Consider the following 57,337-nt stretch of genomic DNA (forward strand, 5'->3'; position numbering starts at 1 on the left):
TATTTTTCAAATAAACAATCGTGTACTGCCTTGTTCGGAGACGCCTATGGCCACGCTGGAACCCGTTGCTGCCCCCGTCGACTTTCGTACTGATCCGTCGCGCTACAAGCACTGGAAACTGCGCTTCGACGGTTCGGTGGCGACGTTGGCACTCGATGTGGACGAGGGGGGAGGCATTCGCAGCGGCTATAAGCTCAAGCTCAATTCCTATGATCTGGGCGTGGACATCGAACTGCACGATGCATTGCAGCGTATCCGCTTTGAGCATCCCGAGGTACGCGCCGTTGTGGTCACGAGCAGCAAAGAGCGGGTGTTTAGCGCCGGCGCGAACATTTTCATGCTTGGCATGTCATCGCATGCGTGGAAGGTCAACTTCTGCAAGTTCACGAATGAAACCCGCAACAGCATCGAAGATGCATCGCGCCATTCGGGGCTGAAGTTTTTGGCTGCCGTGAATGGCGCGTGCGCCGGTGGGGGCTACGAGCTTGCGATGGCTTGCGACGAGATCTGGCTTATCGATGACCGGACATCGTCTGTCGCGTTGCCGGAGGTGCCGTTGCTTGGCGTGCTGCCCGGCACCGGCGGCCTCACGCGGCTCACCGATAAACGCAAGGTCAGACACGACCGGGCCGATTTGTTCTGCACCGTGGTGGAGGGTATTCGAGGCGAGCGCGCGAAACAATGGCGGCTGGTCGACGAGGTGGTCAAGCCCAGCCAGTTTGCGCAGGCGGTCCAGGCGCGCGCGCTCGAACTAGCGGCACAAAGCGATCGTCCCGGCGACGCGCGGGGCGTCGCATTGACCCCGATCGAGCGCAGCACCCACGACGACGGCATCGTGTACCAGACGCTCGAGGTCAGGCTAGATCGGTCCGTGCGCACCGCGACGTTGACCGCGAAGGCGCCATGTGGGCCGCAGCCCGCGGACCTCGATGCGATCGTTGCGACCGGGGCCAACTGGTGGCCGCTGCGGTTCGGCCGCGAATTGGATGATGCGATCCTGTCGCTGCGCACGAACGAAGGCGAGATCGGCACGTGGGTTCTTAGGACATCGGGCGATGCGCAGGCCGTGCTTGACGTCGATGCTGCGCTTATGAGCCATCGTGATCATTGGTTCGTGCGCGAGACGATTGGCTTGCTGCGTCGTGCGCTGGCGCGCATCGACGTGTCGTCGCGATCATTGTTCGCGCTGATTGAATCTGGGTCATGCTTTGCCGGCACACTCGCTGAACTCGCGTTCGCGGCGGACCGTTCATACATGCAGGCGCTGCCGGGCAGTCTGTCGCAGCAGCCAGCAATCGTGCTGTCCGAGGCCAATTTCGGCCTATACCCGATGGTCACGCAGCAGTCGCGGCTGGCGCGGCGCTTCTACGGTGACGACGCGCTGCTCGAGGCGCTGCGCGACAAGATCGGCATACCGGTCGATCCGCTGCAGGCGGAACGACTGGGTTTAGTCACCGCCGCACCCGACGACCTAGACTGGTCCGATGAGATCCGCATCGCGCTCGAGGAGCGCGCCGCGATGTCGCCGGATGCGTTGACTGGTCTGGAAGCCAACCTGCGCTTCAACGGTCCGGAAACAATGGAGTCGCGGATCTTCGGACGCCTCAGTGCATGGCAGAACTGGATTTTCAATCGCCCGAATGCGGCCGGCGACAAAGGCGCGTTGAAGGTTTATGGCGAGGGCGTCAAGCCTCAATTCGATGTCGCTCGCGTTTAAGGCGAGTTGCTGGCGCACGCATGCAACGTTTTTCGATCAAGGAATCGATCATGTCTTCGATCAATTACAGCGACAAGATTCCCAATAACGTCCACCTGGCCGATGACCGCATGCTGCAGCGCGCGCTCGAGCAGTGGCAACCGAATTTCTTGTCGTGGTGGAATGATATGGGACCATCTGGCAGCCAGCTCGACGACGTCTACCTGCGCACCGCGGTGAGCGTCGAGCCCGGCGGCTGGGCACATTTCGACTATGTCAGGATGCCAGATTACCGGTGGGGCATTTTTCTGGCGCCCGGCGAGCCCGATCGTAAGATTCAATTCGGCGAGTACCGCGGCGAGGCAGTGTGGCAGGACGTGCCTGGCGAGCATCGCGCGAAACTGCGGCGCATCATCGTTACGCAGGGCGATACCGAGCCCGCGTCAGTCGAGCAGCAGCGGCACCTCGGGCTGACCGCGCCGTCGCTGTACGATTTGCGCAACCTGTTTCAGGTCAACGTCGAGGAAGGCCGTCACCTGTGGGCGATGGTGTACCTGCTGCACCGCTATTTCGGCCGCGACGGCCGCGAGGAAGCGCAGGCGCTGCTGGAGCGCCGCTCCGGCGACGAAAACCATCCCCGCATTCTGGGCGCGTTCAACGAACGCACACCGGACTGGCTAGCGTTTTTCATGTTTACGTACTTCACCGATCGCGACGGTAAGTTTCAACTGTCGGCGCTGGCCGAATCGGGCTTCGATCCGCTGGCTCGCACTACCCGCTTTATGCTGACGGAGGAGGCGCACCATATGTTCGTCGGTGAGTCTGGCGTGTCGCGAGTAATTCAGCGCACCGCTCAGGTCATGAACGCGTTGTGCACAGACGATGTGAGTGCGCTGCGGGCGGCGGGCGTGATCGACTTGCCGACGATCCAGCGCTACCTGAATTTCCATTACTCAGTGACCATCGACTTGTTCGGCGCAGACCAGTCATCCAATGCCGCGACGTTCTACTCATTGGGCCTGAAGGGGCGTTTTGGGGAGAGCAAGCGGGACGACGATCATCGGCTCGATACACAGCGCTACTGGCTGCTCGACGTGCGCGACGGTCAACTGGTCGAGCGCGAAGTGCCGATGCTTAACGCGATGAACGAAGTGCTACGTGACGACTATATCAAGGACTCGATAGCCGGCGTTAACCGTTGGAATAAGGCGTTGGAGAAGGCGGGCATTGAATCTAGACTAAGCGTGCCGCACAAGGCATTCAACCGCAGGATCGGCTCGTTTGCCGGCGTGCGCGTGTCGCCGCACGGTCGGGTGATCGACGAAGCCGAATGGGCGGCCAACCAGGCAAGTTGGCTGCCGACGCCGGAAGATCGCGCGTTCGTGGCCTCGCTAATGGGCCGCGTAGTCGAGCCGGGTCGGTTCGCAAACTGGATCGCGCCGCCGGCGATGGGCATTAACCGGCAGCCCATCGACTTCCAATATGTCAGGTTCAATTGACCGCTGACATGCGCCGGCGCCAATGGCTATGCTGAATCAACACTTGATCGATCCGCAGGTCTGCATCCGTTGCAACACGTGCGAGGAGACGTGCCCGAATGATGCGATCACGCACGATGCGAACAACTACGTCGTGAACGCGCAGGTTTGCAATGGCTGCATGGCGTGCGTGCCGCCGTGTCCGACCGGCGCGATCGACAATTGGCACCAAGTGCTCGAGGCCGATGCGTACAGTATCGACGCCCAGCTTGCCTGGGAAGAACTCCCGCCCCGACAGTCGCCCGCCCAGCAGGGTGCCGGCGTGGGCGTCGCGAGCGCCCTGCACCGGCCGGAGCACTTGGCGGTCAGCAGCAGCGACGTACTGCGGGGCGCCAGCGTGGCGCCGGGGTCGGCGGCTAGACCGCATGTGAATTTGTATACGTGCGATGCGCCCGCTACGGCAATCGTGGCGGACAATTATCGCTTGACGGACGAGTCTGCCGACAGTGCCATCCATCACATCGTGCTGGACTTTGGCGCGACGCTCTTCCCCGTACTCGAAGGCCAATCGATCGGTGTCGTGCCGCCGGGCGCCGCGCCCAACGGCAGGCCGCACCACGCGCGCCAATATTCGCTGGCCAACCCGCGTGACGGAGAGCGGCGCGGTTACAACAATGTATCGCTCACGGTCAAGCGTGTGACTTGCGACCACGAGGGCAACCCTGCCCTCGGCGTGTGTTCGAATTACTTGTGCGACCTGCGCAAAGGTGACCGGGTTGCGGTGATCGGTCCGTTCGGCAGTACGTTCCTGATGCCAAACCATCCCGGTTCACACCTGTTGATGATCTGCACCGGCACGGGTGCCGCGCCGATGCGCGCGATGACCGAATATCGCCGCCGACATCGGGGCGATGGCGCGAGCGGCCGGTTGATGCTGTTCTTTGGCGCGCGCACGCCGCAGGAGTTGCCGTATTTTGGGCCACTGACGACCCTACCGAAAGACTTTATCGATGCCGAGCTCGCGTTCTCACGCATGCCCGGGCGGCCAAAGCGGTACGTGCAGGATGCGCTGCGCGAACGAGCGGCCGACGTGGGGCCATGGCTGGCGGACCGCAATACCCATGTCTATGTGTGCGGGCTGAAGGGAATGGAAGAAGGGGTACTGCTCGCACTCAGGGATATTGCGCAGTGTTATGGATTGGATTGGCAACGGGTGTGGGCTGACCTCAGACGTGAAGGGCGCCTCCATTTGGAGACCTACTGATCGGCGGCGGATCGCGCTACGTTAGCGCCAAGTTCATCCCCGGCAAGGCGTTCAAGGACGCGGTGAGCGCCGCGTGACGCCGTGCCGCGCGCAGGCATGTTGCCCTGCGCTCGATGTCAAAACAGCTGCCTGCCCAGGCTGGACAGGCTGATCCATTTGACCGTGCTTATCAGCGTCCGCCCCGTTTCATCGATCGATTCGATCATCGCGCGCTGTCCGCGGGCTTCGGCGACGACGCGCACGATCCGTTGTCGATAGCGCATCAGCGCGCCGATGGGGGGACATTCGATGTTCTTTCGTCTTTTGACGGGCTTGGGCATACGGGCGAGGACGCGAGTAGGCAAACGCGGCCGGGATTATCGCACGAAGGCGGGCGGACGTTGTCGCCCGCAGCGGCGGCAGCCTCGATCCGCACCGCGGGCTGGTGCGCACATGCCAGAACATCCGACTGTTCAAGTCGTTGGCCGTGATCGAGAACCTGCTAGCCGCGCAGCACCGGTTGACTCAAAGCGGGCTATTGCGCGGGTTGCTGGCCACGCCGGTATATCGGCGCGTGGAACGCGATGCACTAAAGCGTGCGGCGCGCTGGCTCGAGCGCATGGTATTAGATCTTCGATATCATTCGCGCGATTCGCGACGAGGGCGTGACGGTGTTTCTGGTCGAGCAGAACGCGAACAACGCACTGCAGGTGGCCGATCGCGGCTCCGTAGTGGAAACCGGCCGCGTGGTGCTGGCCGATACCGACGCGAATTTGCTGGTTAACGAACGCGTTAAAAGCGCGTACCTGGGCGGCTGACCGGGGGCACGCCCGCGGCCACACCCGACGGCACGGCTGCGCCGTCGGGCCGGCGCGGCCACGGTGTCAAAGCCGATAGTCGCCAGCCGCCTCGGGCTGGAATACGATCTGCTCGACCTTGAGCGTTTGCGGTGCCCCGCTGGGGGGCGTCACGCGCAACTCGTCGCCCGGCGTTGCGCCGAGCAGCGCGAGGCCGACCGGCGAGAACACGTTCAACCGTCCCTGTGAGAAGTCGGCGTTCGGTGGGTAGACGACGGTCCACGTCATGCGTTCGCCGGACGATGGATTCGACAGCGTCACAGTCGAATTCATCGTAACGACGCTCGGGTCGATGTCGGTGGCTTCAACCACGGCCGCGCGCTCGAGCAGGGCATCAAGCATCGTCTGGTAGCCGGATTGCGGGCTCGCTTGTGCCGCATGGCGCTCGAGTCGGCTGACGTCGGTTTCTGTCAGATAGCAGGTCTTCATCTTGTTTCTCCAACGCAACGAAAAGTCAAATGGTTGGGTGCGCCCGGTACCCGCCCAGGCAGCGGCTGAAACAAGGGGCCGCTTAGTGCGAGTGCCGGGCCAATGAAAGCGGTGCCGCGGCGATGTATCGGAGCAGGTTGATACCAGGTCGGTCCGTTCGGATCGCGCGCGCCGCTGCCGCCGCACGCATGGCGTGGCGACGTCGCAACGGCACTGGGAACAGGAACACGCGCATGGCGGGTCTCAACCGGAGAACGGGGAATGAAGAAAACAACACGATGCTATCACAGCGTGCCGTATCAGGTAGCCCGGATGCGCTATTGTTACGCGTGCGCGTCGCCATGTGGGCGACATTGCGCGCATGATAGTTGGCGCCCCGCGTCCGGCTCCGTATTGCGCTTGCGTACGGACTAGCGAGGACGACTCGCATGGGCATGGGGTTGAAGTGTCGGACATTGAACGCAGCGGCAGTTTGTCGATGTGGCAACTCTTCTTCACGCATCCGCTTCAGCACCGAAAGCTTGAATTCGACGCTGTAGAACGCTCGCTTCTTTTTGGCAACACCTGCCTCAGCGTGTGCGGGATAACCAGCAATCCATTGGCGCAGCGATGAAACATCGACCTCGTGCCGCTGAACCACAGTCTTCAGCGGTGATCCTCGCGCAGACCGAGCACGTCAAGGTATGTGCCGAGAGCACGCTGAACCGACGCAGCGACCAACTGTGTAATGCCGCTGTAATCGCCTGTCACGCACGCCTCATCCAATGAGTCGTAGTAAGCGAGGCGATCTTCTTTACGGATAACGGCAGGTGGATAACCAAACTTCATCAACTCAAAGTTGAGCAGCAGTCGGCCCGTTCTGCCGTTACTGTCCACAAACGGGTGGATTTTTACAAACCGTGTATGCAGCTCGGCTGCACGCGTGACAGGATGCACCGTCTGAGCTTGCGCGTGCCAATCAATGAGCGCAGCCATTTCGGCCGGCAGATGCAGGAAGTCCGGCGGCGTTGTACTAGCGCCCGCGATCACCACGTTCTCATGGTGATATTGGCCGGCTTCTTTGTCATCAATCCCTTTCAGCACTAGGCTGTGAAGGTTGCGAATCTGCCATTCGGACAGCGTCTCGTTCTTCGCGACGATCTCTTCGACGTAGAGAATAGCGTCGCGATGGTTCGTGGCCTCGAAGTGCTCGCGCAGCGACTTGCCTCCCACCGTAATGCCTTCCAGTACCACCTTCGTCTCACGCAATGTTAGCGTGTTGCCTTCGATTGCGTTCGAGTGGTACGTCCATTCCAGCATCAGCTTTTCGCGCAGTGATGCGACCGTATGCGGCGGCAGTGGACGCGCTGCATCAAGCTTCGCCTTGTCGGCGTCAACCGCTTCCAGCATAGGCTGTAAAGACGAATCCATCCCTTTCTCTCATCACGATTTTAACCTACCACGCCTACACGCAAAATCTTGCCAGACGGCGCGTCGGAAAAATCTGCATATATGAACCGTTCATCTCGATAAGTGGTATTGACTTGCTGGGCGAGATACAAAGTATCTTACATGATAGGAGGTCGTAATGGCTGCAACGACAATGGTTCATATCCGTATTGACGAGGCCCTCAAAGCGCAGGCTGCGCAAACGTTGGCCTCGATGGGTCTCACTGTTTCCGATGCCATTCGAGTTTTCCTGACGCGCGTCGTGGCAGACAAGGTGCTGCCCTTTGCCACCGAAGCGCCTAATGCGGCCAGCTGTGCCGCCCTGGTCCGGCGCGGGCACCTCGCTTGCGATGACCGCGAAGCCGCGCCGCTGTTCCTCGGCGCGCCGTTTCCACGGCCGCGTTCAACGCAAGAATGTTGGTCTGAAACGCGATGCCTTTGAGGATGCCGGTGATTTTGGCAACGTGGGCCGAGCGGGCGCTGGTATCGGTCATCGTCTCCACCACTTAGCTGACCACGGCGCTGGCTTCGTGCGCCACTTCCGATGCGTTAGCAGCCTGCGGGCTGGCCTGTTGCACGTTCTGCGCGTTCCGTTTCACGGGCGTGGTCAGCGCTTCCATGCTGGGGACGGTCTCTTGCAGCGAAGCAGCCTGCTGCTCAGCGCGCGGCAGTCGCTGGTGACAACTGTGGGCTGCCCACAAGCGGATCCGCGCTATTGCAGTGATGATTGCCCCGTACAACGACGACGCTTATCGGGTCCCCGACGGATTTATCGTTGCAACAACGGTGCTGCCGTGCAACAGATCAAAATGCGGCCATGCCCGGCGATGCAGATCGTTGGGCATGGCTTTTTTCTTGCGCGTCTAGATGGTAGAATGCGCTCCGCCCTTTCCCGGGGTGATGAAATTGGTAAACATAGCGGACTTAACAATTTGAGTGCACGGCCGGAAACGGCCGATGTAGAACCCTTCAAATTCGGCGAACCCCCTGGCGCATGAGCCGAGGCAACGCCGAGCCAAGCCGGTCGGGCCTGCTGGGCCTGGCAGGAAGGTGTAGAGACTAGACGGAGGGCGCCTAATGCGCGATACCGCAGTAACACGAGCGGCACCGCGCGATGGCGAAGGCATAGTCCAGCGCACGAACGCCGGTCATCGCGATGATCGGCGGCGCCGAAAGGCGTGGTGTGAAGAAAATCCGCCGCTTCACGGCTTGCCGGTTCGAGTCCGGTCCCCGGGACCACAGATTATTCCGCGCCTATGCGCCTCATTGATGCTGCCGCGCGGATGACGATCGTGTCCCGCCGGGGCTGTATCGTCGCGCGCGGTACGCGCCAGCGCGCGCAATTGTGCGAGCGCAGTATGCATCTCTTCCAGCGCAGGATCGGCTTCGGACGTCGCCGCCGCAGCCCCGGTCGTGGACACGAAATTTGAGCGCAGTGGCGCATCGTCGATGCTCAGGTCGGCAATTAGCGCGACGGCGGCGATCGCGGTACCGATACCGGCCATCCAGTGCGAACGTGACACGTCTCGTGCGGCCCTACGCGCGTGTGGCACCCTGCGTGCGTTGCGTAGAAACAGGCGCATCCACTTGCTCCACCGCCACCGCGATGTTCGTCGATGACGGCCGTGGGACTGCGGCGCAATACGGCGCACGCTGGCATGCAGTGCAAGATCGTATTGGGCGCGGCGTAACGGGTTGGTCAACGCGGCGTATGCGTCGTTAATCCGCTGGAATTGCGCTTGCGCATAGTGCTCCCGCCCGCGATTGCGGTCCGGATGCCACTTCATCGCTGCACGCCGCCACGCCGCCTTCAACTCGGTTGGCGTTGCGTGAGGCGTGACCCCCAGGATGTCATATAACGTTTTCATCGCGGCGTTCTTTATCGGCACGCCACGCCCGTCGCGTACCGAGGGTTTTACGGATGCGGGGCACGAGTGTTTGTACGCAAACGCACGCTGACAGGCTGGCTGCTTCGCGCGAGTTGCCTTCGCTTCGCACGGTTTCTCCTTACCCGCCGTGAACGGCTGCCTAATTTGGACGGCCTAAACGATCTATCGGACACGTCAGGGGAAAGAAATGTTTCGAGTGGTAACCCGGGATGGATGGACAAGCATAGCAAAAACGAAGCAGACCATTGCAGGTGTCGCGAAATGGAGTCTTTGCGGCACGAATGCGCCAATGCCATACCGGATTTTCGTGGGACTGCGGAGATACAAAGATTTACAAACCGTCGGCGTCTGTAACGCTTCGACGCCATAATGACGCCGTGCTCGCTTACTATGGGTTTTGTCTCGGCGGTGCTTGAAAGACCGGCACCTTTTTACAGAACTTCGCAGAGGCCAGGATCGGTGACTGACAGGTCTCAGCGATCGGACGCGCGAGCGCCGTGTACCGCTCGGGCCAGCCAATAGGCAATGTGAGGCGGTGATGTCCGAGCGTGGGGCGTTGCGTGCCGCAGGCCGTGCGTCAACCTGGCTTGTCCCCCGTCCAAAAGGGCATTGACATGACGCAACGCTTTTCGCCACGGGCTGGATTTTCGTACGCAGTCCATGATGATGGCATGGCCGTCACTCAGGTATGGCCGTGTGCGGGATCAGGGCGATTGTATGCATCAACGATGCACAGGTTCGCCGGGACAGGGCGCCACGCGCTATCCTATCGATAAGGGGCAGAGTGAATGAACAGCGGACACAGGCGGCAACTCGTCTACGTGACGCGGTCAGCGGACCGTGCGCTACAACGGTTGCTGACCCGGCATGGATGGAGCGTCGCGACGTGCGATACGGCGCGTCAGGCAGAGCGCCTGGTGAACACTACTGGCGCACGCGTGGGCATCTTTGATGTTAGCAGCGGCTTTGATGAGGCAATCGCGCAGTTCGAACCAGTGCTGCTTCGCCCGGACATGATGTGGGTGGCCACGCCCACGGCCGCGCAATTGGCGGCGGCGCATGTGCGTCGATGTGTGCGCAGCCATTGTTTTGACTTCGTGGCGATGCCGGGCCCCGCGCAATTAGTGGTAGATGTGGTCGCACGCGCGTACCAGATGGCAGAGCTTGACGCGGGGGGCGACGCACCGCGTGCACAAGGCGAGATGATCGGCGCCTGCGAGGCGATGCAGCAATTATTCCGCGTAATTGGCAAGGTTGCCAATACTGACGCGCCAGTGCTAATTTTCGGCGAGTCTGGCACGGGCAAGGAGCTCACGGCCAAGTCGATCCACGACCAGTCGATTCGCGCAACGGGGCCGTTCGTTGCCATCAACTGTGGTGCGATTCCGCCTCATCTGCTGCAATCCGAACTGTTCGGCTACGAGCGGGGAGCGTTTACCGGCGCGAATCAGCGCAAGATCGGCTACGTCGAAGCGGCCAATGGCGGTACGCTTTTTCTGGACGAGATTGGCGATCTTCCGCTTGAGAGCCAAGCGGGCCTGCTGCGCTTTCTGCAGGAGCGCACCATACAACGCCTGGGCGGACACGATGCGATTTCGGTGGATGTACGAATCATCTCTGCCACGCACGTCGACTTGGAGGCGGCGGTGAGCGCGGGGCGCTTCCGTTCAGACCTCTATCATCGATTGTGCGTACTCAGGCTCGAGGAGCCGCCGCTGCGCGGCCGCGGTCGTGACATCGAGTTGCTTGCGCAGCGCATGTTCGAGCGCTATCGTGGCGACAGCCCGCGGCACATCCGCGGCTTCTCTGCGGCGGCGCTCAACGCGATGTATCGTTATTCGTGGCCGGGCAACGTGCGCGAGTTGATCAATCGAGTGCGCCGCGCGATCGTGATGGCCGAGGGGCGAGTGATCACCCCCGAGGACCTGGAGCTAGAGGATGTCCTTGAGCAACAGGCACCGACGCTGGCGCTCGCTCGCGAGAACGCCGAGCGCCGCGCGATCGAAGGGGCGCTCGCGCGACATCGGAACCGGCTTGCCGGTGCCGCGCAGGAACTCGGCGTGTCCCGCGCCACGCTGTACCGGCTGATGCTCTCGCACGGTATGCGCACGCGCCAGGGCCAGGATGATACCCGGCCGAAGCCGTCGCGCGCCGTGTCGTTGACGCGCGCAACCGGCCGTGGGCTGGCCGCTGACGCTCGGGCCAGACTGGCTCGCGCCGCGCCGGACGACGCGCCGCACTCGGCACATCCGCCGGCGCGAACATCGGGCGATACTGCCTGCGCAGACGACGCGGTGGTGTGCGATTTTGATCCCCACCGGTCGTGTTCATCGACGACAGCGCGGGCTGACGCCACATCGCTGCATGCGCATCGGCGCAATCCATGGCTTCCCGGCAGCCCACATGCCGGCGCCGATACGCTGCCCGACCCAGACGAACGTAGCTGGCACTGCGTTTTCGACCTTGCCGGCAGCGGTCGCCGCACGATGCTTGACGAGACATTGAACGACATCGTCAAGGATCTTCGGCTCTTGCAGCGCAATTGACGCGCTGTGGCTGCTGATACGCGTCGGGCGTGCGCCCCCCCGGTCCCCAGGCCGGCGGCGCTGCGACTTTGTTCGCAAGCGTACTGAATGCAATGCCTCTCAACGGATTAAATCGGTTCGATTATTAACGAATCTTTAAGAGGCAGGCTCTGCCGCCGCCGAGTAGTGGCGCTGGGCCGTACCTGGGGACACCATGAATAGCAAGCTGCGAGAAATCCTTGCCCAATGGGCCGACCTGGACGTGCCCATCGCGTCGCTGCCCGACGATGCCAGCCTGTACGATGCCGGTATGTCATCATTGGCCACCGTCAAGATCCTGATGGCGATTGAGAACGCCTTTAATGTCGAAATTCCGGACGAGTGGCTCACGCGCGAGTTGTTTACGAGCGTTGCTTCGTTGAGCCAGGCCATCAAGCAGCTCCAGTCCGACGAGGCAGCCGCATGATGGTGGCGCCCGGGCGGCAGAAAGCGGTAGCGATCGCGCGGGGCCCAACGCGGGCGATGCCGGCCAAGGTCGGCGGCGTGGCCCGCACGAGCTCACGGCGATGGTCCGGGCCGGCCGAACACGCCCACCTGCAGCCGCTGCTGTACATCGTGTCTGAACATGCCACCGATGTGGATCGCGACGCGCGCTTTCCCACCGAGGCGCTGGGCGCGTTGCGTGAAGCAGGCTTGATGTCATCGCTGGTGCCGGCGTCACTGGGCGGAGCCGCAACATCGCTCAAGACCGTTGCGGGTATTTGCGAGGCGCTGGCGCGCGCTTGTGCATCCAGCGCGATGATGTTCGCGATGCACCAGGCGAGCGTCGCATGGCTCGTGCTGCATCACGAAGCGCATGAGGCCAGTCGCGCATTGCTGCAGCGATTGTGCGCCGAGCAAATGCTGTTCGGCATTGCCGGTATGGCCGACGCGACCCCGGTCGCGGGCACCGCCAGTGGGCCCAGGCCCGCATTGCTGCAGCACCATGCGGAGCAATTCACACTGGTGATCGACGGCACGACGATCCCGTATGGCGCTTACGCGGACGCTCTATTGCTGCCGGCGGGCGAAAATGGATTTATCGCCGTGTCCAAGGAACAGTACAAGCTGGAGCGGCGCGAAAGCTGGGATGCGCTTGGCATGCGAGGATTGTGCAGCGACGAATTCCGTGTGGTCGTCACGGGCGAGTCGAGCCAAATCCTGCATACGGCGCGCCATGGCGCAGGCAACCTTCATGCGATTGTCCAATTGCTGCACAGCGCCGTATGGGTTGGCATCGCCACCAGCGCATTGGAACGAGCGCAGGCTTACTCGAGGGGGCGGGGCGAGTCGGCGCACGTGCTGATGCCCGGTGCCGCGCGCCTTGCCGAAGCGAATGCGCTGTTGCAGATGATGCGCGCGCATCTGGGCAGCGCACTGAAGCAGGCCAGCAGCGGTCCTGGCGGCTTGCCGCCGCGCGATGGCGCCTTCGTCGATGAAATGCAGGTGTTGAGGACCGGGGTATCGAGAAGCGCGCTGGCGCTGGTCAATCACGCGATGATGGTCTGCGGCATAGACGGTTATCGCAACGATACGGATGTCAGTGTCGCGCGGCATCTGCGCGATTTGTACGCTGCGCCGCTTGGGTTGGGATCCCCCTGCCATGCAGCAATGCCTCCTACCCCCGCCTCCGACGTTACGCCGTCGAGCGATATCCTCCCCGAATAATCTCTTTTGTGTTGTGCGCGCACCGCCGCGCGCACGGTTCACGCGTTTCAAACTGTAAATTCGATGTCGATGGTGTTACATCGACGCAATGGATGCCGATCGAAAGGGTGGCGTCTAGGCCATTATCGGTAACTATTACGCAAATCCGCGGGTTGCAGTTTCTGTATTTTGTTAAATTAATAAAAATTAATATTAATCAATAATTTAAGGGCGAAGTGTGGGGTGCCGAACATAGACTGGCACCGGCTTGGCAATTCAAATTTGAAACAGTTTTGCGCGTTTAATCACACCGCTTTTCGGGCGTCGATCCGGTGCCTCGGCGGGGTGTTTGGTTATGCCGAACGAGTCTTAACCCGCGCGCAGAAAAGCGATAAGCGGTAAAGCGCACGTTCTGAACCGGGCCACACTCATGGCGCAATGCAACATCGGGTGTGTCTCGCGGCAGCTAGTCTGTTCATAAATGCGACGCTTTTGGGCGGCGCGGCGGTGTCGCGGCTGTGCGCGTTACGCGCAGACCTTTATTAATCAAGGACTTCTGATCTAGTGGCACACAACTCGCTGAATCAAGGCTATGTCCCCTCCAGAGGGCGACACGGCAACGTGACAGAAAACGTTCAACAGGCCGCGGATCCGAAGTCAAGGTAAAGATTGCAGCGGTTGCAATTGTTCTTGGATTGTGATCAGCGAAATTCGACGGACACCACGCTGCGTTTGCGCAGCATAGCCAAACCGGAACACCAATATGCTCTACCCCAGAGATGATCTGCATGCGAACCACTTGCTCGGCGCCTTGAGCGAGGAGGACTGGCGATCACTCGAGCCACACCTCGAGCTGGTTCGCGTCAAGAGCCCGCAACTGCTTTGCGATGCCGACGAGCCGATCCGTCACATGTATTTCCCAACGACTGCGGTGATGTCGATGTTGTATCTGATGGAGGACGGCGCGACGGTCGAGGTCGCGGCGATCGGCAACGAGGGTGTGGTCGGGGTGCCCGTGCTCACCGGCGGCGGTACGATGCCCAGCCGTGTCGAGGTGCGCAGCAGCGGTTTTGCATACCGCGTGCCCGCCAGCGTATTCCGAAAGGAGTTCGAAAAGTCGATGGGTATTCATCGACTGATGCTGTTGTACATTCAGGCGCTGATGACGCAAATCGCTCAAAGTGCGCTATGCAACAGACACCATTCGGTGAATGAGCAACTCTGTCGCTGGCTCCTGCTTGCGCATGACCGTTTGGCTACGGACGAGTTGGCGGTCACCCAGCAGATGATTGCGAACATGCTGGGGGTACGTCGCGAGGGGGTGACCGAGGCGGCCGGCAAACTGCAGGAAGCAGGTTTGATCAGGCAACGCCGAGGGCATATCACCGTGCTTGACCGGCATGGCCTCGAGGCGCGTGCCTGTGAGTGTTACAGCATGATCCGTCGAGAATTTGATCGGCTGTTGCCGCGTGCCGCCGATGTCGTGGCGCTGGAGCGCTCGCGCACGATCGCGCCGGCCGAGGGACGTGCACTGCGCACGCTCGGCTACGTCCGTGTGCTGCAACCCGCCTAAGCGTTCGCGCGGAGAAATTCACAATGCTAGGAATCGTTGCAAGGCTATCGGACGTCTTGCTCGTTGCAGCGGGCGCATGGCTGGCGCATGCGTTGCGCTACAACGGCTCATTCGACCTGACTGACGCGGAGCGCTCGCTGGTGGCGCTGTCGTGTGCATTGACGCTGCTGGTCTTCCCGCCACTGGGTATCTACCGCTCGTGGCGAGGGCAGACACTGCACCGATTGTTGTCACGCGTCACACTTGCTTGGTTCGCGGTGGTCGTGCTCGGCTTGTGCTTCATCTTCACGCTGCATCGCAGCAACGACATCTCGCGCCTGTGGCTGGGCACGGCGGTGTTGACCTGCGGCGCGTTGCTGCTCGCGGGCAAGTTGTTTATCCATGCGGTATTGCGCAAGGTCCGGCAAAGCGGAAAGAACCACACACTCGGTGATCATCGTCGGTACCGAAAGCTATAGCCGCGCCGTTCTCGACCAGATGCATGCGGCGTCGGAAGCAGGTTTTCGGCCAGTGTATGTGTTCGACGATAGCGGCACGGTGCCTTCGGCTTGCATTGGCGGCGTGCCGGTACTGACGGACTTCGCGCAACTTGCTCGCATCGTGCGTGCCGGCGGGATCGATGAAATGTGGCTTGCGTTGCCGTTGTCGCATGAACGTGTGATCCAGCGCATCGTGCGTGAGTTTCGCCACGATTTCGTCAACCTGAGGTTCTTGCCGGACGTGCGAAGCATGACGCTGTTCAGTCAGTCGGTCACTGAGGTGTTGGGCATGCCGGCGATCAACCTGGCGGCCAGTCCGGTTTCCGACCCGCAACTGTGGCCCAAGCGGGTGTTTGACCGGTTGTTCGCCTTAGCCGTGCTGGTGCCTTTGTCGCCGCTGTTCATTGTGCTGGGCATCGCGGTGAAGCTCTCGTCTCCCGGCCCGGTGCTGTTCAAACAAAAGCGCAAGGGCGTTGATGGACAGGAGTTCGAGATCTTCAAATTCCGCACTATGCGCGTGCACCAGGAGCAGCATGGTGTGGTGCGCCAGGCTTCGCGTCATGACACGCGCATCACCAAAGTCGGCGCGTTCCTGCGCCGCACGTCGCTGGACGAGCTGCCGCAATTTTTGAACGTGCTGCTGGGGCAAATGTCGGTGGTTGGCCCGCGGCCGCACGCGATCGAGCACGACGACCTGTACAAGGACTTGATCGACGGCTACATGTATCGCTACCGCATCCGTCCGGGGATCACCGGGTGGGCTCAAGTCAATGGTTACCGCGGTGAGACGCGCAAAGTGGAAAAGATGGAGGCGAGAGTCAAATTTGATTTGTTCTACATACAAAACTGGACTTTCTGGTTCGACATCAAGATTATCTTGATTACGCTGGTGAAGGGTTTTGTCGGCCGTAACGCATTTTGAGCCGTACCGATCGATGTGCCGCACGTCGGCCCGGTGGCCCGACGCATTGCTGCTGGATAAAGTGGAAAGAAAATCTGCGCCCAAGGCCATACGCCGCGCATGTCGCGCGTTTGCTCCAGCCAGCCGCGCAAAAAGGAGAAACGAAGATGTTGAAGTGCCCCATGTGGATGACTGTCGCCATGACGGTGGCATTGTCCGGCTGTGCGTTGGCTCCGGGACCGACATTGGACTCGAGCCGCATGCATGACGATCTAAGCAAACCGACTGATACGACGACCTACGACGTGAACCTGATCACTCCGGAACTCGTCTTCAAGCTGAAAGAATCGGATGCGGCCGATGCGCGCGCGCGCGAGGCGAGCCTGCACGCGATGCCGGCCAATGAGGTGAGCGACTACCGGGTCGGGGTGAACGACGTGCTGGGCATCACCGTATGGGGGCATCTGGAGCTGACGCAAGGCGGCAATGCGGCGACGGCTCCGCTGCCGGACACGGGCACGCTGCAGGGCATGGGCAGCCTGGGGGCCGGCCAGCAGCAGCCGCAAAGCGCATTCAGCACCAATGGTCCGGGTGAGCTTGACGCGCAGGGCCAGCGGGTCGCCGCCGATGGCACGATCTTCTTTCCGTCGCTGGGCCGCGTGCGGGTCCTGGGACAGAGCACGGTGCAGATCTCGCGACTGTTGTATAACCGGTTGAAGGGCCGTCTGAAGGATCCGCAGATTGACGTGCGCGTGATCCAGTATCGCAGCCAGCAAGTACAGGTGACTGGCGGTGTGAAAAATCCGGGGCAGTTGTCGTTGACCGGCTCGCCGATGCGGGTGATCGATGCAATCAACCGTGCCGGCGGTGGCAATCCGGACGCGGATTTGCAGCGGGTGCTGGTGTCGCGTGGCGGCAAAGTGATCACGATCGATGCAACGCGAATCCTAAACCGGGGCGACATGCGGCAGAACATCGTGTTGCAGAACGGCGACATCGTGAACGTGCCGGACCGGACGCAGAACCGCGTGTTTGTGATGGGCGAGGTACCCAAGCCGCAGACGGTGTTCATGAACCAAGGCCAGTTGACACTGGCTGACGCGCTGACCGCAGCCGGCAGTATTGATCCGGCCGGGGCGAACCCACGGCAGATCATCGTGATCCGCCATCCCAATCCACCGCTCACGCAAATTTCCAATGGGCAGGATGGCTTGGAGGAGGGCTTCAAGAAGGCTAGCTACGCGCCGGCCGACAACAAGCCGGAGATCTTCCGACTGGACATGACGCAGGTTGACGCCATGATGCTGGCCACCGAATTCGACATGAAGCCACTGGACGTCGTCTACGTCGGCACCGCACCGGCTGCTCGCTTCAACCGCCTGCTTGCACAAATCCTGCCTTCGGCCGAATCGTTCTACCTGGTCTGGTCGGTGGCGCATAACCGCTAACCATTGATCGACGCAGACATCTGGGCATGATTCGAATCTATGGCAACGAGCGATAACTGAGGATTTCAAATGGAAGCGCGACACATCGACATGGGCTATTTGCCGTCGTCGGGCGCAAGCGAGGGGCTCGTACCGCGAGACCTGGTTCGCGTGATCACTGACAACCTGTGGGCCGTGGTCGGCATCGCGGCGGTGATCACGGCGCTGGCGAGCGCGTACGCGTTCCTCGCCACGCCGCTGTATTCGGCAGACACCCTGGTGCAGGTCGAGGTGCCCAAGCAAAATGAGTTGGCAGACCTGGTCACCAAGCAGCCAAGCCAGAACAACAGTTCGCCGAATGAACCGCCGACACAAACCGAAATGGCAATTGTCACCAGCCGCGCGGTCCTCGCACCGGTGATCGCTCAATACAAGCTGGACGTGCTCGTGACGCCGCATCGGTTTCCGGTGCTGGGCAAGATCGCCGACGCGTTGGCCACGCGTGGCGAGCCGTCGCGGGCGTGGTTTGGCCTGTCTAAGTACGCATGGGGCGGCGAACTGGTGGACATCGCGCAGCTGAACGTACCGCGCGAGTTGCAGGACAAGAAGCTTGAGCTTAAGGTGCTCGGCGCGCGGCGTTATCAGTTGCTGGACGAGCAGGGCAATTTGCTGGTGGAGGGTGTCGAGGGGCAACTGGCGCAAGCCGGCCCGGTATCGATGCTGGTCGAGCGGCTGGCGGCGCGCGACGGCGAGACGTTTATAGTCGAGCGTTTGAACGAGGTGACGGCGGTACGGCGCTTCATCAATCAGCTCAAGGTCGTGCAGGTCGGCAAGGAAACCGGCATCGTGCAGATCAGCTACGAGAACGATGATCCTGCATTGGCTACGGCGGTGGCCAATGCAGTGACGCAGAACTACATCGGCTCGCGTGTCACGCAGACGCAGGAAGAGGCGAGCAAGATGCTGGCGTTCATCAACAATGAACTGCCGCGGCTGCGCGACGACCTGAAGCAGGCTGAGGCGCAACTGCAGTCGCATCGGGTTGCATCTGGCTCGATGCAGGCGACTACCGAGAGTCAGAGCTATCTGCAAGGCAGCATTGAATTCGACCGCCAGATCGCCGCACTGAACCTGCAGCGTACTCAACTGCTGGATCGGTTTACGCCGCAAAGTCCTGAAGTCAAGACAGTCGATGCGCAGCTGGCGCAGTTGCGTGCGGCCAAGGGCAAGTTCGAGTCGCGTTTCGACTCGCTGCCAAGCGCTGACCGGCAATCTGCCGATCTGGCGCGTGATGCAAAGGTGGCTGAGGAAATTTACGTAGCGATGGTCAATAAGGCACACGAGCTGTCCGTGTCGCGCGCCGGCACGGTAGGCAACGTGCATGTGATCGACACCGCGGTGCAACCTTCCACGCCGGTCAAGCCGCGACGCGCGTTGATCATTTCGGCCGCGATCGTGCTCGGCCTGATGCTCGGCGTGCTATATGTGATATCACGTCGCTATCTGTCGCAATCGGTCAGCGAGCCCGAGCAGCTCGAGAGCAAGCTGCGCTTGCCGGTGTTCGGCGCGGTATTGTTCAGCGACGAGCAGGTGCGGCTGGCGCGCACGCCGCCGCTGCCCGTGTTGCCCGGGGCACGCGAGCCGTCGCTGCATGGCGACGCGCGCGGCGCGATGGCGCTGGTCGCGTCGCCCGATGCGGTAGCGGACGGGTATCAGCCGCGTCCGCACGCCGGCAGGCTGCTGGCGGCCACGCGCCCACACGATGTCGCGACCGAAGCGCTGCGCGGCATTCGCACGATGCTCAACTCGAAACTGCTCAGTGCTACGAATCGGATCGTGATGGTGACCGGCGCGACGCCTGGCACCGGCAAGAGCTTTATTTCCGCCAATCTCGCTTTGCTGTACGCGCAAGCGGGCAAGCGCGTATTGCTGGTCGATGCGGATCTGCGCCGTGGCCGGCTGGGCATGCATTTCGGACTAGTGGCAGATACGGTGGGGTTGGCCGAGCTACTCGGCGACGGATTGGCGCCGGAACAGGCGATCCATCCAACCAGYGTGGCCAATCTGTCGCTGCTGCCGGCTGGCGCACSTCCCGGCAACCCGTCAGAGCTGTTGGCGATGGAGCGCATGGCGGAGCAACTCACGCAGTTCAATGAACGGTATGACTTGGTGTTGGTCGATACGCCGCCGGTGCTGGCAGTCGCCGATGCGTCGATCGTCGCCGGCTACGCGGGCGCAACGGTGCTTGTGATGCGGGAGAACGCGCAGACCGAACTGGAAGTGCAGGAAACGCTCAAGCGCCTGGGCCGGGCCGGCGCCCAGATAGCCGGCGCGATCTTCAATGGGATGTCGGCGCGCCGCAGCGACCGCCGCAGTTACGAGTACATCTACGCTTATACGCGGGAAGGCGATGCGTCGGCAGCCTGAGCGTGAGTGTTCGCATGGCGGCGCCGCGCTGGATGGTGAGCGCAGCCACGCGGTGCTGTTGCCGGCGCCCCTCACAATCAACGGCAAGTTCACGTCGCAGCGGCTCACCGGCGTACAGCGCGTGGCGCGCGAATTGACCGCGGCGTTATCGCAGCAGTGCGGCACACTCGCTGCGTCGCCGCTGCTGCTGGTGCCTCGCGACCACATAGACAGTGAACTGCCGGCCGCCACGCCGCGGCACGTGGTGCCGTATCTGCGCGGTATGCTCTGGGAGCAGCTCGCGCTGCCGTTTGCCGCTGGCTCGCGCACGCTGCTCAGTCTGTGCAACATCGGCCCGCTGTTTAAGCGCCGTCAGGTCTTGATGATCCACGACGCTGCCGTATTTGACTTGCCGCAAGGTTACTCGACCCAGTTCCGCCTGTGGTATCGCTTCGCGTTTGCGCTGCTCAAGCGTAACGTGCAGCATATTCTCACGGTCTCGTCGTTCTCGAAGGGGCGCATCGCTGCGCGGCTCGGCGTGCCGCCCGAGCGCATTTCCGTGATTCCGCCCGGTGTTGACCACTTTGATCGACTCGAGAGCGACTATGCCGTGCTGCAGCGGTTGAGCCTGTCGTTTGACCGTTTCGTGCTAATCGTCGGTTCGCTGGCGCCGGGCAAGAATCTCGCACGCACGCTGGAAGCAATCGCCTTGCTCGAGCGCGAGCATCCGGGGCTCACGTTTGTGATCGCCGGCGGGCAAAACGTGAAGGTATTCGGTTCATCGTTGCCGCGCGCCGCCAGCGCCGCCAAGCACATCGTCTGGGCCGGCTACGTCAGCGATGGTGAGCTTAAGGCGTTGTACGAGAATGCGGCATGCTTCGTGTTTCCGTCGTTGTACGAAGGGTTCGGCTTGCCGCCGCTCGAGGCGATGTACTGCGGCTGCCCGGTAATCGCCTCGCGTGAGGCGTCGTTGCCCGAAGTGTGTGGTGACGCGGCACTTTACTGCGACGCGCATGATGCAGCTGACATTGCAGCGAAGATCGTCGAGTTGATGGGCGACGTTGAGCAGCGCCGCGCAATGCGCGAGAAGGGCCGCGCTCATGCGCAGCAGTATCGCTGGGATACGTCTGCGAGCCGCTTGCTACAGGTGCTACGCCAGTTCGGATGATGGCAGCGCCGCGGCGCACGACCGCCTGGTGGCGGACCACTGCCCGGGCGTGCCCGTGCGGTGCTCGCTCGGCATCGCCGCCGTTGCCGCAGATCAACGCGTAGATGAAAGATGAGGACGGCGCGTTGCCGAAGTCAGGTTGCCGCGGTGCTTCACGTCGGCACCATAGGCGCGTGTTGTGTCAGCCGGCTTCGCCGAAGCGGGGGCGAGCGATGCCCAGCTTGGCCAGTCGCCGATACAGTGTGGCACGCGACATGCCCAATGCACGCGCGGCGCGCGTGGCATGCCAGCGATGCTCAGCCAGTGCGTCCAGGATCCTGGACCGCTCGATGGCCAGCATATCGTAGGCATGCGTGTTGCCGAACCGCTCGCCCGTTGCATCGCCATTCGTGGCGTGCCATGCTACGCTTGCGTGCGGTGGATGTGGATGTGGATGTGGATGTGGATGTGGTGATTGCGCCAGAGTATCGAGCTGCGTGCGGACATCAGCCGGCAGGTGCGCTGCCGTGATCAGCTGCGTATCGCAAAGCAGGCACGCGTAGCGCAGCACGTTGCGCAGTTGCCGGACGTTGCCCGGCCACGGGTGGCGCGCCAGCCGTGCGAGCAGCGTGCTGTCGAGCGTGAGCGCGCGGGGCACACGCCGCGCCTCGTCCTGAAATACGGCGACGATTACATCTTCGATATCGGCTCGATCGCGTAACGCCGGCATCGTCAGCACGACGCCGCTGAGCCGATAATACAAATCCTCGCGGAACTGCCCGGAAGCGACCATCGCGTCCAAGTCGCGGTGGGTCGCGCAAATCACGCTCAGGTCGACTTGCACTGGCGTATCGGCACCCAACGGCAACACCTCGCCTTCGGCGAGCACGCGTAGCAACCGCGTTTGCAGATCGATCGGCATGTCGCCGATTTCATCGAGGAACAGCGTGCCGCCGTCGGCTTGCGCGATGCGCCCGCGCGCGCCTTTCGAGCGCGCGCCGGTGAACGCGCCAGGCGCGTAGCCGAACAACTCGCTCTCAATCAGCGATTCCGGAATGGCGCCGCAGTTCACCGCAATGAAGGGCTGTTTGCTTCGTTCGCCGGAAGCATGAATGGCTTTAGCGAACATTTCCTTGCCGGCGCCTGTTTCGCCCAGGATCAGGATGGGTAGATGTTCGCCCGACAGACGCAATGCGATGCGCGCATTGCGCGCGATCACCGGGTCACGACTGTCGAGAAATACGCGCATCGACGGCGGCGCCGAGCGCACCGATGTATCGTCGGCCGCGCGAGGGGAGGCCGGCAAGGTTAGCGGCGACGGTTGCCACGGCGACATGCCTGCCTGTGGCGCGCGTATCCGCGCGTACAGCATATCGCTCGTGGCATGCGAGCGCAGCGCGGTCATTCGTTGCAGCCCGTCGATGGAAAACAGGTCCGCGTCACGCACGTCGAACAGCATCGACAGGTGCGCGGGCGCGCCCGACGCGAGTATCGGAAACCGCTGCTTGGCCTCGCGGTTTGCCGCGACAATGGCGCCACGCTCATCGAATGCAATCAGCACTTCCGGATTCACCTCGACGAAGTGCGGGTTGCCGTGACCGAACAATAGCCAGTACTGCGTCGTCTGCTTCACGAAGTACCCATCCTCGATCAACTGCGCGGTATGCCGTACCAGTTGATGAACGATGCTCTGGCTGTCCGCGCTATCGGGCGACTGCAGCGCGGACGCATCCACAACGCCGATCAGCTTGCCGTCCGGCGCGAGAATCGGCGCGGCGGTGCACGTGAGGGTCGTGAACAGCGAACGGAAATGATCGACCTTATGCACGGTCATTGGCGTGCATTCGGCGAGCGCGCTGCCGATGCCGCAGGTGCCTTGCTCGCGCTCGGACCAGCAGGACCCAATGTACAGCCCCACCTCTTTGTACTGACGGCGTAAATGTGGATCGACTCGGTAGTCCACCGTCACGCCTTGCGCGTTGGCCAGCAGCACGCAGTAGCCCGCGCTGCGCAGCGTGTCATGTAGGCGTGATAGGTATTGACCGGAGGCGAGCAGGAAATCCTCTTCCTGTTGCTGAATCTGCTTGAGTTCGTACGCCGTCAGGATCCGCGGCGATACCGGCGATGTCGGGTCGATGCCATACAGTTGCAGTGACCTGTGCCACGACGACAGCAGCCGCGGGCTGGTATCCGGAGAATCACTCGTGCCATTGCGGACCGCATCGATCACACGGTCTACGTGGGCGGTTTTCGGATCCCTTGCCATGAAGTCACCACTCTTCGGCCGTCATGCGCCTGATTGTTCCTTCGTATCCCGCAGGCATTCGAGGCCTATATCCTGCCACCCGTCTTTCATTTGCGAATGTATCAGTGTATCGATGCGTGAGACACTGTGTGCCAGGCCCATGAATCGCCTTGCCGGCCCCGTCAATCGCGGCTGGCGGTCCGAAGCGTGTGCATCCGGCACTCGGCCGGCGGTGCTGCATGGGTCAAAACTGTCTCAAGCCATCGTTTGCATGTGAGCATGCCGAAACTCGTAAACGTTTGCAAGAGTTCGTTTTTTACGACAGCTCGACGCCAATGGCATGGTCGTTGCTTTTAGCAGTCTGAATCGGACAGCGATCGTTGCTTCGCCGTCAGATAAATGAAATAAGTTGAAAGAATAATGAAATGTTAGCGTAAGTCGTTGCCCGCAGCAATGGGTCGATGTGGTTCAGTGCGACGTGGGTAGACGTCAATATCTTATGGACTGCTATGTTTTGTGTCACCGATCGAAATAGTGACCTGCTCCAGTCACCGCGCGCGGGGCAACGGGGCGTCCTGGCCAACGCCACGTGCCTGTTGGATGAGGGCGCCGCGGGCTTGACCGTCGCAGTGCTGGTCCAGGACGTGGGGCTTCATGCGCGTGTGAGGGCTGTGCTGCAGGAATATGGGATCGCCTGCCGACAATTTGGCGACGACATCTCGCTGGTCCGTGCGGTATCTCGTCATGCATTTAGTGCGGTGCTGCTCGATGCGACGGCAGGCGTCGATCCATTGCAACCCATCTTGGCGCGCCGGCTTTGCTATCGCGCGCTGCTGATGCCGGTGATCCTGATTGGCGTGGCAGGCGACGTGGCGAACAGCACGGCGTTGTTCGAGTCGGGTGCCGACGACGTCGTGTTGGCGCCGGTCAACGCGCGCGATTTAATGATCCGGCTGCAACTCGCGATACTGCGTCATCGCCGCGACGCGCGCGCGCGCGACGCTCGGGAGCCTGTATTGCAGCGTGGCGAGTACCGGTTGGATCGGGGTGCATGCACCGTATTGCTGCGGGACAGACAGGTGCGGCTTACGCCGCGCGAATTCGAAGTCGCGTGGATACTGTTCTCGAACGAAGGCGAATATGTTAGCCGTGCACATATCGCGCGCACGGTATGGGCCGGTTCCGACAAACGCGTCGATGGCGCGCTGGACCAGCACATTTACAAGCTGCGCAAGAAGCTCGCGCTCAACGGCGAGAACGGATGGGCGATTCAGCCGCTCTACGGGCATGGGTACCGCGTTATCGCACTGAATGCGACGGGGCCGCGGCAGGCGGCGTGAGCGGCACCACGTCGGTTCGGCAGCGGTGGATCAGTCCTCGATCCGCAGCCCGACTTTTAGGCTGACCTGCCAGTGAATGACCTTGCCGCTCTCGATATGGCCGCGCGTGTCGGTGACCTCAAACCAATGCAGGTTGCGCAAGGTCCGTGACGCCTTCTCAATTGCGTTTTCGATGGCGTGCTGGATGGATTGCGTCGACGATCCAGTCAATTCGATCTGTTTATACACGTGGTCGCTCATGGCTTTCTCCCGGCAAGGTGGACAACGCTGGCGGCGCGTTGTCGCGTTCAGTCTTGTATGTTCGTAGCACGGCGTATGCCAGCCGCCACCTGCACCGCGTGGGTGATATGGCGGTGCGCCGATAAGGCATGGCAGGGTACGACAAAGTACGGCCAGGCACGGCAGGATACGATAAGGCATGGCAGGGTACGATGCGGCACGACAAGGCACGGCATGGTAGCGAGGGCAATCCGCATGTCGCTCGAACAGCCTGACGTCTGCGCACGGTGAGGTCGCTAGCGTTGCGCCGATGTGTCGACGGCGGGCGAGCCCATGGCCTGGAACAACGATGCGGTATTTGCCAGCCTCGCGGCGCGCGCACGTACCGCATGGATTCGCGTCGACTGCGTCTGCTGTTCGCTGGCACGTACCGCTGATATCGGTAATGCACCCGACTCATAGCGTTGTCTTGCCACTTGCGTGGCTTGTTCGGCCGCCTGCTGCGCGGCAAGCGCGGCTGCCTGCGTGCGGGCATCCTGCTCCAGGGCGACAAGCGTATCAGCCACGTCGCGGAATGCGTTCAGCACGGTTTGCCGGTACTGGTCGAGCGCCGCATCATAGGCGTGGAGTGCGGCCCTGCGCTGCGCGCGCAGGGCACTGCCATGGAATAGCGGCTGAGTTAGACCCGCGCCGAGGTTCCACAGACGGCCGGCGGCACGGGTCGCCAACGGCCAGCTCAAGCCGCCCTGGCCCCATGATGCCGACAAGGTCAGGCTCGGAAACATCTGTGCGGTTGCGACACCGACCTCGGCCGCTGCCGCCTGCACCGCCGCGTCGGCGGCGAGCACGTCCGGGCGCTCGTGCAGCAGCGTCGATGGCAGTGATACGGGCACGGTGTCCGGCAATGTGAGGCGGTCCAGCGGGAGGTCCTCAGGCGCTGCATCCGGCGTGCGGCCCATCAACACAGCCAGGGCATGCCGTGCCGCTAGCCATTGCGCGCGCAGTGGCGGCACCGCGGCTGCGGCCGCCTGCGCGCTTTGACGCGCATTGAGCGCATCGACCTGCGAGGCGGCGCCCAGTGCGACGCGCTTGTCCGTGTCGTCAGCTTCGGCCGCCGCCAATGCGGCGATGCGCGCTTGGGCATCCCATTGTTCGTGCAGCGACGCCGCGGCTAGCGCGGCGCTGACGATGTTGGCAGCGAGCGTGCGACGCGCGGCGTCGAACTGGTACGACTGGACATCGACCCGCCGAGACACTGCCTGGTTGGCCAGCCGCGCTGCGCCGAACAGGTCGATCGTGTAGTTCGCGCGAATTTGTCCGACAAAGGTGTTGTAGCGCAATGTCGGCGGCCCCTGGATGGGCATGCCCAGCGCCCGTTGGCGCTGCACCTGCCCCCCAGCATCGATTGACGGCAGCATGGATTCGCCGATCTGCGCATGCAGCTGTTCACGCGCGGCGGCGAGGGTTTTTTCTGCCGCCGCCAGCGTGGCGTTGTTGCGCAGCCCTTCATCGACCCACGCGTTGAGGGCGTCGGACTGGTACAGCATCCACCAGCGCGGCACTGCACGCGCGCCGAGCGCGAAGCGCTGCGCTACGCCTGCCGCTGTTACGCTCTGCGCCGCACCGGGCTGTGCGGCATAGTGGGGCGGCGCAGGCGGCGCGGGCCGTTCGCTCGGCGCGAAAGCGCACCCGCCGAGCAGCGTGGCGCATGCCGCGGCGACGCATGCTGTCGTGGCGAGCGCCGCTCGCCTGTTGACGACGCGGCACGGATGGATCCTGCAGGTGGGTGATGCGCGTAAGCCAGGCCACCGCCTCGACATGAAGAACAAGCTCGGCACGGGCTCCGGCGTTGACATGGGTGACAACAACACTCTTGGAAAACGGCGCATCATCGTGCCTCCTGCGGCGGCGGCTGGGTTTCGTCGTTACGCACACGGAACCACGTAGCGTACAGCGCGGGCAGGTAGAACAGCGTCAATATGGTGGCGCTGGTGATACCGCCCATCAGCGCAGTCGCCATCGGGCCGAAGAAATTGCTGCGCAGTAGCGGGATCAGTGCCAGCACCGCAGCGGCGGCAGTCAGTGTGATGGGCCTGAAACGGCGTACCGTCGCGCCGACGATGGCGGCAAGGCGGCCATGTCCGGCCGCGATATCCTGCTCGATTTGATCGACCAGGATCACGGAGTTACGCATGATGATGCCGAACATCGCGATCACGCCGAGCAATGCGACGAAGCCAAACGGCTGGCCGAACGCGAGCAGTGCGGCAACTACGCCGATTAGCCCGAGCGGTGCGGTCAACACCACCATCATCACGCGAGAGAAGCTTTGCAACTGGATCATCAGCAAGGTCAGCACGGCGATGATCATCAGCGGCAGTTGCGCATTGATCGATGCTTGCGCCTTCGCGTTTTCCTCTACCGAACCGCCGACCTCGATGCGATAGCCTATCGGCAGTTTCGCACGCAGCCCCGCCAATGCCTTGTCGATCGACTTTGTGACGTCGATGCCCTGGGCGCCGCCGCGCACATCGGACTGCACCGTGATCGTTGGTTGCCGATCGCGCTCCCAGATCACCGCGTATTCGAGCCCATACGACAGTTGCCCGAGCGTGCCGAGCGGCACAGGCCCGGACGGCGTGGGCATCGCCAGCGACGCGAGCGCCGACGGGTCAACACGCTCGTTGTGGGGCGCGCGCAAGTCTACCCCGATCAGCTTGTCACGCTCGCGGTATTGCGTGACCGTGTAGCCGGACAGCGACATCTGCAGGAAGCTGGCAATATCCTGCGACGATACGCCCAACTCGCGAGCCTTGGCCTGATCGACCACCCAATGCACCGAGCGCTGTCCCGGCTCGTCCCAGTCGAATTGGACGTTGCGCGTGCGAGCGTCGTCCTGCATCACTGAGGCGACTTGTGTGGCGATTGAGCGTACCGTCGCGATGTCGTCGCCGCTGACGCGGAATTGCACCGGATAGCCGATCGGTGGGCCATTCTCCAGTCGGGACAGCCGTGTGCGAACGCCACTGAAGTCGGTCGTGAGTTTGTCGTCAAGAAAGCGCGCGAGCGTGTCACGGTCCTTCACGGACTTTGCGGTGACGACGAACTGCGCGAAGTTGGGCAGTTGCAGTTGCTGGTCTAGCGGCAGGTAGAAGCGCGGCGCGCCGCTGCCCACGAAGCTGACCGCATGATCGATCTCCGGCCGCCCTTTGAGCAGCGCCTCAATGCGCTGCGTTTCCCGCAACGTCGCGTCGAACGATGCGCTTTCGGTCAGCCGCACGTCGATCAACAGCTCTGGCCGCTCCGAACTCGGGAAGAACTGCTGCGCGACTAGCCCGAAGCCGCCGAGCGCGACCACGAAAAGCACGAACGTCACAACCAGCACGGCAAAGCGGCGCTTGACGCACCAGGTGATCCATACGCGCAGGCGTGCATAAAAGGGCGTGTCGTAGATATCATGCTCGTGTTCTTGTTCTTGTTCTTGTTCGTGCCCATTCCGTTGCTTGTGTCCGTATACTGGCTTCTGTTCGCGTTCGTCTGCGTGCCTCCGCGCTTCGGGAACAGCAGGCCGCTTGCGCTCGGGCAGCAGGTGATAGCCGAGCAGCGGGATCACGATCACCGCGGCGAGCCACGATAACAGCAGCGCGATCGCTGAAACCTCAAAGATCGACCGGGTGTATTCGCCGGTGGCCGACTTGGCCAACGCGATCGGCAGAAAACCGGATACGGTTACCAGCGTGCCGGTGAGCATGGGAAACGCGGTGCTGGTGTACGCGAATGCAGCCGCTTTCGCGCGGCTCCAGCCTTGTTCGAGCTTGACTGCCATCATCTCAACCGCAATGATCGCATCATCGACCAGTAGGCCGAGGGCGAGCACCAGCGTGCCCAGCGACACCTTATGTAGCCCGATATTGAACACGCCCATCACCAGCGCGGTCACGGCCAGCACGATCGGGATCGAGATGACCACGACCATCCCGGTGCGCAGCCCGAGCGATACGAGGCTGACCACCAGCACGATGCCGACCGCCTCGGCGACGGCCTCCATAAAGTCGTCCACCGAATGCGACACGGCGTGCGGCATGCTGGAGACCTCGGTCAGCGCCAGCCCGGCAGGCAACTGCGTGCGCAACTGCTGGACGCGCGCGTCCAGCGCCTTGCCGAGCTTGATCACGTCGCCGTCTGGTTGCATCGTCACGCCGATGCCGAGCACTGGGCGGCCGTTGAAGCGCATCTGCGTGACCGGCGGATCATCGTAGCCGCGGCGGATCGTGGCGATGTCCCCCAGCCGGAATGAATGGTTGTTGATGCGCACCAGCGTATCGGCGAGCGCGTCGACATGATTGTATTGGCCACTCGGCCGCACAAACACGCGGTCATCGGCGGTGGTCAGCACGCCGGCCGCAGCGACGGCGTTTTGCGTGTCGATCGCATGGGCGAGTTGTTGGGGGCTGATGCCGAGCCGGGACAACTGTGCGTTCGAAATTTCGATATAGATGTGCTGGTTTGGATCGCCGAAATAATCGACTTTTGCGACGCCGGGCACGCGCAGCAACTCGCCGCGCAACTGGTCTGCGTAGTCGTGCAACTGCGCGGCGGAAAATCCGTCGCCCTCCAGCGCATAGATGTTCGTGTAGACGTCGCCGAACTCGTCGTTGAAAAAGGGTCCCTGCACGCCGGGCGGCAAGGTAGGGGCGATGTCGCTGATCTTCTTGCGGACCTGGTACCACGTGTCTGGCACGGTCGAGGCTGGGGCTGAATCCTTGATCGTGAAGAACAGCAGCGACTCACCAGGGCGCGAGTAGCTGCGCAGGAAGTCGATCTTTGGGGTTTCTTGCAGCTTGCGGGCGAGCCGGTCGGTGATGTGTTGCTGGACTTGCTGGGCATCGGCGCCGGGCCACCGTGTCTGGATCACCATCACTTTGAAGGTGAAGGGCGGATCTTCCGATTGCGACAGATTCCGGTACGACAGGATGCCCGCAAGCGTGACTAGCACCAACACGAAGACCACCAATGCCTGGTGTCGCAGTGTCCAGGCGGACAAATTGAAGCGGCCTTCGTCATGCGAATGACCAGGCGGTTTGTATGGAGCGCCGGTCATAGTGCGAAATCCTCCGGATGCAGCGGCGCAACGGGCTTGACCTGCTCACCCGCGCTGACCGTGTGCACGCCGCGTAGCACGACGCGCTCGCCGTCGGTCAGTCCGGCGCTGACCACCACGCTGCGCTCCGTGTAGTGCGACACCGTGACCGGGCGCAGTTCCAGCGTGCCCACATCTTGTTTGTGCGCATCGCGCGGCTGGCCGGCGTCGCGCGACGCGGCATTGGCACGAATCACCCATACCGCGGGGCGTTCGTTTTGATGAAACAGTGCGGTGGCGGGCAGGACGATGTCATGGTTGAGCGCCGCACGCGTGGCGTCCGGCTGAAAGGCCACGCGGGCAGTCATGCCCAGGCGCACCGTGTCGGCGCCGCCGTGGGGCAACTCGAGCGTGAGCTTGGCGCGATAGGTCCGGCTGGCCGGATCGGCGCACGGCGCCAACTCGCGCAGCGTCGCGGTGAACGCCTGGCCAGGCAACGCGGCAAGCGTGACGCTGGCCTTCGCGCCGAGACCGATGAAAGCCAGGGTGCGCTCCGGCAGGTCGCAGATCACGTCCCGCGCGCCAGACCACGCGAGTTGGTAGACTGCTTGTCCGGCCGACAGGTTCTGTCCAGTGTCGGCTAGTTCCTGCGTAATTACCCCCTCGTGGTCAGCGACGAGCGTGGTATAGCCGAGCTGATCCTTCGCCAGCGCGGCTTGCTGAGCGGCGACATCGCGCTGCGCGAGGGCCGCGGCATGGTTGTCCTCGGTTTGCTCCAGTTGCAGCTTGCTAATCAGGTTTGACTGCGCTTGCGCGCGGTCGCGCTCGAGCTGCTGCCGGGCGAACAGCAGCCGGTGTTCGGCCGCGCGCAACTGTGCGGCGGCGCTCGCGGCGTTCTTGCGCGCATCGGCGGGATCGAGTTGCGCGACGATCTGACCGGCGTGCACGGCGTCGCCCAGATGGACCCGGCGCTCGATCAGTTTGCCGCCGACGCGAAACGACAGCGGCGTCGAGAATCGTGCGGCCACCTCGCCGGGAACGGTTGTCGCGGCCATGGCGCCGGCTGTGGCGCTGTGCACGGTAGCCGCCACGACCGGTCGAGCGGGCGCGGCCGGTGCAGCACGGTCGCGGCACGCGTTAAGCAGCACGAGCGCGCTCAGCACGCTGGCGATGGCGGTGCCGCACGGCGCCAGGCGCGGGCGACGACGTGAGGCGGAAGGCAAGACAAGAGCTTTCACGGCAACTCCGGCGAGGGGCGACGGACGCAATGAGCCGATGCGTCGCCCGGACACGCCTGTGATGCGCGTGGCGCCGCATCTGCCCGCTAAATACTGGGTCGCATTTTAATGCACCGTCGTATCCGAATGCAAAGACGTATTTACGTGGCCGATGGTGATACCATACGTCCATGTCGATGTTTCGTGCCCGCCCCCGCCCCCGTACCCGGCTCACGCGAGAGCAAAGCCGAGAGCAGACGCGTCAGCGTCTGATGGATGCTGCGCAGACGCTTTTTATAAAGAAAGGATTCGACGCGTCCAGCGTCGAGGACGTCGCCGCGGCAGCCGGCTACACGCGTGGGGCGTTCTATTCGAACTTCAAGGACAAGGCGGAGTTGCTGCTGGCGGTGCTGGAGCGCAATCACGGCGATATTCAGCAAAAGTTGCAGCGCATTTTCGATCTGCAGAGTAGCGCGCAGGACATCGAGGCGCGGATCTTGACGTACTATAGTACGCTGTACCGCGAGAACAAGTGTTTCCTGGTGTGGATGCAGGCGCGGTTGCTGGCCACGCGTGACGCGAAGTTTCGCGCGCGACTCAATGCGCTGTCGCAGCAGACCCGCTCGGACATCGCGCACTTCATCGATGCACTCTGCGCGCGCCGGCGCATCAGGTCGGTCGTGTCGGCCGCGCAACTCGCGCTTGGCCTGGTGGCGCTGTGCGACGGCATCCAGTTCTTCCACGCGTCGGATCCGCACGTGACCGACGAAATGACAGAGAAGGTGCTGGCGGCGTTCTTCAGCGCGGCGGTGTTCGGTCATCGGGCGGCAGGGCCCCGCTGAGTGCGTCGCCGCGCGCATACACGCTAGGCGGATAGGCCGGGGCCCGCGGCACTGCCGATCCAGCGCGCGACCGACTGCGGATCCGGGTAGTCACGCTCGGGCAGCGCCTGCAGCGCGAGCAATACGTCGTTGCTGGCACCCGCCGAGCAGGCAGCAGCCACCAGCGTATCCCGCGTGGCCGGGTAGCGCACGTTGCGCAGCGTCTGGCTGATTTGTTGGTCGATTGGGTCGGTGGTGCTCATTCGTTAGGTCTCCAGATGAAACAACAGGGGGGTAGGCGCATTGGCGATACCGTGCCGCTCATGTTCGGATCTTGACATGCCGCGCGAGCTTGGCGGCAGCGTTGGGCACACCGCTGTCGCACGGCACGATGGCGACGAGCGGCGTGCTGACAATGGCCGCGGCCAGTGCCGCCATCGGATGTGACACGGTCAGATTCATGGCGTCGGTCCTCCACTGAAGCGCAATGGCGATGCTTACGCAACCTGCGTGCCCGTGTTCCTCGAGGGCACGCGCCGCGCTGCGCGCCGGCATGCGGTCAACGGACCGCGTCGAACAGCGTCCACGGCTGGGACGCGCGATCGCGCATGTAACCGTTGAGCCAATTCCACTGTGGATGGCGGCGCATAAACGCTTGTGCGTCGAACGGCCGGCCGCATGGGTGACCCCAGCGGGCCCACAATTCGAGCCGCACCGCCATGTCGCTGTCGACCACCTTGCCGTCGTTGGCCCCCCACGGATTGAACGGACCCTGAGTGGCGCCGCCAAAGCGTGCGTCGTCCAGTTCCAGATGGCCGCAGAGGGTGCGCGAACTCGGATGATCATCGCGGTCGAGGTACACATCGTAATGGTCGGCGATGATTTCTTTGGCCAGTTCAACATCGATCCGGCCGTGGTGCTTTTCCATCAGTTGCATCCAGCGCAGTCGGCGCGCACCATTGCGCCGCACGTCGTTGTAGTCGTCCCCCTCGCTGACGCATTCCTGGTTGCGAATCTTCAGGTCATTGGCCGTGTTGAAGCCGCTGTAAAAGCCATCCTTGGTGACCTCGAACCCGGAATAATGCAGCCCGAGTTCATAGCGCGCGATTTCGCCGGTTTTGGTGTCGCCAAGCAGCCAACTGTTCGCGTAGCCGCCGTTGTTGTCGGTCGCGAAGCGCTCGCACCACGAGCCGATGCTATCCGCGTACTGAGTCGCCTTGCGCGAGCGGTAGAATTCCGGCGAGCCGGAGGTGTTGTAGCCGACAAAATTGGAGATCGTCGTCTCGGTCACCATTAGGCCCGCCGACGTGATCCAGAAGTCCGTCAGGCTGGAGATGCAGCCGGGCAGCCCCTGCATTAGGATCCGGTTGCCCTGCTCGGGCACGATATCGAAGATCACGTTGAACGCATCGCCAACCGCATAGCGGTCCCACGAGTTGTGCGCCATCACGATGCGACCATCGCGCGTGGCGCTGCCGGTTGCAATGAACGCACTGCAGTGATGGCCGAGGCGCCCGCGCCATGGCTTGCCGGCAAGCTGTGGCCGTGTTTGGCTGACATGCGTGGGCCACCAGCTTTGCAGCAGGTCCATGTAGCCGTTCCAGGCGAGCACCAGTTCGTAGGGCATCTGCGCGCCATCGGCAATGCCGCGCATCTCGGCGGTGAACTCGTCATCGACACGGTCGGTGAACTGATCGATTGCAGCGTTCACAAAGGTGTCGAACTCCTCGCCAGTGTCCCACTTGGCCAGGTATTGCGCGGTGCGGATCGCGCTGCTGATCTCGCGGGCGAGTAATTGGCCGTGCTGCAGGCCGCGCTCGTACGGCGCGCCCTCGATATGCACGAAGATCCAGCCGGCCTGGTCGCGCCGCAGTGTAGGAATCGATTGTTCGGACATGTCGCACCCTCCGAATCCATTGTAGTGAATCCGTTGCGCTTTGCCATCGCGGCGGCGCGCCGCACGTGGCGTGGCTCAGTCGCTGGCATTCATCTGGAAGTATGCCTGCAGCAGCGCGGTTTTGTAGACTACGCCTAGCAATTTAGGCGCCTGCGTCGATGCGACGACAGGTAGCCGCTCGCCTTGGAAAGCGAGAAAGTGCTGCAACGCGGCGGCAAGCGGCATGTCCGGTGTCAGCGCGGCGAAATCTCGGCGCAGGTAGTCGCGCGCGCGGCGCTCGCGCGGACCGTGCTTGTCGAGCAGGTCGGAGGTGATGTCCTTTAACGCGACCACGCCCTGGAACCAGCCGGCGGCGTCGACGATATAGATGTACTTGACCGGATACTCGAGAAAGACACGCGTCATGTCCGCCACGCTCGCGTCCAGGCCAAGGACAGTGTCGGCCGGGCGCACCAGTTCGCGCATCTGCGTGGCCTTCAGGCGCAGCCGTTCACGACGTTCGCGGTTGCGCCGCAGCGTGACCTCGTACATGGAGGTCTCGGCCAGGGCCCGCGCGATGAAATAGGCGATCACGCTGGCTAGCATCAACGGCAGCACGACCTGGTAGCTGAGCGTCATCTCGAAGATCATCAGGATCGCCATCAATGGCGCATGGGTCGCTGCCGCGAGGAAAGCGCCCATCCCGACGATCGCATACGCGAGTGGCGCCGACGTGGCGAGCGGCAAGTGCGCATGGGCCGCGAGTCCGTAAATCGCACCGAGCGCCGCGCCGACGAACAGCGTTGGCGTGAAAATACCGCCGACCGCGCCTGAGCCGGCTGTCGCGCAGGTCGCCGCCACCTTGAGCACCAGCACTGCAACGAGCGCTTGCCAGGTCCACGGCTGGTGCAGGATGGCGTTCACCACGCTATAGCCATTGCCCCACACTTGCGGTGCCTGGATCGACAAGGCACCCACTAACGCGCCGCCCAGCGCGAGCCGCCAGGGCAGGGGCGCTATCCATCGGCCGAACAGCCTGCGCGATGCGCTCAGCAAAAGCAGGAACGCCGGCGCGAGCATCCCGCACAGGATGCCGAGCCCGACGAACCACAGCACTTCGAGGCCGGAGATGGCCGGAAAGGGCGGCATCTCGTAGGGCGCTTGGTAGCCGGACAATGCACGCATCGTGACATTGGCGACCACGGATGACACGATGATCGGCCCGAAGCTCTCCATCGCGATCGAGCCCAGCACGATTTCGGTGACGAACAGCGCGCCGGCGATCGGGGCGCTGTACGCGGACGTGATGCCGGCCGCGGCGCCGCACGCTACCAGCAAGCGCAGACGTTCGGGGTCGACATGCACGAGGCGGCCGAGCAGCGACGCGCTGAGCGCGGCAAGCTGCACCATCGAGCCCTCGCGGCCGATCGAGCCACCGGAGACGATCGTGACTAGCGACGAGCCGCTGCGCCACAGGCTTTGTCGCACGGGTACCACCCCTTCGCCGATGGTCATCGCTTCCATATAGTCGGCATGGCCCTTGCCATCGTCGTTGCGCCGGGCCGCCAGCAGTAGCATGCCGGCCACGGCGCCTCCAGCGCTGGGCAGCGCGAGCCGCGCGTACCACGGCAAGTCGCGCGCGATCTGCACCAATCCGCTCGCATTGGGGTCGATGAGCGATTCCAGCCAGTCGATGCCGAGGCGGAACACGAGGGTCGCGGCTGCGCCGACCAAGCCGGCGAGGGTAGCCCACAGCAGCATCGTATGCTTGTCGGACAGCTTGAACAGGCGTTGCGCACGGGTGCGCAGCCTGAGCAAGAAGGCCAGTACGGCGCGGTGACGATGGGTCAACGCGTGTCCAATTCCGCGTAGTGCCGGAACACGCACGACTCGTTGTGCGGGACGCGGCGAGGCGACGCCAGGTACGCGGCGATGCGCGGCCGCGTGCGCACCGCTTCATGTAGCGCCGTGAGCTTCGGATACTGTGTCGCGAAGCGAGCGGTGGCACGCGGAAACGCGTAGTGCAGTCCATCGATGAGTTGGAACATCGACAGGTCTGCGTAGCTCAATGTCGCGCCAACCAAGTGCGTGCATCCCGCGGGATTCTGCTCGAGCACACGCTCGAAATAATGCATGAACTTCGGTATTCGGTTGGCGATGAAATCGGCGGCGCGCTGCCGGGCGGCGTCGCGCTGCTGCTCGAAATACAGCGCGCTGGCGATCGGGTGGTGCGTGTCGTGTGCCTCGGTCACCATGTCGGCAATCGTCAGCTGTAGCCCGTGGACCCAGTGGCGTAGCGCTTCATCGGCGGGCGCCAGGCCGAGCCGGGGCCCTAGGTACAACAGGATGTTAGCGGTCTGCGCGACGAGCGTCGTGCCGTCGCGCAGGAAGGGGGGAGCGAATGGGAGGTAGGGCTCGGTTTGGCTTTGCAGGATCGACATCATCGCGCCGATGCCGTGCTCCGTGCCCTGCGGATTGGCGTCCTCGCGGCGACCGGACGGCGGCAGGCGCGCGACGTCGAGATAATCCGCACCCGCCTCTTCGAGCGCTAGGCGGACGAATTCACCGCGGCCCTGCAAGCCCGGCCAGTAGTACAGTTCGTAGCTCATAATCACAGTGCTGGGACAGTGTGCCGACGGACAGCGGCCGTCGGCAGCCGGTGACCCGGCGTGCAACGGCCGCTGTACCCGCGCGGCGCCGCAAGTCGGGCCGCGCCTGTCGTTACGATACCATTGACTGCCGTATCGCTGCGCTAGCCGAGCCAGCGCTCGACGCCGAGCGTCAGCGCGTAACCCCCGGCGATCAGCCAGAGCTGCAGCAGCGCGCCGGCGATCAGCGCACGCGGCCCGGCCTCGCGAATCTGCGCGACCCGGGTTTCGATTCCGAGCGCGGTCATCGCCATTGTCAGCGCGAAGGTGTCTAGGCTATTGAGGATGTAGGACACGTGCGACGGGATCACGTGCAGCGAGTTCACCAGCACCAGCACGAGAAAGCCGAGCGCGAACCACGGCACGGGCAACTTGCCGCGCCGTGTGCTACTGCCGGCCGGTTGCGCATTGCGCGCGGCCCGGGCGATGAAGCCGGCGACCACGAAAATCGCCGGCACCAGCAGCATTACACGGGTCATCTTGACGATCGTCGCCACGTGTACCGTTTGCGCGTTGATCGCGCTGGCGGCGCCGACCACCTGCGCTACCTCGTGGATGGTGCCGCCGAAGTACAGACCGAGCCCGGTCGCGTCCAAATGAAGCCATCCGGCATTGGCCATCAGTGGATAGACGAACATCGACAGCGTGCCGAACAGCACCACCGTGCCGACCGCCATCGCACTCTTGTGTGGCTTGGATTGCAACGTGGACTCGAACGCGACGACGGCTGCCGCGCCGCAGATCGCGCTGCCCGCGGCTGTGAGCAGCGCGGTGTCCCGGTCTAGCTTCAGCCATCGGGTTCCGACCCACCAGCCAATAGCCAGCGTCGCAGCGACGACCACGACGGACATCGCCAGCCCGGTTAGTCCGACTTGCGCGATTTCCTGCAGACTGACGCGTAGCCCAAAAAATGCGACCGCGATGCGCAGCAGTTTGCGCGCGGAGAAGTTCACGCCGGCGGCCCAACTGTCCGGCATGGCGACGCGCAATGCGTTACCGTACACCGCACCGCACGCAATGCCCACGATCAGCGGACTCATGCCGAGTCTGGCGATGGGCGGCCACGCGGCCAATTGTGTGACTGCAAAGGCAAACAGCGCGACGAACAGCACGCCGTTGAGCAGCCCGCGGCGTGATGCCGCGCCCGCGCCCGCGGGCGTGCCCGGCGACAGCGAGGATGACTTGGAAATGAGGATGGACATGGCGTTCAAGTGACAGGTGACCTCGACAGTCCCATCCTAAATTGGATATATCGTTATGAAAAATCGTCATTTGAAATGTAAACTATCGGCTTAACTGATGGTTTGAATGCATGACCCCTGATCAACTTTTGACCTTTGCCGCCGTCGCGGAACATCAGAACATCAGCCGGGCGGCCGAAGCGGTGCATTTGTCGCAACCCGCGGTGTCCGGTCAGCTGCGGCTGCTGCAAGAGGAATTTGGCGAGTCGTTGTACGTGCGCAACGGCCGCGGCGTGCGGCTCACGGATGCCGGCCGGCAACTGGCCGTCCATGCCGCGCGGCTGCGCGATACGTGGCAACAGGCGCATGCGCTGCGCGACGCGTTGCGGGGTTTGGAGCGTGGCACATTGCGCATCGGGGCCAGCACGACGCCAGCCAGCTATCTGCTGCCGTATCTGGTCGCGCACTTTCACCGCGCCCATCCCGATATCGAGATCCGCACCATCTATGGCAACACGAGCGATGTCTGCCATGCGCTACAGGAGTTGGACATCGCGCTGATTGAAGGCAGTGTGCCCGCTGAGCTACCGGCCGACACGCACGTGCATCCGTGGCACGACGACGAGATTGTCGCGATCGTGCCAGCCGGTCACCCGCTGGCAAGCGATGGAGCCGCACCGTTGTCGCGGATCAGCCAGTTTCCACTGATCTGGCGTGAGTCCGGCTCCGGCGTGCGGCACGAGGTCGAGCGCGCGTTCGCGCGGGCCGGTGCGAGCGCGCGGGCCGCGTTGGAGTTGGCCGGCGTCGAGGGGGTGAAGGAGGCGGTGCGCGCCGGCATGGGCGTGGGTTTCGTGTCGGCGATGGCGATGCGGCATGAGGATGCGCGCCTGATCAGCGTGTCGCTGGCGCCGCAACCGCTGACGCGGCGTTTCTCGATCCTGGTCATGCACGGTTCGGCGGCGTCGCGCGCGGCGCTCAAATTCCTGGCCCTATGCGGCATCGACTCGGGATAGTCTCTATGGCGTGATGTGCAGCCTGTGCGGACCATTTCTGCCTCAATGAGGCACAGACCTCGCGCCTTTTGGGTGTGGACTGGGAACCGGTTCCCCGACATAGATTAAGACTGCACTGGCAGTCGAGGACGAACGATGATCGAAACCCTGTTGCCGCTGGATGTGGTGACCTACGGCGAAGCGATGGCGCTGTTCGTGGCGACTGAGCGTGCTCATGACCTTGCCCACGTCAGGCATTTCACCAAACGCATCGCCGGCGCGGACCTGAACGTCGCCACTGGGCTCGCGCGGCTCGGTTTCCGTGTTGGCTGGATCAGCCGCGTCGGCGCGGATTCATTTGGTCGCTATGTACTGGACGTATTGGCCGAAGAGGGGATCGATGCAACGCATGTGACGGTCGATCCGCGCTATCCGACCGGCTTCCAACTGAAAAGCCGCGCCGATGACGGCCGCGATCCGCAAGTAGAGCATTTTCGTCGTGGCTCGGCGGCAAGCCACCTGTCGCTCGACGACTATGCGGCCGATTACGTGCTCGGCGCGCGGCACCTGCACTTGACCGGCGTCGCCGCGGCCATCTCGGAGAGCTCCCGCGAGTTGGCATTCAAATTGGCTCGCGAAATGCGCGGGGCCGGCAAGACAGTGTCGTTCGACCCGAATCTGCGTCCGACGCTATGGCCATCGCGCGAAGCGATGGTCGAGCAGATTAATGCGTTGGCGGCGCTCGCCGATTGGGTGTTGCCGGGCGTGGCGGAGGGCGCGGTGTTGACCGGCAGCGGCGATCCGGCCGCGATCGCGCGCTTCTACATCGAGCGGGGCGCGCGTGGCGTGGTGGTCAAGCTGGGGGCGCACGGCGCGTACTATCGGCACGGCGATGATGAGGGCATCGTGCCGGGTGTTTACGTCGAGCGGGTGGTGGACACGGTCGGCGCCGGCGATGGCTTTGCGGTCGGCGTGATCAGTGCGCTGCTGCAGGGGCGCACGGTCCGGCACGCAGTCGAGCGCGGCAATCGAATCGGTGCGTTGGCGATCCAGGTCATCGGCGACAGCGAAGGCTTGCCTACACGGGCGGCGCTGGATGCGCTTGAGCAGTGAGTGTCATCGTGCGCGATCGGTGTACAGGAATCGGTCCCGTGTCCGTTGCGCGATGGCGAGTGGCCTGCCGTGCTCGTTGACCGCACCCTTGACGGGCAGCCGGGCGACACGGTTGGCTTGGACAATAGGCAGGCGACAGGCAGGTGATAGGCAAGCGACGCGCGTCGACACAGCAGTGCTGACGGCCGTCCTACGCGACCGCCCAGCCGCGCCGGATCAGCGCCGCGCACAGGAACCGATAGGGCGGCTCACTGCGGCGCAACAGTGGCGGCACGACCCGGGGTGCGAGACGGTGAGCGAGCACGGCGCACGCCATGCCGAGCAGCATGCCGCAGCCGACATCCAGCGGGAAGTGGATGCCCGCATAAATGCGGGCCCAGCCGACCAGCAGCCCGGCCAACGCCAGGGCCGCTCCGGCCACCCGAGTGCCGGCGTGCAGCAGTAGGCTGCAGGCGACTGAAAAGGCGAGCGTGGTATGGTCGCTGGGCAGCGATGCGTCGTCGATGTGAGCAATCCATGCGTGTCCCAGGCCGATCGCGAACGGCCGGGGGTGGGGCCACATTGCCCCGATGATCTGGGCGATTCCAACGCCGAGCGCGGCGGCCAGGGCGGCTTCGACGAAATGGCCGCGGCATGCTTGTGAGCGGCCGGCGGCAGGGGTGGGGACCCCCACGTGTGTTGGACGCGTGCGGCTCGGCACGCGCAACCAGCCGGCGACGAGCGTCGCCGGCATGGCCCAGATCAGCGCATTCGCGCAAAATGACATCAACGCGTGCATCGCCGGCGACGGCGCGCTTGCGTTGAGTAACAGGAACAGCGTTTGATTCAAGGATTCCATCGATGGGGGCGGCACGATTTCAGAAATGACGAACGCCCAAGGATATCGCAGCCACCTTAACGTGCGCTTAGCGCTGCGGCCACGGCAAGCTTGTCGCGGCGGCGGACTTCATAGGGCCGATACCTTCCCGACTTGCATGCGCGGCCCGTTATGATAGCCTCGGCACTCTTTCGAGGCTCCCCATCCATGGCCCGTCCGCCTTTTCTTTTTAATGATCCGCTGCGCGAGCACCTTGCCCGCGTCGTCAGCGACCTGTTGCCGGAAACCGCCCATTTCACCGATACGCAGACCGAGGCCGGCCATCCGGCGCTGCGCATCGACTGGACAGTCTCGCCCTTTTCGCGGCGGCACTCGAAGGTCATGCTCGATGTGGTGTTCGTCGATTCGAGTCTGGCGCGCTATGCGGCCGCGCCGCCCAACGAGCGCGCTCGGGCCGAAGCCGTGCTGCGCGCCTACTTAGAGGCGGTGATCGGTTCGATGGAAGAGCAGTACGCGCTGGGCAAGGAGATCGAGCCGGTGTCTGAGGTCGAGCTCGGGCGCGAGTTCGCATGACACGCGCGTTGCGGCCAGGCGCACGCCATGCCATACCAGTGCGATCGAGCTGACGAGCGCCGGTGCAGTCTGTGCGGTCGTGGCGCTGTTTCGTGAAGGCAGGTTGCCACAAAGCCGCTTTATCCGGCAGAAGCAGGTCGAGCTCGATGCCTTCTGGAGAATTGCTTTGGCCGCCTATACACGGGACAGCCGAAGCGGGAACTCATCCCGCCGTGAACGGCGGCCTGTTGGCAGCGGGGGCGGCGGGCGCAGTGGGATGGGCCGGCGCGAGGAGCCGATCTCGCAGCGCACGCCGGTCTGCGTCGTGTGGCGCACTGTTGTCAAAAATCAGCAGTTGAGGGTAGTCGGCCGGATCGGGCTCGAAACATCGTTGGCGGTAGGTTTCCCAATGCGCGAGCTTGTACGCGTCATGAACGTTCGCGCGCCGCACGATGCGCTCGTGCGCGATATGTTCCGGCACACTGACCCAGACCCAGTGCACGTCGACATGTGCCGGCACGCGCAGCCATTTGCGATCGAAGATCCGCCGGTCACGCACCTCCCGTGATAGAGGGCCGACAACAACCGCGCTGATGCCCAGCGACACGTTTTCGCGCGCGGTGTCGAGCAGCCCCTCGTATTCAGGGCCACGCAATGTCTGTAGATAGACAGGGCTGTCGCGGTCGTTCGGGTCGTGCGTGAGCGCCTGCATCGCGGCTGCGCTGTAGCGGCCGTACAGCGTGTCCTTGTCGAGCAGGCACAGCGGCTCACGCGTGGCCTCGAGCAACGCCGGAACCAGTTGCTTGGCCAGCGTGGTCTTGCCGGTGCCGGCGTGCCCGCAAAAGAAAAGTAATCGTGTCATCGTCGTGGCCGTCCGCAGCCCGCCCGGTGCAGCGCGACCGGGGCACGCGCGGGGAGTGCTCACGCGGACCAGTCGCGCCAACGTCAGGCGCGACCGTTCAGCGAGTCGGATCGCATCCGCGCCAAGTTTCCTTCGTTTTCCAGCCACATCGCGTTGATCACGCCGAAGCCCAGCGCCACGCCGATACCTAGTATCCAGCAGAAGTACCACATTGCGGTTTCCTCCATTGGGTTGGATGCTGTCTCGTGGCCGGCCGCAGCGGCACGCAACCGTACCCGATAAAGTCATGATGACCGCGCAAGCGTGCGCATGCAAGCATCACGATGCGCGATGCGTGGTGCAGTGCGCGGCGTTAACCGTTCGCGATGCTCGACGGCGCCGCTTGCGGCGCGTGACTTGCCGAGGGAATCAGCAACACCGGCCGCTGCGCGAGCCGCAGCGTCTGTTCCGCCACGCTGCCCAGCACCAGTCGGCGCACACCGCGCCGTCCATGGGTACCGAGCACGAGCAGATCCGCGTTGAACGCTTGCGCCGCCCGCACGATACACTCGGCAATCCCTTCGAGGGACGATGTCGTCAATATCTGCGGCGTGCCGGCGATGCCTCGAGCACGCATCGCGTCAGCCGCCTCGTCGATCACCCGTTGGCCTTCCTCGGTCTGCGCGCGCACGACGATGGACGGATCGTAGCCGGGCACCGAATAGTAGAGCGGGACGTCGTCGATGATGAAGACCGGCTGAAGCTGCGCGCCCTCGGACGCTGCAAGATCGAGCGCGGCGTTGAGTGCATGGCGTGAGGTGTGGCTGCCGTCGATGGCCACAAGGATGCGGTGGTACATGCTGGCGTTCTCCTGGTGTGATGGACCATTTGTGCGCCCGGGCGCGCGCACGCACCTTTGCATTATCGTCGCAAAGGGGGAACGCGCGCAGCGTGTGTCGCTCCCGGGGCTGAGAAATGGCTGCATATGGACCAGATTGCCCGTGTGCACGCGCAGCGGCTCCGGCGTCCGGGCTGGCGCGCCTTCGCACCTGGGGTAGCCACATCGAGGCTCGCCGTGCCAGGACTTGCGCCGGCTTGCGCGTTGGCGTGGTCCGCATCGTGCAGGCCGGCGGCCGCATGCGGCAGCGAGAAATGGATAAGCAAAAAGTCGCGCGCGGCATCGTCCGGCAATACCGCTTTCGGGCAAAAGCGGCGTGCCTGCGGCGTGCGTCAATGTGAATGGTAACGCGGTGCCCACCGGCAGGTTGTCGGCTGTCAATGGCGTGCGATTGTCGGGACGGAGGGGGATGCTGTCTGCATGGAAATCTGCGCTCTTTAGTGCGCTGGATGCGGGCGGCGCGATGTGGAAAAGGACGCTTCTCAGCTGCTGTACGAGGATGCACCGCGTCAAACCGATGTTCTATCAGACATCGTTATCGTAATCTTGAGTTCGCTTTGTCCCTTGTTTTGTCCCGCAAGGCCCGATAGTCTCGCCGGCGGTGTGGGGCGACTCGTGTTCGAACAAGGAGCGAAGGATGTTCAAAAAGCTGATTGGCGGTACCGTATTGGCGGCCAGTCTGGCGTGCGCCGGACTCGGCAGTGGTCATGCAGAACAAGCGGTAGACGTGGCACAGGTGGAGCCGGCGTTGCATGCGGATTGGGCCGGCGGGTCCGGCCGCGCCGTCAAGGTGATGATCGTTTCCATGTTCGGGCCAGAGGGCCAGGTATGGCTGGATCAGTTGGGACCGTGGCAAGCGATCCGCGTCCCGGGCTTGTCGCCCGACTATCCGTCTGTGCACTGCAATCGAAGTGACGTTTGCGTGCTGACGACCGGCATGGGCCATGCAAACGCGGCGGCATCGACGATGGCGCTGGTCCTATCCCGGCAGTTCGACCTGCGACGGACTTATTTCCTCGTCGCTGGGATCGCGGGCATCGATCCGGCGCAGGGCACGATCGGCTCCGCTGCTTGGGCGCATTATCTCGTCGATTTCGGTCTGCAATGGGAACTGGATGCGCGTGAGATTCCCGCCGGGTGGCAGTCCGGTTACCTCGGGGCCAACACAAAGGGACCCGCTGAGAAGCCGCCGCTGGATTATCGCACTGAGGTATTCAAGCTGAACGACGCGCTGGTACAGCGCGCGTTCGCCTTGTCGCGCGGCGTGCAATTATCGGATAGCGCACCAGCGCAGGTGGCCCGCGTGCGGTTCGGCTACGCACCGGCCAATCTGCCGCCGTCTGTAATCCAGTGCGATACGCTGGCGAGCGACACGTGGTGGTCCGGCACGCAGCTCGGTCAACGTGCGCGTGACTGGACAAAGCTATTGACGCACGGCAAGGGCGTCTATTGCACCACGCAGCAGGAGGACAACGCGACGTACGAGGCGCTCAAGCGGGGGGCCGCGGAGCACCGGGTGGACCTGTCGCGCGTAGCGGTGCTGCGCGCCGGCTCGGATTTCGATCGCCCGGCGGCGGGCCAGAGCAGCGCGGACAACCTGCTCAACTATGCGGCGCAGGGGGGCTTTCAGATTGCGTTGCAGAACCTGTACCTGGCCGGCAATCCATTGGTGCAGGAGATCGTGACGCACTGGAAGGCCTGGCGCGATGGCGTGCCGAAGCACTGAACTCGTCGCGCTCGTGCCGCTCGATGAAACGCTCAAGCCGGGCGGCGACCGCCGGCGCATCATGCAGTATCACCCAATGCGGCGCATCGATCTCAATGCGCTCGTACGGACCTAGCCAGCGTTCGAGTCCGAGCGATAGCGACGGATGGACGTAGCGGTCGCGCGTCGGCACCAGGCATTGCACTGGAGCATGGGTGCGCCGCTCACGCTGCACCTTGCGTCAGCGCAGCTCGGTGATTGCGTGCCAGCACCCGGCGGCTCACGCTCGCGGCGATACGTGGGAATACGCCGTGATCGGCGGTTGCGACGAAGGCTTGTACGCCGAGGATATCGATCTTCATCTGAAAGTTGAGCAATCAGCGGAGCGGATTCATTCTATGCGGCACGCGTGCGGCAGCCGACGCCACGACGCGGTAGACTTGCATCCGAAGCCCCTGTGGCGGTGCGAATGATTTGAGGTTACGATGCAGCAACAACATTTTGACGAGGCCAGCGAATGCGCGGCACACATTGCCAGCGCGACGCTGCCGACCCGCTATGGGATTTTTGCGTCCCACGTGTTTCGCGTCAGGGGCGATGGCACGGAGCACCTGGCACTGGTCATGGGGGAGGTGCGCGCGCGCGAGGCGGTGCTCACACGGCTGCATTCGGAGTGTCTGACCGGCGACGTGCTCGGCTCGTTCCGCTGCGATTGCGGCGAGCAGTTGGACGCGGCGCTGCGCCAGATCGCGGCTGAGGCGGCAGGCGTGCTGCTGTATCTGCGCGGACACGAAGGACGCGGCATCGGATTGTCGAACAAGATCCTCGCGTACGCATTGCAGGAGCAGGGCCGCGACACGGTCGATGCAAACCGGGACCTCGGGCTGCCCGATGATGCGCGCGAATACGATTCAGCCGCGAGCATCCTGCGCTGGCTCGGCGTGTCGTCGGTACGATTGATGAGCAACAATCCGGACAAGTTCGACACGCTACGGCGTCATGGTATTCCCGTGCATGACCGCGTCGACCTCGCCATCCCAATGCGCGAGGAAAATGAACGCTATATCTGGACCAAGCGCAAGCGCTTTGGCCACTATTTCAGCGAAAACGAATAGGGTACGAGTTGGCTCTGCGAGGCGCCCATCTGTGTCGATATTGGCAGGCACTTCAAAGGAAGTTCTGGCTGAGATTGGAAAACCGCTTGCCGGCCGCGTGTGAAAGCGGCCTGCGTCAGCAAGCGTTCGCCGTTGGAATAAGACTTGAGTTGGGATTGTTGTTGGGCGCAGGCGCAGAGAGCAAGAAGCTGCCGCGCTCGTAAGCAGGAAAACAAGGCAGGGAAATCGTTGTTCAGACCGGCACGCCATGACCATGCTTGACGAGGTGTCCGCACTGTCAAGCCCCGGCTCGCTGCTGTCGCCACACGCCCACGTGGTGGCTCCGTATGACCTAGAGGTGACCGGCAAACGGGCGCATGGCTATCGGCCGTTGTCGACGGTGAGCTGGATCCGCAATGCGAATGCGGCGCCCTTCACGATTGACTATCGCCAGCAAACGCATTTGCATCTGATCAATGGCATGGGCGTCACGCTCGGCGACTCGATTATTGGTTTGAGCGCGCTAGATGCAATCCGACGTCTGCATCCGTCGTTGTCGGTGACGATCTATCGGCCCGCCCATGCGCCGGATTACGTGAAGCAACTGTATGCATTGGCGGCACCCCGCTTCGGCGGCATGATCGACTTGCCGGTGCCGCTCGACTCGATTCCGGCAACCGAGCTTGCCATCGACGTTGGCAACCATCTTTTCTGGCCGGGCTTCGCGACCCTACCAATGATCGATTTTTTCCTGTGCGCGCTCGGCATGGCGCCCCACACCGTGCCCGCGCGGTACAAGGCGAACGAATGGCTCACCACACTAACATTACCAGCTCCCGGCGGGGCGTGGCGTGCGCGTGGCTACACGTTGCTTTGTTCGGAGGCGAGCACGCCGGTGCGCAGTATCCCGGCCGCCGTGCGCGTGTCGATCGTCGATGAGATGTGGCGCACCTTTGGCTTGCCGGTGCTGGGCTTCGGCACGCTGGAGCACGATCACTATACGGATATTGCCGCACTGTCGCCCGATACCGCGAGCTTTCTAAGTTGGATCGCCCATGCCCGCCACGTGGTGACGTCCGACACGGCCGCGGTACACGTGGCGGCAGGCTTTGGCGTGCCAAGTACTGCGTATTTCACGACGATTGCACCGGCGCTACGCGTGCGCGACTATCCATACTGCGAGGCGTTCGCACTGGACGTGCCGGAATTGGACGAGATGCATGCGAGCGGGCGGGAGGCCGACTTGCGTCGGGTCGAGCGCGCATACCAAGAATGGCATGCGGCCCGCGGCAACTGGTTGCCACCCCGTGATTGCGCGCCGGGGCAATCGGTGCTGAGCCAATTGATGACGAGCCAACCGAAACTGACCCTGCCGGAAATGACGCCGAGCGGGCTCGGCTAGCCGGCGACGTCGGTCCGCAACCCATAGTCGCGCGTGAGTCGATACAGCGAGACCGAGTTGGCCGCCAGGTGGGCCGCACGATGGACGCGATCACGCTGGCGGTGTAAACGTCTGCTTGTTGCTGTAAGCCTTCGCGCCGGAAAGCCATCAAAGCGCTCCAAGCTGGTATGCGTTCTTGGCGGCCTGGTCAGCCGGGAAGCCGCGTCGATCGGCGGTTGTGCTGCGGGCCACCGCACGACAGGCTGGCAGCACACGCTCGGCGCGAACGCCGGCTGCGCGTGGCGCGAGCGTATCAGAAGCGCATCCCGACGCCGATGCCCGCCACCAGCGGGTCGATCTTCAATGAGCCAAGCTGCGTGTCGCCGATCGATGCGCTGGTGCGCATCCAGATCTTCTTGATATCGGCGTTGACGAAGACGCGCTTGGTCACTTGCACGTCCACGCCAGCCTGCAGCGCCGGGCCGAAACTGGAATGCTTGATTGACACCGGCGTGTCGCCCGCATGCAGCCCATCATTATAGAAATAGGTGTAGTTCAACCCGGCACCCACATACGGGCGGATCGTGCCGGCTGGATTGAAGTGATATTGCAACAACAACGTAGGCGGCAGCACGTTGACACCACCCAATGCGCCGATGTTGGACGTGACCTGGTGCCGCGATGTCCCAAGGATCAACTCGATGCCGAGGTTGCGTGTCGCCATGTACGTAAAATCGAGTTCCGGAACGATCGCATTGTTGACCCCGGTGCCAAGTTGGCCGAGTGTGCCACTGGCCGACACGTCGGGTTGAATGCTGATCGCGCGCAAGCGGGCCAGGATATCACCCTGCTCGGCATGGACGGGCGCCGCGAATACAACGGGCGCCGCGAGCAGCAGGCCGGCTGCGATACGATAAAATGCGTTCATGGTGTAATCCTCTTGTGCAATGTTGTGGGTGGGCCATGCATATTGTCGAACGCACGTTCACACCCTGTATTGACGTGAGTCAATACCCGTGCTCTTGCTAGGAGATGGGCCGCCGCGAGCCGGGATCGGTGCAGGAAGCGGCTACGTCAAAGTTGCGCGTGCAACCAGCGTGGCGGCGTGGGCGTCGATTGCGCCACGGTCGCCGGCACACTTCGCTTGTTTGCTGTCGGGCGTCCATCTGACGGATGAGTGTGCCGCCCGGCAGTCCTTGCGCACGCGACTAGCTGTTGAGGCTTACTTATCGATGCGTTGCCGTGCACCGAAAACGGCAAGCTCAAACGGTTCGCGTTGCTGCGGCAGACTGGATGACGCCAAGCGGGCAGTGCCACGCCATGGGCGTGGACCACGCCGGCGATGACCGTACTCAGTTTTTTCCCATGGTTGCCGCCACGAACGCTTGGACGAGTGCGGATGCATTGCTCCGGTACAGCATCGCAACGGCAGTGGTATTGCCGGTGCCGGCCAGCCGAATGAAACGCACGCCTGCCGGCGCGATCAAGCGCATGCTTTCCGCAACCAGTGATACGCCGAAACCCGCTTCGATCAGACTCAGTTGCGTTGTCTTGCGTGACGTTACGCGAGCCGAACGTGGAAAGTAGCCGTTTTTCATGCACAATTCTGCGACACGAAAACTGAGCCCACCTCGTTCGTGATGCGGCAGTGACACGAACGGCTCCTCGCGTAGCTCGGCAATCGAGACTGCTTCGCGTCCCGCAAGCGGATGCGTGGCACTGACGGCAAGCATCAGTGGCTCCGAATAAAGCTCGTCAGCACGCACCCCGGGATATTCCAGGTGAACGGGCAGTCGTACAAAGCCGACATCGTTCACGCCTTGCTCGATACTCGCCATCTGCTCCTCGGATGGCATTTGAGACACCTGCGCTGAAACGTGCTCGTTGGCGTCAAGATAGCATCGAACGCGTTCCAGCAAGGGTCCAGCAAATGGCACCGAGCTTGAATGGACCAGGCGGATGATGCCTTGCTCGCCACGATTCGCATGACGCGTCTGCACAAGCGTTTCATTGAGGTTGAACAGTAGACGCTTGGCGCCATCATACAGCGCCTTCCCAGCCCGGGTCAGTTCAACCCGGCGCGCACCGCGCACGAGTAACTGCACTTGTGCCGTTGCCTCTAGCTCCTTGATCTGCCTGCTCAATGCGGATTGCGCGATGAAAAGCCGCTCGGCGGCAAGACTGTAGCTGCCCGCCTCGACAATTTCCACAAAGTAACGCAGTTGCCGTAGCGACATCATGCTCCATGCCTCATTGAGATAGCACTTTGCCAAAATTATATTGGTTGGCCCAAATTTAGCGCGATATATTGCCTGCGGATTTGGCGGTTAGGCTAAATAAATGGGCTGATAAATAAGGGACATAACATATTCTGTGGTTTTCCCCTATTTCTAGTGACTGGTGGATAACACCAAAATAGCAATAAATCAAGGGGCCGCAATTGATATTCGATCTGACTGTAACGCATGTGTTCATCGTATGGTTAGGGATCGCATTAGCGTACGTCGTGTTTGGCATGACTGGATTTGGCACGGCACTGGTGGCCAGTCCGCTGTTGGCTCAGTTCATACCGGTATCGCACATCGTCCCGCTGCTCGCATTGCTGGATTTTTGTGCGGCCACCACGAATGTGGTGCGAGACGGCAGAAAAGCCGAGCTTGGCGAATTGAAGCGACTGGTTCCTTTGATGGTTGCCGGCAGCGGAATGGGTGCGGTGATTTTGTTGGCGACGAAACCGGATTTGCTGTTGTTGCTACTTGGGATTTTTGTGATCGGTTACGCGGCATACTCGCTAAGTGGCTATCGGCCAATGACCCAATTGAGTTCATGGTCGTCGGTGCCTTTCGGCCTTGTGGGTGGCATCTTCAGCGCGTTATTTGGTAGTGGCGGTTTTATTTATGCGATTTACCTGCAGGGCAGGCTTGAAAACAAGGAGCATATCCGCATCACGCAAACCACGCTGATTGGATTGTCGACGCTCACCAGGTTGGTGATGTTTCTGGTGGCCGGCGTCTACGCCAACCGCAGCCTGCTGCTGCTCGCGGTGCTGCTCGCGCCAGGCATGCTGGCTGGCGTGTGGATGGGACGCCGCATCACGCTGAAGCTCTCGCGTGAGCAATTCGTCAAGCTGGTGAATAGCGTCATTCTTGTATCCGGCGTGTTTTTGCTGGTGCGGTATTTTTCGTCAATTTCATAGGCTATACCCGGCCGGATCGGGCGGTTCCATAGCGCTGTAGGCAGTCGCGGTTAGACTCAACGTTACCAGGAGTATTCATGACTCAAAGCACATCCGCGGCATTGAAGTTGAAAGCCGCAGAGAAGGACGAAATGTTGACGGCTGACGAGTATCTTGCCAGTCTCGACGACGGCCGTGAAGTGTTCATCTATGGTGAAAAGGTTCGATCCGTCACGCAGCACGTGGCGTTTCGCAATAGTGCGAGATCAATCGCTCGGTTATACGATGCGCTGCATGCACCGGCGTTCCGAGACACCATGACGACACTGGATCCGGCCGGTTATCGCACGCATCGCTATTTCACCCCAGCGCGTTCGGCCGACGACTTGCTGCGGGCCCGCGCCGCAATCGCACACTGGTCGCGGCTGTCATATGGCTTCATGGGGCGCACGCCCGACTATAAGGCGGGCTTTACCGCAACGTTGCTGTCCGATCCTGACTTCTATGATCCGTTCCGCGATAATGCGATCCGCTGGTATCACGAGACGGCGCGCAAGGTGCTGTTTATGAATCATGTCCTGGTGAATCCACCGGTGGGCCGGGCCAAGGCGATTGACAGCATGCGTGATGTCTATCTGCACGTGGAAAAAGAGCGTGACGACGGTATTGTCGTGCGTGGCGCCAAGATGGTGGCGACTAGTGCGGCGATATCGAATGCCACGTTCGTAGCACAGAACAGTGCAACGCAGTACCAGCAGGGTCGGGAGGAGGATTTTGCGCTGTGCTTCATTTTGCCAATGGGCACGCCAAACTTGAAGATTGTTTGTCGGCGCTCATACGAAGCTTCGTCGTTAAGTCCGTTTGACAATCCGTTGTCCAGCCGTTTTGACGAGAATGACTCGGTGCTGATTTTCGATGGCGTGTTCGTGCCATGGGAAAACGTATTGATCTACCGGGACATACCGAAGGCGCGCAGTTTCTATTCGGCCTCGGGATTCCTGAATCGTTATCCGTTGCAGTCCGGCACGCGGCTCGCGGTCAAATTAGATTTCCTATGCGGCGCGTTGATTAAGCTGCTCGAATCGAACGGCAGCTACGAATTCAGGGGCGTGCGCACGAAGGTGGCCGATGTAGTCGGCTGGCGCAACGCGATGTGGGCGATGACCGAAGCGATGTGCATGGCGCCGCAAAAGCGCAGCGACGGTTCTGTCGTACCGCGGCTCGAAGCGGCAACGACAGTGCGGCACTTCGGCGCGCAGGTGATGACCCACATCAAGCCGATTTTCGACACGATTCTCGGTGGCTCGCTAATCATGCAGGTGGCCAGTTTCGCAGACATGCGCAATCCAGAATTGTCTGGGCTCATCGATACGTACTTTCAAGGTACCGATTCGAGCGCACAGGAGCGGCTCAAGCTTGTGAAGTTGCTGTGGGACGCGATCGGCAGCGAGTTTGGCGGCCGGCATGAGCTTTACGAGTACAACTATGCGGGTAACCATGAGCAGGTACGGCTGGACATGCTGAACCATTCCACCGCATGTGGCGCGATCGACCAATGTAAGTCGCTTGTCGAGCAGTGTCTTGCCGATTACGACGTCGATGGCTGGCACGATCCGTCATGGCAGTTTGACGGCCAGCGTGAAGTCCACCCGTTTGCGTGATGAGGCGAATAATGATCTATTCTGGAAAGTGGGACCGGGATGCACTCGACTACCGGGCACTGCGCGACCAATGGCACGTGGTCGCCCGCTCGGACGATGTGGCACGCGATATGCCGCTCGCCGTGCGCTTGCTGGGTGAGGACTTGGTGCTGTGGCGGGACCATGCCGGCATCAACGCGTGGCTCGATTATTGCGGCCACCGTGGCGCGCGGCTTTCGCTGGGTTGTGTGCGCGACGGGGAAATTGAGTGCCCTTATCATGGATGGCGTTATGCGTCGTCGGGACAATGCACGAAAGTACCTGCGCATCCGGACCAAACGCCGCCCGCGCAGCGGCTTGTCCGCGTGTACCGTGTCACTGAGCGCTACGGACTAGTCTGGGTCTGTGTCGGACAACCGGCGTCCGACGTGCCGCCGTTCCCCGAATGGGATGACGCGAGCTTCCGCAAGGTGTATGCGGGACCTTACCGCTATCGGGCCAACGCATTGCGCTCAGTAGAGAACTTCCTCGATGCTTCGCATTTTCCATTCGTGCATGCGAATCTGAACGGCGATCCAAATTGTCCCGATAAAATTGAGGACTACGAAGTGAAAATGACGCAAAACGGTCTTGAAACATCGGAAATCGAGGTATTTCAGCCGTATGGCGATCACCGTGGGATCCCGGTTACCGCTCGTTATACCTATCACGCTTTTCGGCCCACGACCGCCTATTTCTCGAAGAAGACCGGTGTGACTGAACGCTTTTGCACGTTTTTGAATGCGACGCCCGTTGATGAGGACGAGTGCGTGATACAGCTTATTGTGGCGATTAACTTCGGTGAAAATTTGAGCGACGCACAAATCCTCCAGCGCCAGGACCGGGTGTTTGAACAGGATCGCCACATCGTCGAATCGCAGCGTCCCTATCGGCTACCACTGGACTTGCGCGAAGAGATGCATGTGCGCAGCGACCGCCTCGCGGTGGAGTATCGACGCTGGTTGCGTGCGCTAGGTGAGGCTGCAACAGCGGATTGCGGTGTGCGCCAATYTGCTGGCGCGCAGCAGCATACCAGCAGTGAGCGTTCAAAGGAGTCGTATCATGCATAAGCAGACGCTGGACGCATTGTCCATGCTCGAGCACCGTGAGTCCAATGCCCGTACGTATGCGCGCTCGATCACTCGCGTCCTCACGCGAGCAGAGCTTGCGACAGTCTACGATAGTGAAGGCCGTCAGTATTTGGACTGCCTCGCGTGCGCCGGCGCGCTGCCGTTGGGACACAATCACCCGTACGTTATGGAGCGGGTCAGCCAGTTTCTCGCATCGGGCCACATCCTGCAGGCACTGGACATCGTGACGCCGGCGAAGATTGAATTTGTCGAAGCGTTATATCGCGTATTGCCGCCGCAGTTTGCCAACGATGCCAAGCTTCAGTTTTGTGGACCGACCGGCTCGGACGCGGTCGAGGCGGCGATCAAGCTATTCAAGACGGTCACAGGCCGGCGGTCGGTACTGGCATTTCATGGCGCGTATCACGGCATGACGATGGGCGCGTTGAGTCTGATGGGCAACCGGGGGCCGAAGGAAAGCGTGGCCGGGGCGATGGCGGAAGTGCATTTCTTGCCTTATCCGAATGCCTATCGATGCCCGTTCGGTGTTGGCGGTGCACAAAGCGATGCGTTGTCGTTGACGTATATCCGCCACCTTCTTGAGGATCCGGAGAGCGGCATCACGAAGCCCGCGCTGATCCTGCTGGAAGCGGTACAGGGCGAGGGCGGCTGCATTCCGGCCAGTGCCGGCTGGTTGGCCGGATTATCTGAGCTGGCGCTGCGTCATCAGATTCCGCTTGTCATTGATGAGGTGCAGACCGGCTTCGGTCGTACCGGCACAATGTTCGCGCATGAGGTGGCTGGCATCATACCAGACGCGATCGTTATGTCTAAGGCAGTGGGCGGTGGTTTTCCACTGTCCGTGCTTGCCTATCGGCGCTGCTACGACGGTTGGCGACCTGGTGCCCATGCGGGGACGTTTCGCGGCAACCAAATCGCACTGGTCGCAGGTGCAGCCACGCTCGAATTTCTACGCTCGCAGGGCATCGCGCAGCAGGCAGCTGAGCGTGGGGCTAGGCTGCGCGCCGGCCTCGAATCGTTGCAGCGGCGCTACGCGTGTATCGGCGATGTGCGTGGCCGCGGGCTGATGCTCGGCATCGAGATCGTTGATCCGCACGGTCCGCCGGATGCGCGCGGATTACCGCCAGCGGCGGGGGAACTGGCGCGGCGCATCAAGCATGCTTGCCTGGACGAAGGCTTGATCATTGAGACGGGAGGACGTCACGGTGCGGTGCTGCGGCTGCTGCCGCCGCTGATCATTACAGAGGCTGAAACGGACGAAATACTCGCTCGTCTCGAACGAGCGTTGTCGACGGTGATCAGCGCGATGGATGCGCCGTTGCTGGCCCCTGCTGGCGTTAGCTGCAACGCTCACAATCCTGTATCGGAGACCTTATGAAAGCAGGACACGACGCCGCCACGGCGCTTGAACCTTGCGTTCACGATGTGATTGGAATCGGCTTTGGCCCCGCCAACATTGCGCTTGCCGTAGCGATCGAGGAGCTGACCGACGGCCTCGACGTTTTGTTTCTCGAAAAGCACGATGCGGCTTATTGGCAGCAGGGCATGCTGTTGGAGGAGTCGGATATTCAGAACCATCCGCTGCGCGATCTGGTCACGCCGCGCAATCCACGCAGTCGCTATTCGTTCACCAATTTCCTGTTTGAGAACGGGCGATTATTCGAGCACTTGAACCTCGGGTTATCGTTTCCATTGCGGATCGAGTATGCGCAGTACGTGCAGTGGGTGGCCAGCTTCTTCGCGCATCAAGTCAGCTATGGCGTGGACGTGACGAGCATCGAGCCGGTCATCGACGCGTGCTCTGGGCTGCTGGATGGCTATGTGGTGCGCGATTGCACCGGCCGCGCATGGCGGGCCCGCTCGGTCGTCGTCGCGCCGGGGCGTACGCCGAACGTGCCGGCGCAGTTCGCCGGCTTGGACGATCCGCGCATTGTCCACTTAAATGACTATCTCTTTGCGCTGCGACGGGTGTGTGACGGCGGCCGCAAGCCGCGAATCGCGGTCATTGGTGGTAGCCAGAGCGCAGTTGAGATTTTGCTGCACGCGTACGGTACCGGCTCGTGTGCTTCGGTTGTCGGTATCACGCGTAACTTTGCATTCCGGCAGAAGGACACGAGCCCGTTTTCCGACGAAGTTTATTTTCCTGAGTTTGTCAAAACATTCTTTTTTGCGGATCAAGCAACGCGCAATCGGCTGCGCGCGGAACTGATGCCGACCAATTATGCTTCGGCGGACAAGGACGTACTCGATGCGCTGTACGTCAAGCGCTACGTGAACCGGATATTGGGACGCGAGGGTCTAGCGATACGGACCAATACGTACGTCGACGCGGTGACGGCCACAGCAGAGGGGATTCGCCTGGCGCTCGTCAACTCGGTGAGCGGTGAGCATGCGCTCGACTGCTTTGACCTGGTCGTGCTGGCAACGGGCTTTCTTGACATTGGCGATGGTCCACGGTACGAGCCCTATCCACCGCTGCTGCGGCAGCTGGCGCCGCTGCTCGACTTAAGCCGCGGGCACCTGGACGTGTCGTTCGACTACCGCGTGCATTTCTCGTGTGCCGTGGCGCCGGATGCACCGTTGTATCTAAACGGGCTATGCGAGTCATCCCACGGCATGGGGGACTCTGGTTCGTTCAGTCTGCTGGCGTTGCGCTCCGAGGCCATTGCGCGGTCGCTCTATGCGCAGCTGTCGCGCCCCGCGGCACGTGCCGGCTCGAATACCGTCGCGCCTTCTGCCACGGCCATTACGGCCATCCACGATACGGACAAAAATGGAACCTCTAGCGAATCAACCCGTTTCGTTTCATTATGATGCGTTCCGCTTTACTGATCCGGAGCGGATCGACGCGATCATCGACAGCTTTCCGCTGGCGTTGATTGCCAGTACGGACGCGGGGTTATCTCACGCGAGCCATGTCCCGCTTTTTCGCGAGCGCCAGTCGCGCAATCTATTCGGTCACGTTGATGCGGCAAATCCTCAGTTCTGTGGTGCCAACACGACGCGTGCGCGTATCGTGTTCACCGGACCCGACAGTTATATTCCGCCCGAAGCGTACGTGACACGACAGCTTCCGACGTGGAACTACGTGGCCGTCCATCTGGTGGGCACTGTGCATGTTGTGACCGATCTGGCGCAGAAGATCGAGGTGCTGCGCGAGACAGCGGCCCGCTTGCAGCCCGACGATGCGCGATGGCAGTTCGATGCGAATGATGAACGGGTGGCGCGGTTCGCGCCGGGCGTGCTCGCGTTGCGCGTGCACGTCGAGCATGAGGAGGCGCGCATCAAGCTTTCGCAGGACAAGGGCTTAGAGGACCAGTATGCGGCGCTCGACTGCCTGTTGTCTACGCGCGCGCGTAGTTTGCGGCCGCTGTTGGAGACATTCCTGCCGCCCTGGGAGGAGGCCGCGCATGCTCGATGACGCGCAGGTCGTAACCTCGCTTCGCAGCAGCGGAATCGAGCCGGATGCAAGCCAGCGCCGGGCGATCGAAGCGTTATGCATGCTACTTGTGACACCGGGTCGGCGCTGGTTGGGTGCGCTGCACCGGTTACATGGCGTGTATTGCTATGGTCTACCCGGACGAGGCAAAAGCATGGTCGTCGATGCGGTTTTTCAGCTCGCGCCAGGATCGAAGCGGCGGATTCATTTTCATGAGTTTCTGCGGGACATCCACTGCAGGTTGGTGAAGGCACCGCGCAGCAGCGATCGGCTCGCGGACGTCGCGAAGGCTTGGCTGCATGGCGTCGATCTGCTGTGCTTTGATGAATTTCATGTGCATGACATCGCCGATGCGTTTCTCATTGGGCGCTTTCTGACGACCGCCGTCGCCGAGGGCGTGCGTATCGTGCTTACATCGAACTATGCGCCAGACGATCTGCTGCCGAACCGGGAATACCACGCGCGTTTCGCACCGACGATCGACATGATTAAGCGTCATTTCACGATCGTGCACTTCGATGGACCGCGCGATTATCGGTTCAGTGAGGCGGATACCGCGCAGCCCCGGTTTTTTTCGCCGCTTGCGCTGGCTCGCGAGCCGTTGCGCGCCATTTTCGTCGCTCGAGAAGGCGAAGCTGTACTGCAACCTGGCGTTGTGGAGTTAGCTGGTCGGCCGTTGCCGGTGAGCGCCGCAGGTGAGTCAACGGTGTGGGTGGATTTCGACGTGCTTTGTATGGCGCAGCGTTCGCATGTCGATTACCTGGCGATG

General features: G+C 62.4%; 49 protein-coding genes and 6 pseudogenes (1 of these 55 only partly in view). 32 read left to right on the top strand and 23 right to left on the bottom strand.

The genetic code is table 11. The annotated features are described in order from the left end of the window. The first annotated feature begins 46 nt into the window (after nt 1-46). From boxC to boxA, 3 genes are read left to right on the top strand one after another with little or no spacing between them, the layout of a single operon-like run. Nucleotides 47-1,717 carry a 2,3-epoxybenzoyl-CoA dihydrolase gene (gene boxC, locus RBRH_RS12775; RefSeq protein ID WP_041754676.1) on the top strand — a complete coding sequence of 557 codons (1,671 nt, stop codon included), beginning with the start codon at nt 47-49 and terminating at the stop codon, nt 1,715-1,717. A 50-nt stretch (nt 1,718-1,767) separates the two neighbouring features. Then, entirely contained in the window at nt 1,768-3,195 is a 1,428-nt protein-coding gene (gene boxB, locus RBRH_RS12780) for a benzoyl-CoA 2,3-epoxidase subunit BoxB (RefSeq protein WP_041754962.1), read from the top strand. A gap of 22 nt (nt 3,196-3,217) precedes the next feature. After that, nucleotides 3,218-4,438 carry a benzoyl-CoA 2,3-epoxidase subunit BoxA gene (gene boxA, locus RBRH_RS12785; protein ID WP_013428443.1) on the top strand — a complete coding sequence of 407 codons (1,221 nt, stop codon included), beginning with the start codon at nt 3,218-3,220 and terminating at the stop codon, nt 4,436-4,438. 116 nt (nt 4,439-4,554) lie between these two features. Here boxA and RBRH_RS12790 read toward each other — a convergent pair whose 3' ends face one another. Beyond that, on the bottom strand, nt 4,555-4,758 hold the full coding sequence (locus tag RBRH_RS12790; RefSeq protein ID WP_041754678.1) for a hypothetical protein: 204 nt from the start codon (nt 4,756-4,758) through the stop codon (nt 4,555-4,557). Between the two features lie 95 nt (nt 4,759-4,853). On the opposite strand from RBRH_RS12790, the pseudogene livG reads away from it, so the two are divergent. Together livG and RBRH_RS17690 are read left to right on the top strand one after the other, a co-directional pair. Further along, nucleotides 4,854-5,045: pseudogene (livG, locus tag RBRH_RS19690) on the top strand (high-affinity branched-chain amino acid ABC transporter ATP-binding protein LivG); the annotation flags it as partial. A 1-nt stretch (nt 5,046) separates the two neighbouring features. Then, nucleotides 5,047-5,235, top strand: a pseudogene (locus RBRH_RS17690) (branched-chain amino acid ABC transporter ATP-binding protein); the annotation flags it as partial. A 66-nt stretch (nt 5,236-5,301) separates the two neighbouring features. Here RBRH_RS17690 and RBRH_RS12795 read toward each other — a convergent pair. Beyond that, nucleotides 5,302-5,703, bottom strand: coding sequence for a GreA/GreB family elongation factor (locus tag RBRH_RS12795; RefSeq protein ID WP_041754681.1), 402 nt, complete (start codon nt 5,701-5,703; stop codon nt 5,302-5,304). A 445-nt stretch (nt 5,704-6,148) separates the two neighbouring features. Between RBRH_RS12795 and RBRH_RS19220 the strand changes: the two genes are divergently transcribed. Then, on the top strand, nt 6,149-6,316 hold the full coding sequence (locus RBRH_RS19220; protein ID WP_157864518.1) for a hypothetical protein: 168 nt from the start codon (nt 6,149-6,151) through the stop codon (nt 6,314-6,316). Between the two features lie 32 nt (nt 6,317-6,348). Here the strand turns inward: RBRH_RS19220 and RBRH_RS12805 are convergent, their stop codons facing one another. Then, complete coding sequence (locus RBRH_RS12805; protein ID WP_013428448.1) at nt 6,349-7,113, bottom strand: Fic family protein; 765 nt, start codon at nt 7,111-7,113, stop codon at nt 6,349-6,351. 157 nt (nt 7,114-7,270) lie between these two features. Between RBRH_RS12805 and RBRH_RS17695 the strand changes: the two genes are divergently transcribed. Continuing rightward, nucleotides 7,271-7,573 (top strand): type II toxin-antitoxin system RelB/DinJ family antitoxin, encoded by a 303-nt coding sequence (locus RBRH_RS17695; protein WP_013428450.1) that lies wholly within the window; start codon nt 7,271-7,273, stop codon nt 7,571-7,573. On the opposite strand, the pseudogene RBRH_RS20465 reads toward RBRH_RS17695, so the two are convergent. Next, nucleotides 7,560-7,625, bottom strand: a pseudogene (locus tag RBRH_RS20465) (hypothetical protein); the annotation flags it as partial. The gene RBRH_RS17695 and the pseudogene RBRH_RS20465 overlap by 14 nt on opposite strands. 708 nt (nt 7,626-8,333) lie before the next feature. After that, nucleotides 8,334-8,999, bottom strand: a complete 666-nt coding sequence (locus RBRH_RS16395) for a J domain-containing protein (RefSeq protein WP_049786513.1) — start codon at nt 8,997-8,999, stop codon at nt 8,334-8,336. 809 nt (nt 9,000-9,808) lie between these two features. Here RBRH_RS16395 and RBRH_RS12825 point away from each other — a divergent pair. The 8 genes and pseudogenes from RBRH_RS12825 to RBRH_RS12860 form a co-directional block, all read left to right on the top strand. Continuing rightward, nucleotides 9,809-11,158, top strand: a pseudogene (locus RBRH_RS12825) (sigma-54 dependent transcriptional regulator); the annotation flags it as partial. A gap of 601 nt (nt 11,159-11,759) precedes the next feature. Continuing rightward, nucleotides 11,760-12,011, top strand: coding sequence for an acyl carrier protein (locus tag RBRH_RS12830; protein WP_013428455.1), 252 nt, complete (start codon nt 11,760-11,762; stop codon nt 12,009-12,011). After that, the gene (locus RBRH_RS12835; protein ID WP_013428456.1) at nt 12,008-13,252 is read left to right on the top strand and encodes an acyl-CoA dehydrogenase family protein; all 1,245 of its coding nucleotides are present in this window, start codon (nt 12,008-12,010) and stop codon (nt 13,250-13,252) included. Before RBRH_RS12830 ends, RBRH_RS12835 begins: the two co-directional genes overlap by 4 nt. Before the next feature lie 742 nt (nt 13,253-13,994). After that, nucleotides 13,995-14,804, top strand: a complete 810-nt coding sequence (locus RBRH_RS12840; protein WP_013428461.1) for a Crp/Fnr family transcriptional regulator — start codon at nt 13,995-13,997, stop codon at nt 14,802-14,804. Between the two features lie 23 nt (nt 14,805-14,827). Then, nucleotides 14,828-16,205 (top strand): annotated as a pseudogene (locus RBRH_RS12845) (undecaprenyl-phosphate glucose phosphotransferase). A 146-nt stretch (nt 16,206-16,351) separates the two neighbouring features. Continuing rightward, a complete protein-coding gene (locus RBRH_RS12850) occupies nt 16,352-17,632 on the top strand; it encodes a polysaccharide biosynthesis/export family protein (protein ID WP_041754683.1) in 1,281 nt (426 codons plus the stop codon). A gap of 69 nt (nt 17,633-17,701) precedes the next feature. Continuing rightward, nucleotides 17,702-20,038: a polysaccharide biosynthesis tyrosine autokinase gene (locus RBRH_RS12855; RefSeq protein ID WP_013428465.1), complete on the top strand. Its 2,337-nt coding sequence runs from the start codon at nt 17,702-17,704 to the stop codon at nt 20,036-20,038. Further along, entirely contained in the window at nt 19,953-21,185 is a 1,233-nt protein-coding gene (locus RBRH_RS12860) for a glycosyltransferase family 4 protein (protein ID WP_013428466.1), read from the top strand. The genes RBRH_RS12855 and RBRH_RS12860 overlap by 86 nt, the downstream gene beginning before the upstream one ends. Nucleotides 21,186-21,366: 181 nt before the next feature. On the opposite strand, the gene RBRH_RS12865 is transcribed toward RBRH_RS12860, so the two are convergent. Beyond that, a complete protein-coding gene (locus tag RBRH_RS12865) occupies nt 21,367-23,430 on the bottom strand; it encodes a sigma-54-dependent Fis family transcriptional regulator (protein ID WP_013428467.1) in 2,064 nt (687 codons plus the stop codon). 488 nt (nt 23,431-23,918) lie between these two features. Between RBRH_RS12865 and RBRH_RS12870 the strand changes: the two genes are divergently transcribed. After that, nucleotides 23,919-24,749 carry a response regulator transcription factor gene (locus tag RBRH_RS12870; protein WP_157864520.1) on the top strand — a complete coding sequence of 277 codons (831 nt, stop codon included), beginning with the start codon at nt 23,919-23,921 and terminating at the stop codon, nt 24,747-24,749. A 30-nt stretch (nt 24,750-24,779) separates the two neighbouring features. Here RBRH_RS12870 and RBRH_RS12875 read toward each other — a convergent pair whose 3' ends face one another. The 4 genes from RBRH_RS12875 to RBRH_RS12890 all read right to left on the bottom strand — a co-directional run bounded on the left by RBRH_RS12875 (nt 24,780) and on the right by RBRH_RS12890 (nt 31,286). Continuing rightward, complete coding sequence (locus tag RBRH_RS12875; protein ID WP_041754685.1) at nt 24,780-24,989, bottom strand: dodecin; 210 nt, start codon at nt 24,987-24,989, stop codon at nt 24,780-24,782. Between the two features lie 275 nt (nt 24,990-25,264). Continuing rightward, entirely contained in the window at nt 25,265-26,860 is a 1,596-nt protein-coding gene (locus RBRH_RS12880; RefSeq protein WP_013428471.1) for an efflux transporter outer membrane subunit, read from the bottom strand. Continuing rightward, nucleotides 26,857-30,069 carry an efflux RND transporter permease subunit gene (locus RBRH_RS12885; RefSeq protein ID WP_013428472.1) on the bottom strand — a complete coding sequence of 1,071 codons (3,213 nt, stop codon included), beginning with the start codon at nt 30,067-30,069 and terminating at the stop codon, nt 26,857-26,859. The genes RBRH_RS12880 and RBRH_RS12885 overlap by 4 nt, the downstream gene beginning before the upstream one ends. Further along, nucleotides 30,066-31,286, bottom strand: coding sequence for an efflux RND transporter periplasmic adaptor subunit (locus RBRH_RS12890; RefSeq protein WP_370645104.1), 1,221 nt, complete (start codon nt 31,284-31,286; stop codon nt 30,066-30,068). The genes RBRH_RS12885 and RBRH_RS12890 overlap by 4 nt, the downstream gene beginning before the upstream one ends. A gap of 170 nt (nt 31,287-31,456) precedes the next feature. On the opposite strand from RBRH_RS12890, the gene RBRH_RS12895 reads away from it, so the two are divergent. Continuing rightward, nucleotides 31,457-32,107: a TetR/AcrR family transcriptional regulator gene (locus tag RBRH_RS12895; protein WP_013428474.1), complete on the top strand. Its 651-nt coding sequence runs from the start codon at nt 31,457-31,459 to the stop codon at nt 32,105-32,107. Nucleotides 32,108-32,130: 23 nt separating this feature from the next. On the opposite strand, the gene RBRH_RS12900 is transcribed toward RBRH_RS12895, so the two are convergent. The 6 genes from RBRH_RS12900 to RBRH_RS12925 form a co-directional block, all read right to left on the bottom strand. Continuing rightward, nucleotides 32,131-32,349: a DUF2795 domain-containing protein gene (locus RBRH_RS12900; RefSeq protein ID WP_013428475.1), complete on the bottom strand. Its 219-nt coding sequence runs from the start codon at nt 32,347-32,349 to the stop codon at nt 32,131-32,133. Between the two features lie 58 nt (nt 32,350-32,407). Further along, nucleotides 32,408-32,548, bottom strand: coding sequence for a hypothetical protein (locus tag RBRH_RS19225; RefSeq protein WP_157864521.1), 141 nt, complete (start codon nt 32,546-32,548; stop codon nt 32,408-32,410). 97 nt (nt 32,549-32,645) lie between these two features. Further along, entirely contained in the window at nt 32,646-33,983 is a 1,338-nt protein-coding gene (locus RBRH_RS12910; RefSeq protein ID WP_013428477.1) for a C45 family autoproteolytic acyltransferase/hydolase, read from the bottom strand. 75 nt (nt 33,984-34,058) lie between these two features. Continuing rightward, on the bottom strand, nt 34,059-35,813 hold the full coding sequence (locus RBRH_RS12915) for a ClcB-like voltage-gated chloride channel protein (RefSeq protein WP_041754690.1): 1,755 nt from the start codon (nt 35,811-35,813) through the stop codon (nt 34,059-34,061). Then, nucleotides 35,810-36,571, bottom strand: a complete 762-nt coding sequence (locus RBRH_RS12920) for a glutathione S-transferase (RefSeq protein WP_041754692.1) — start codon at nt 36,569-36,571, stop codon at nt 35,810-35,812. The genes RBRH_RS12915 and RBRH_RS12920 overlap by 4 nt, the downstream gene beginning before the upstream one ends. 143 nt (nt 36,572-36,714) lie before the next feature. After that, on the bottom strand, nt 36,715-37,812 hold the full coding sequence (locus RBRH_RS12925) for a YeiH family protein (protein ID WP_049786574.1): 1,098 nt from the start codon (nt 37,810-37,812) through the stop codon (nt 36,715-36,717). A 110-nt stretch (nt 37,813-37,922) separates the two neighbouring features. On the opposite strand from RBRH_RS12925, the gene RBRH_RS12930 reads away from it, so the two are divergent. Then, nucleotides 37,923-38,804 carry a LysR substrate-binding domain-containing protein gene (locus RBRH_RS12930; protein ID WP_013428481.1) on the top strand — a complete coding sequence of 294 codons (882 nt, stop codon included), beginning with the start codon at nt 37,923-37,925 and terminating at the stop codon, nt 38,802-38,804. A gap of 135 nt (nt 38,805-38,939) precedes the next feature. Then, nucleotides 38,940-39,896, top strand: a complete 957-nt coding sequence (locus tag RBRH_RS12935; RefSeq protein ID WP_013428482.1) for a sugar kinase — start codon at nt 38,940-38,942, stop codon at nt 39,894-39,896. Nucleotides 39,897-40,086: 190 nt separating this feature from the next. On the opposite strand, the gene RBRH_RS12940 is transcribed toward RBRH_RS12935, so the two are convergent. Then, the gene (locus tag RBRH_RS12940; RefSeq protein ID WP_041754695.1) at nt 40,087-40,734 is read right to left on the bottom strand and encodes a phosphatase PAP2 family protein; all 648 of its coding nucleotides are present in this window, start codon (nt 40,732-40,734) and stop codon (nt 40,087-40,089) included. A gap of 186 nt (nt 40,735-40,920) precedes the next feature. Here RBRH_RS12940 and RBRH_RS12945 point away from each other — a divergent pair, with 186 nt between their 5' ends. Beyond that, entirely contained in the window at nt 40,921-41,286 is a 366-nt protein-coding gene (locus RBRH_RS12945; RefSeq protein WP_049786515.1) for a DUF3022 domain-containing protein, read from the top strand. Between the two features lie 37 nt (nt 41,287-41,323). Continuing rightward, nucleotides 41,324-41,502: pseudogene (locus tag RBRH_RS20470) on the top strand (saccharopine dehydrogenase family protein); the annotation flags it as partial. On the opposite strand, the gene RBRH_RS12950 reads toward RBRH_RS20470, so the two are convergent. The 3 genes from RBRH_RS12950 to RBRH_RS19230 form a co-directional block, all read right to left on the bottom strand. Next, on the bottom strand, nt 41,489-42,127 hold the full coding sequence (locus tag RBRH_RS12950) for a P-loop nucleotide/nucleoside kinase family protein (RefSeq protein WP_049786575.1): 639 nt from the start codon (nt 42,125-42,127) through the stop codon (nt 41,489-41,491). The pseudogene RBRH_RS20470 and the gene RBRH_RS12950 sit on opposite strands and share 14 nt — an antisense overlap. A gap of 83 nt (nt 42,128-42,210) precedes the next feature. Beyond that, nucleotides 42,211-42,339: a cytochrome bd-I oxidase subunit CydX gene (gene cydX / locus RBRH_RS16785; protein ID WP_041754696.1), complete on the bottom strand. Its 129-nt coding sequence runs from the start codon at nt 42,337-42,339 to the stop codon at nt 42,211-42,213. 140 nt (nt 42,340-42,479) lie between these two features. Next, a complete protein-coding gene (locus RBRH_RS19230; protein ID WP_041754698.1) occupies nt 42,480-42,965 on the bottom strand; it encodes a universal stress protein in 486 nt (161 codons plus the stop codon). A gap of 676 nt (nt 42,966-43,641) precedes the next feature. Between RBRH_RS19230 and RBRH_RS12965 the strand changes: the two genes are divergently transcribed. Continuing rightward, complete coding sequence (locus tag RBRH_RS12965; protein WP_083813536.1) at nt 43,642-44,730, top strand: purine-nucleoside phosphorylase; 1,089 nt, start codon at nt 43,642-43,644, stop codon at nt 44,728-44,730. After that, nucleotides 44,711-44,845: a hypothetical protein gene (locus RBRH_RS21130; protein WP_332415664.1), complete on the top strand. Its 135-nt coding sequence runs from the start codon at nt 44,711-44,713 to the stop codon at nt 44,843-44,845. Before RBRH_RS12965 ends, RBRH_RS21130 begins: the two co-directional genes overlap by 20 nt. 88 nt (nt 44,846-44,933) lie before the next feature. Here RBRH_RS21130 and RBRH_RS19235 read toward each other — a convergent pair whose 3' ends face one another. After that, nucleotides 44,934-45,071 (bottom strand): hypothetical protein, encoded by a 138-nt coding sequence (locus tag RBRH_RS19235; protein WP_157864523.1) that lies wholly within the window; start codon nt 45,069-45,071, stop codon nt 44,934-44,936. Between the two features lie 123 nt (nt 45,072-45,194). Here RBRH_RS19235 and ribA point away from each other — a divergent pair, with 123 nt between their 5' ends. Together ribA and RBRH_RS12975 are read left to right on the top strand one after the other, a co-directional pair. Next, complete coding sequence (gene ribA, locus RBRH_RS12970; protein WP_013428490.1) at nt 45,195-45,824, top strand: GTP cyclohydrolase II; 630 nt, start codon at nt 45,195-45,197, stop codon at nt 45,822-45,824. Nucleotides 45,825-46,071: 247 nt separating this feature from the next. Further along, the gene (locus RBRH_RS12975; RefSeq protein ID WP_013428491.1) at nt 46,072-47,205 is read left to right on the top strand and encodes a glycosyltransferase family 9 protein; all 1,134 of its coding nucleotides are present in this window, start codon (nt 46,072-46,074) and stop codon (nt 47,203-47,205) included. A 292-nt stretch (nt 47,206-47,497) separates the two neighbouring features. Here the strand turns inward: RBRH_RS12975 and RBRH_RS12980 are convergent, their stop codons facing one another. Together RBRH_RS12980 and RBRH_RS12985 are read right to left on the bottom strand one after the other, a co-directional pair. Then, nucleotides 47,498-48,112: an OmpW/AlkL family protein gene (locus tag RBRH_RS12980; protein WP_013428492.1), complete on the bottom strand. Its 615-nt coding sequence runs from the start codon at nt 48,110-48,112 to the stop codon at nt 47,498-47,500. A 424-nt stretch (nt 48,113-48,536) separates the two neighbouring features. Continuing rightward, entirely contained in the window at nt 48,537-49,424 is an 888-nt protein-coding gene (locus tag RBRH_RS12985; protein WP_041754700.1) for a LysR substrate-binding domain-containing protein, read from the bottom strand. A 200-nt stretch (nt 49,425-49,624) separates the two neighbouring features. Between RBRH_RS12985 and RBRH_RS12990 the strand changes: the two genes are divergently transcribed. The 7 genes from RBRH_RS12990 to zapE form a co-directional block, all read left to right on the top strand. Continuing rightward, the gene (locus RBRH_RS12990; RefSeq protein ID WP_013428495.1) at nt 49,625-50,380 is read left to right on the top strand and encodes a sulfite exporter TauE/SafE family protein; all 756 of its coding nucleotides are present in this window, start codon (nt 49,625-49,627) and stop codon (nt 50,378-50,380) included. 77 nt (nt 50,381-50,457) lie between these two features. Continuing rightward, complete coding sequence (locus tag RBRH_RS12995) at nt 50,458-52,020, top strand: 4-hydroxyphenylacetate 3-hydroxylase family protein (protein ID WP_013428496.1); 1,563 nt, start codon at nt 50,458-50,460, stop codon at nt 52,018-52,020. Between the two features lie 11 nt (nt 52,021-52,031). Continuing rightward, nucleotides 52,032-53,108 (top strand): aromatic ring-hydroxylating dioxygenase subunit alpha, encoded by a 1,077-nt coding sequence (locus RBRH_RS13000; protein ID WP_041754701.1) that lies wholly within the window; start codon nt 52,032-52,034, stop codon nt 53,106-53,108. Further along, nucleotides 53,101-54,507: a diaminobutyrate--2-oxoglutarate transaminase family protein gene (locus tag RBRH_RS13005; protein ID WP_157864524.1), complete on the top strand. Its 1,407-nt coding sequence runs from the start codon at nt 53,101-53,103 to the stop codon at nt 54,505-54,507. Before RBRH_RS13000 ends, RBRH_RS13005 begins: the two co-directional genes overlap by 8 nt. Next, on the top strand, nt 54,504-55,943 hold the full coding sequence (locus tag RBRH_RS13010; protein WP_013428499.1) for a SidA/IucD/PvdA family monooxygenase: 1,440 nt from the start codon (nt 54,504-54,506) through the stop codon (nt 55,941-55,943). The genes RBRH_RS13005 and RBRH_RS13010 overlap by 4 nt, the downstream gene beginning before the upstream one ends. Next, the gene (locus tag RBRH_RS16400; RefSeq protein ID WP_083813560.1) at nt 55,903-56,550 is read left to right on the top strand and encodes an FMN-binding negative transcriptional regulator; all 648 of its coding nucleotides are present in this window, start codon (nt 55,903-55,905) and stop codon (nt 56,548-56,550) included. Before RBRH_RS13010 ends, RBRH_RS16400 begins: the two co-directional genes overlap by 41 nt. Continuing rightward, nucleotides 56,540-57,337 carry the 5' portion of a cell division protein ZapE gene (gene zapE, locus RBRH_RS13020; protein ID WP_049786517.1) on the top strand. It continues 273 nt past the right edge of the window, so the window shows 798 of its 1,071 coding nt (coding positions 1-798); the start codon lies at nt 56,540-56,542; its stop codon lies beyond the right edge, outside the window. The genes RBRH_RS16400 and zapE overlap by 11 nt, the downstream gene beginning before the upstream one ends.

This window comes from Mycetohabitans rhizoxinica HKI 454 (assembly GCF_000198775.1).
Lineage (GTDB): Bacteria > Pseudomonadota > Gammaproteobacteria > Burkholderiales > Burkholderiaceae > Mycetohabitans > Mycetohabitans rhizoxinica.

Coding starts and splice junctions, on each gene's coding strand:
- RBRH_RS12790 (WP_041754678.1), bottom strand. CDS start 4,758: ATGCCCAAGCCCGTCAAAAGACGAAAGAACATCGAATGTCCCCCCATC.
- RBRH_RS12980 (WP_013428492.1), bottom strand. CDS start 48,112: ATGAACGCATTTTATCGTATCGCAGCCGGCCTGCTGCTCGCGGCGCCC.
- RBRH_RS12830 (WP_013428455.1), top strand. CDS start 11,760: ATGAATAGCAAGCTGCGAGAAATCCTTGCCCAATGGGCCGACCTGGAC.
- boxC (WP_041754676.1), top strand. CDS start 47: ATGGCCACGCTGGAACCCGTTGCTGCCCCCGTCGACTTTCGTACTGAT.
- RBRH_RS16400 (WP_083813560.1), top strand. CDS start 55,903: ATGGAACCTCTAGCGAATCAACCCGTTTCGTTTCATTATGATGCGTTC.
- RBRH_RS12880 (WP_013428471.1), bottom strand. CDS start 26,860: ATGATGCGCCGTTTTCCAAGAGTGTTGTTGTCACCCATGTCAACGCCG.
- cydX (WP_041754696.1), bottom strand. CDS start 42,339: ATGTGGTACTTCTGCTGGATACTAGGTATCGGCGTGGCGCTGGGCTTC.
- RBRH_RS12930 (WP_013428481.1), top strand. CDS start 37,923: ATGACCCCTGATCAACTTTTGACCTTTGCCGCCGTCGCGGAACATCAG.
- RBRH_RS12865 (WP_013428467.1), bottom strand. CDS start 23,430: ATGGCAAGGGATCCGAAAACCGCCCACGTAGACCGTGTGATCGATGCG.
- RBRH_RS12995 (WP_013428496.1), top strand. CDS start 50,458: ATGACTCAAAGCACATCCGCGGCATTGAAGTTGAAAGCCGCAGAGAAG.
- RBRH_RS19235 (WP_157864523.1), bottom strand. CDS start 45,071: ATGAAGATCGATATCCTCGGCGTACAAGCCTTCGTCGCAACCGCCGAT.
- RBRH_RS12870 (WP_157864520.1), top strand. CDS start 23,919: ATGTTTTGTGTCACCGATCGAAATAGTGACCTGCTCCAGTCACCGCGC.
- RBRH_RS16395 (WP_049786513.1), bottom strand. CDS start 8,999: ATGAAAACGTTATATGACATCCTGGGGGTCACGCCTCACGCAACGCCA.
- RBRH_RS12850 (WP_041754683.1), top strand. CDS start 16,352: ATGTTGAAGTGCCCCATGTGGATGACTGTCGCCATGACGGTGGCATTG.
- RBRH_RS13005 (WP_157864524.1), top strand. CDS start 53,101: ATGCATAAGCAGACGCTGGACGCATTGTCCATGCTCGAGCACCGTGAG.
- RBRH_RS12975 (WP_013428491.1), top strand. CDS start 46,072: ATGACCATGCTTGACGAGGTGTCCGCACTGTCAAGCCCCGGCTCGCTG.
- ribA (WP_013428490.1), top strand. CDS start 45,195: ATGCAGCAACAACATTTTGACGAGGCCAGCGAATGCGCGGCACACATT.
- RBRH_RS12940 (WP_041754695.1), bottom strand. CDS start 40,734: ATGGAATCCTTGAATCAAACGCTGTTCCTGTTACTCAACGCAAGCGCG.
- RBRH_RS13010 (WP_013428499.1), top strand. CDS start 54,504: ATGAAAGCAGGACACGACGCCGCCACGGCGCTTGAACCTTGCGTTCAC.
- RBRH_RS12875 (WP_041754685.1), bottom strand. CDS start 24,989: ATGAGCGACCACGTGTATAAACAGATCGAATTGACTGGATCGTCGACG.
- RBRH_RS12895 (WP_013428474.1), top strand. CDS start 31,457: ATGTCGATGTTTCGTGCCCGCCCCCGCCCCCGTACCCGGCTCACGCGA.
- RBRH_RS12860 (WP_013428466.1), top strand. CDS start 19,953: ATGGGATGTCGGCGCGCCGCAGCGACCGCCGCAGTTACGAGTACATCT.
- RBRH_RS12985 (WP_041754700.1), bottom strand. CDS start 49,424: ATGATGTCGCTACGGCAACTGCGTTACTTTGTGGAAATTGTCGAGGCG.
- RBRH_RS12805 (WP_013428448.1), bottom strand. CDS start 7,113: ATGGATTCGTCTTTACAGCCTATGCTGGAAGCGGTTGACGCCGACAAG.
- RBRH_RS12920 (WP_041754692.1), bottom strand. CDS start 36,571: ATGAGCTACGAACTGTACTACTGGCCGGGCTTGCAGGGCCGCGGTGAA.
- RBRH_RS19230 (WP_041754698.1), bottom strand. CDS start 42,965: ATGTACCACCGCATCCTTGTGGCCATCGACGGCAGCCACACCTCACGC.
- RBRH_RS12925 (WP_049786574.1), bottom strand. CDS start 37,812: ATGTCCATCCTCATTTCCAAGTCATCCTCGCTGTCGCCGGGCACGCCC.
- boxB (WP_041754962.1), top strand. CDS start 1,768: ATGTCTTCGATCAATTACAGCGACAAGATTCCCAATAACGTCCACCTG.
- RBRH_RS12900 (WP_013428475.1), bottom strand. CDS start 32,349: ATGAGCACCACCGACCCAATCGACCAACAAATCAGCCAGACGCTGCGC.
- RBRH_RS12910 (WP_013428477.1), bottom strand. CDS start 33,983: ATGTCCGAACAATCGATTCCTACACTGCGGCGCGACCAGGCCGGCTGG.
- RBRH_RS12835 (WP_013428456.1), top strand. CDS start 12,008: ATGATGGTGGCGCCCGGGCGGCAGAAAGCGGTAGCGATCGCGCGGGGC.
- RBRH_RS12795 (WP_041754681.1), bottom strand. CDS start 5,703: ATGAAGACCTGCTATCTGACAGAAACCGACGTCAGCCGACTCGAGCGC.
- RBRH_RS12935 (WP_013428482.1), top strand. CDS start 38,940: ATGATCGAAACCCTGTTGCCGCTGGATGTGGTGACCTACGGCGAAGCG.
- RBRH_RS12840 (WP_013428461.1), top strand. CDS start 13,995: ATGCTCTACCCCAGAGATGATCTGCATGCGAACCACTTGCTCGGCGCC.
- RBRH_RS12885 (WP_013428472.1), bottom strand. CDS start 30,069: ATGACCGGCGCTCCATACAAACCGCCTGGTCATTCGCATGACGAAGGC.
- RBRH_RS19225 (WP_157864521.1), bottom strand. CDS start 32,548: ATGAATCTGACCGTGTCACATCCGATGGCGGCACTGGCCGCGGCCATT.
- RBRH_RS17695 (WP_013428450.1), top strand. CDS start 7,271: ATGGCTGCAACGACAATGGTTCATATCCGTATTGACGAGGCCCTCAAA.
- RBRH_RS12950 (WP_049786575.1), bottom strand. CDS start 42,127: ATGACACGATTACTTTTCTTTTGCGGGCACGCCGGCACCGGCAAGACC.
- boxA (WP_013428443.1), top strand. CDS start 3,218: ATGGCTATGCTGAATCAACACTTGATCGATCCGCAGGTCTGCATCCGT.
- RBRH_RS12945 (WP_049786515.1), top strand. CDS start 40,921: ATGGCCCGTCCGCCTTTTCTTTTTAATGATCCGCTGCGCGAGCACCTT.
- RBRH_RS21130 (WP_332415664.1), top strand. CDS start 44,711: ATGGCGTGCCGAAGCACTGAACTCGTCGCGCTCGTGCCGCTCGATGAA.
- RBRH_RS12965 (WP_083813536.1), top strand. CDS start 43,642: ATGTTCAAAAAGCTGATTGGCGGTACCGTATTGGCGGCCAGTCTGGCG.